The sequence below is a fragment of the Nocardia vermiculata NBRC 100427 genome (assembly GCF_001613265.1).
GTDB lineage: Bacteria > Actinomycetota > Actinomycetes > Mycobacteriales > Mycobacteriaceae > Nocardia > Nocardia vermiculata.
Genome location: NZ_BDCA01000010.1, coordinates 57,672 through 113,246, shown reverse-complemented (window position 1 = coordinate 113,246; position 55,575 = coordinate 57,672). Strand labels below are relative to the sequence as shown.

Annotated in this window: 59 protein-coding genes and 1 pseudogene (2 of these 60 running past the window's edge); 29 read left to right on the top strand and 31 right to left on the bottom strand. The window is 66.3% G+C overall.

What is annotated here, in order from left to right; genetic code table 11:
* Positions 1-301, bottom strand: partial view of a TrmH family RNA methyltransferase gene (locus NV2_RS13605; RefSeq protein ID WP_067872914.1) — the 5' portion only. The gene continues 503 nt to the left of window position 1, outside the view; the window shows 301 of its 804 coding nt (coding positions 1-301); the start codon lies at positions 299-301; its stop codon lies beyond the left edge, outside the window.
* Positions 302-440: 139 nt separating this feature from the next.
* Here NV2_RS13605 and NV2_RS13600 point away from each other — a divergent pair, with 139 nt between their 5' ends.
* A complete protein-coding gene (locus tag NV2_RS13600; RefSeq protein WP_067872911.1) occupies positions 441-800 on the top strand; it encodes an FKBP-type peptidyl-prolyl cis-trans isomerase in 360 nt (119 codons plus the stop codon).
* A 20-nt stretch (positions 801-820) separates the two neighbouring features.
* Here NV2_RS13600 and NV2_RS13595 read toward each other — a convergent pair whose 3' ends face one another.
* The 5 genes from NV2_RS13595 to NV2_RS13575 form a co-directional block, all read right to left on the bottom strand.
* The gene (locus NV2_RS13595; protein WP_157102889.1) at positions 821-1,984 is read right to left on the bottom strand and encodes a YhgE/Pip domain-containing protein; all 1,164 of its coding nucleotides are present in this window, start codon (positions 1,982-1,984) and stop codon (positions 821-823) included.
* Positions 1,985-2,054: 70 nt separating this feature from the next.
* Positions 2,055-3,449, bottom strand: coding sequence for a sensor histidine kinase (locus tag NV2_RS13590; RefSeq protein ID WP_084474612.1), 1,395 nt, complete (start codon positions 3,447-3,449; stop codon positions 2,055-2,057).
* An 88-nt stretch (positions 3,450-3,537) separates the two neighbouring features.
* Positions 3,538-4,242, bottom strand: a complete 705-nt coding sequence (locus tag NV2_RS13585; protein WP_245662589.1) for a response regulator transcription factor — start codon at positions 4,240-4,242, stop codon at positions 3,538-3,540.
* A 52-nt stretch (positions 4,243-4,294) separates the two neighbouring features.
* Positions 4,295-4,687, bottom strand: a complete 393-nt coding sequence (locus tag NV2_RS13580) for a hemophore-related protein (RefSeq protein WP_067872902.1) — start codon at positions 4,685-4,687, stop codon at positions 4,295-4,297.
* Between the two features lie 109 nt (positions 4,688-4,796).
* Positions 4,797-6,866 (bottom strand): AMP-binding protein, encoded by a 2,070-nt coding sequence (locus tag NV2_RS13575; RefSeq protein WP_067872900.1) that lies wholly within the window; start codon positions 6,864-6,866, stop codon positions 4,797-4,799.
* Positions 6,867-7,183: 317 nt separating this feature from the next.
* Between NV2_RS13575 and NV2_RS13570 the strand changes: the two genes are divergently transcribed.
* The 8 genes from NV2_RS13570 to NV2_RS13535 all read left to right on the top strand — a co-directional run bounded on the left by NV2_RS13570 (position 7,184) and on the right by NV2_RS13535 (position 17,900).
* Positions 7,184-11,038, top strand: coding sequence for an ATP-binding protein (locus NV2_RS13570; protein ID WP_084474566.1), 3,855 nt, complete (start codon positions 7,184-7,186; stop codon positions 11,036-11,038).
* Positions 11,035-11,448, top strand: a complete 414-nt coding sequence (locus tag NV2_RS13565) for a roadblock/LC7 domain-containing protein (protein WP_067872896.1) — start codon at positions 11,035-11,037, stop codon at positions 11,446-11,448. Before NV2_RS13570 ends, NV2_RS13565 begins: the two co-directional genes overlap by 4 nt.
* 7 nt (positions 11,449-11,455) lie before the next feature.
* Positions 11,456-11,830: a DUF742 domain-containing protein gene (locus NV2_RS13560; protein ID WP_067872893.1), complete on the top strand. Its 375-nt coding sequence runs from the start codon at positions 11,456-11,458 to the stop codon at positions 11,828-11,830.
* Positions 11,811-12,413 (top strand): GTP-binding protein, encoded by a 603-nt coding sequence (locus NV2_RS13555; RefSeq protein ID WP_174550587.1) that lies wholly within the window; start codon positions 11,811-11,813, stop codon positions 12,411-12,413. Before NV2_RS13560 ends, NV2_RS13555 begins: the two co-directional genes overlap by 20 nt.
* Before the next feature lie 25 nt (positions 12,414-12,438).
* Positions 12,439-13,974: an acetyl-coenzyme A carboxylase carboxyl transferase subunits beta/alpha gene (locus NV2_RS13550; RefSeq protein WP_067872890.1), complete on the top strand. Its 1,536-nt coding sequence runs from the start codon at positions 12,439-12,441 to the stop codon at positions 13,972-13,974.
* A 319-nt stretch (positions 13,975-14,293) separates the two neighbouring features.
* Positions 14,294-15,310, top strand: a complete 1,017-nt coding sequence (glsA, locus tag NV2_RS13545; RefSeq protein ID WP_067872887.1) for a glutaminase A — start codon at positions 14,294-14,296, stop codon at positions 15,308-15,310.
* A complete protein-coding gene (locus tag NV2_RS13540; RefSeq protein WP_067872884.1) occupies positions 15,307-16,944 on the top strand; it encodes an MFS transporter in 1,638 nt (545 codons plus the stop codon). The genes glsA and NV2_RS13540 overlap by 4 nt, the downstream gene beginning before the upstream one ends.
* Before the next feature lie 101 nt (positions 16,945-17,045).
* A complete protein-coding gene (locus NV2_RS13535) occupies positions 17,046-17,900 on the top strand; it encodes an aldo/keto reductase (protein WP_067872881.1) in 855 nt (284 codons plus the stop codon).
* 116 nt (positions 17,901-18,016) lie between these two features.
* Here NV2_RS13535 and NV2_RS13530 read toward each other — a convergent pair whose 3' ends face one another.
* A complete protein-coding gene (locus NV2_RS13530; protein ID WP_067872879.1) occupies positions 18,017-19,225 on the bottom strand; it encodes an NAD(P)-binding domain-containing protein in 1,209 nt (402 codons plus the stop codon).
* Positions 19,226-19,266: 41 nt separating this feature from the next.
* Between NV2_RS13530 and NV2_RS13525 the strand changes: the two genes are divergently transcribed.
* From NV2_RS13525 to NV2_RS13510, 4 genes are all read left to right on the top strand, one after another.
* Positions 19,267-19,992 carry an enoyl-CoA hydratase gene (locus NV2_RS13525; protein ID WP_067872876.1) on the top strand — a complete coding sequence of 242 codons (726 nt, stop codon included), beginning with the start codon at positions 19,267-19,269 and terminating at the stop codon, positions 19,990-19,992.
* Positions 19,992-21,143, top strand: coding sequence for an MBL fold metallo-hydrolase (locus tag NV2_RS13520; RefSeq protein ID WP_067872873.1), 1,152 nt, complete (start codon positions 19,992-19,994; stop codon positions 21,141-21,143). Before NV2_RS13525 ends, NV2_RS13520 begins: the two co-directional genes overlap by 1 nt.
* A gap of 32 nt (positions 21,144-21,175) precedes the next feature.
* Positions 21,176-21,424, top strand: a complete 249-nt coding sequence (locus NV2_RS13515) for an antitoxin (RefSeq protein ID WP_067872870.1) — start codon at positions 21,176-21,178, stop codon at positions 21,422-21,424.
* A gap of 84 nt (positions 21,425-21,508) precedes the next feature.
* Positions 21,509-23,923 (top strand): ATP-dependent DNA ligase, encoded by a 2,415-nt coding sequence (locus NV2_RS13510; RefSeq protein WP_067873088.1) that lies wholly within the window; start codon positions 21,509-21,511, stop codon positions 23,921-23,923.
* A 187-nt stretch (positions 23,924-24,110) separates the two neighbouring features.
* Here the strand turns inward: NV2_RS13510 and NV2_RS13505 are convergent, their stop codons facing one another.
* From NV2_RS13505 to NV2_RS13475, 7 genes are all read right to left on the bottom strand, one after another.
* On the bottom strand, positions 24,111-24,791 hold the full coding sequence (locus tag NV2_RS13505) for a DUF8020 domain-containing protein (protein WP_245662588.1): 681 nt from the start codon (positions 24,789-24,791) through the stop codon (positions 24,111-24,113).
* A 244-nt stretch (positions 24,792-25,035) separates the two neighbouring features.
* Positions 25,036-25,773 carry a CbiQ family ECF transporter T component gene (locus NV2_RS13500; RefSeq protein ID WP_067872867.1) on the bottom strand — a complete coding sequence of 246 codons (738 nt, stop codon included), beginning with the start codon at positions 25,771-25,773 and terminating at the stop codon, positions 25,036-25,038.
* The gene (locus NV2_RS13495) at positions 25,770-27,953 is read right to left on the bottom strand and encodes an ABC transporter ATP-binding protein (RefSeq protein WP_174550586.1); all 2,184 of its coding nucleotides are present in this window, start codon (positions 27,951-27,953) and stop codon (positions 25,770-25,772) included. The genes NV2_RS13500 and NV2_RS13495 overlap by 4 nt, the downstream gene beginning before the upstream one ends.
* A gap of 48 nt (positions 27,954-28,001) precedes the next feature.
* Positions 28,002-28,808, bottom strand: a complete 807-nt coding sequence (locus tag NV2_RS13490) for a metallophosphoesterase (protein WP_245662587.1) — start codon at positions 28,806-28,808, stop codon at positions 28,002-28,004.
* A gap of 191 nt (positions 28,809-28,999) precedes the next feature.
* On the bottom strand, positions 29,000-29,335 hold the full coding sequence (locus NV2_RS13485) for a hypothetical protein (protein ID WP_067872860.1): 336 nt from the start codon (positions 29,333-29,335) through the stop codon (positions 29,000-29,002).
* The gene (locus tag NV2_RS13480; RefSeq protein WP_157102888.1) at positions 29,325-29,621 is read right to left on the bottom strand and encodes a hypothetical protein; all 297 of its coding nucleotides are present in this window, start codon (positions 29,619-29,621) and stop codon (positions 29,325-29,327) included. The genes NV2_RS13485 and NV2_RS13480 overlap by 11 nt, the downstream gene beginning before the upstream one ends.
* 2 nt (positions 29,622-29,623) lie before the next feature.
* Positions 29,624-29,932 carry a hypothetical protein gene (locus NV2_RS13475; protein WP_067872854.1) on the bottom strand — a complete coding sequence of 103 codons (309 nt, stop codon included), beginning with the start codon at positions 29,930-29,932 and terminating at the stop codon, positions 29,624-29,626.
* A gap of 249 nt (positions 29,933-30,181) precedes the next feature.
* Here NV2_RS13475 and NV2_RS13470 point away from each other — a divergent pair, with 249 nt between their 5' ends.
* Positions 30,182-31,069, top strand: coding sequence for a helix-turn-helix domain-containing protein (locus tag NV2_RS13470; protein ID WP_067872850.1), 888 nt, complete (start codon positions 30,182-30,184; stop codon positions 31,067-31,069).
* Entirely contained in the window at positions 31,053-31,265 is a 213-nt protein-coding gene (locus tag NV2_RS13465) for a DUF397 domain-containing protein (RefSeq protein ID WP_067872847.1), read from the top strand. The genes NV2_RS13470 and NV2_RS13465 overlap by 17 nt, the downstream gene beginning before the upstream one ends.
* A gap of 243 nt (positions 31,266-31,508) precedes the next feature.
* Here NV2_RS13465 and NV2_RS32690 read toward each other — a convergent pair whose 3' ends face one another.
* The gene (locus tag NV2_RS32690) at positions 31,509-32,267 is read right to left on the bottom strand and encodes an RluA family pseudouridine synthase (protein ID WP_067873082.1); all 759 of its coding nucleotides are present in this window, start codon (positions 32,265-32,267) and stop codon (positions 31,509-31,511) included.
* A 259-nt stretch (positions 32,268-32,526) separates the two neighbouring features.
* Here NV2_RS32690 and NV2_RS13455 point away from each other — a divergent pair, with 259 nt between their 5' ends.
* Entirely contained in the window at positions 32,527-33,174 is a 648-nt protein-coding gene (locus NV2_RS13455; RefSeq protein WP_245662586.1) for a Uma2 family endonuclease, read from the top strand.
* A gap of 108 nt (positions 33,175-33,282) precedes the next feature.
* Here NV2_RS13455 and NV2_RS13450 read toward each other — a convergent pair whose 3' ends face one another.
* The 3 genes from NV2_RS13450 to NV2_RS13440 form a co-directional block, all read right to left on the bottom strand.
* Complete coding sequence (locus NV2_RS13450; RefSeq protein WP_067872844.1) at positions 33,283-35,082, bottom strand: acyl-CoA dehydrogenase; 1,800 nt, start codon at positions 35,080-35,082, stop codon at positions 33,283-33,285.
* 97 nt (positions 35,083-35,179) lie between these two features.
* Positions 35,180-35,782, bottom strand: a complete 603-nt coding sequence (locus NV2_RS13445) for a TetR/AcrR family transcriptional regulator (RefSeq protein WP_067872841.1) — start codon at positions 35,780-35,782, stop codon at positions 35,180-35,182.
* On the bottom strand, positions 35,779-36,993 hold the full coding sequence (locus NV2_RS13440; protein WP_067872837.1) for a cytochrome P450: 1,215 nt from the start codon (positions 36,991-36,993) through the stop codon (positions 35,779-35,781). The genes NV2_RS13445 and NV2_RS13440 overlap by 4 nt, the downstream gene beginning before the upstream one ends.
* 160 nt (positions 36,994-37,153) lie before the next feature.
* On the opposite strand from NV2_RS13440, the gene NV2_RS13435 reads away from it, so the two are divergent.
* Positions 37,154-38,596 carry an amino acid permease gene (locus tag NV2_RS13435; RefSeq protein ID WP_067872834.1) on the top strand — a complete coding sequence of 481 codons (1,443 nt, stop codon included), beginning with the start codon at positions 37,154-37,156 and terminating at the stop codon, positions 38,594-38,596.
* Between the two features lie 189 nt (positions 38,597-38,785).
* Positions 38,786-39,364 (top strand): C40 family peptidase, encoded by a 579-nt coding sequence (locus NV2_RS13430; protein WP_245662585.1) that lies wholly within the window; start codon positions 38,786-38,788, stop codon positions 39,362-39,364.
* Here the strand turns inward: NV2_RS13430 and NV2_RS13425 are convergent.
* The 5 genes and pseudogenes from NV2_RS13425 to NV2_RS13415 form a co-directional block, all read right to left on the bottom strand.
* Positions 39,342-40,277, bottom strand: a complete 936-nt coding sequence (locus NV2_RS13425; RefSeq protein ID WP_245662584.1) for an MHYT domain-containing protein — start codon at positions 40,275-40,277, stop codon at positions 39,342-39,344. The two genes, NV2_RS13430 and NV2_RS13425, sit on opposite strands and share 23 nt — an antisense overlap.
* A 234-nt stretch (positions 40,278-40,511) precedes the next feature.
* On the bottom strand, positions 40,512-40,649 hold the full coding sequence (locus tag NV2_RS32240; protein ID WP_245662594.1) for a cytochrome P450: 138 nt from the start codon (positions 40,647-40,649) through the stop codon (positions 40,512-40,514).
* Between the two features lie 12 nt (positions 40,650-40,661).
* Positions 40,662-40,883, bottom strand: a pseudogene (locus NV2_RS32685) (cytochrome P450); the annotation flags it as partial.
* Positions 40,775-41,734, bottom strand: coding sequence for a cytochrome P450 (locus NV2_RS13420; protein WP_281198538.1), 960 nt, complete (start codon positions 41,732-41,734; stop codon positions 40,775-40,777). The gene NV2_RS13420 and the pseudogene NV2_RS32685, both read right to left, overlap by 109 nt.
* 100 nt (positions 41,735-41,834) lie before the next feature.
* On the bottom strand, positions 41,835-42,065 hold the full coding sequence (locus tag NV2_RS13415; RefSeq protein ID WP_067872831.1) for a putative antibiotic biosynthesis monooxygenase: 231 nt from the start codon (positions 42,063-42,065) through the stop codon (positions 41,835-41,837).
* Positions 42,066-42,165: 100 nt separating this feature from the next.
* Here NV2_RS13415 and NV2_RS32680 point away from each other — a divergent pair, with 100 nt between their 5' ends.
* Positions 42,166-42,747 carry a TetR/AcrR family transcriptional regulator gene (locus NV2_RS32680; RefSeq protein WP_067872828.1) on the top strand — a complete coding sequence of 194 codons (582 nt, stop codon included), beginning with the start codon at positions 42,166-42,168 and terminating at the stop codon, positions 42,745-42,747.
* Positions 42,748-42,768: 21 nt separating this feature from the next.
* Here the strand turns inward: NV2_RS32680 and NV2_RS13405 are convergent, their stop codons facing one another.
* Positions 42,769-43,710: an ADP-ribosylglycohydrolase family protein gene (locus NV2_RS13405; RefSeq protein ID WP_067872825.1), complete on the bottom strand. Its 942-nt coding sequence runs from the start codon at positions 43,708-43,710 to the stop codon at positions 42,769-42,771.
* 72 nt (positions 43,711-43,782) lie between these two features.
* Positions 43,783-44,196, bottom strand: a complete 414-nt coding sequence (locus tag NV2_RS13400; RefSeq protein ID WP_245662583.1) for a hypothetical protein — start codon at positions 44,194-44,196, stop codon at positions 43,783-43,785.
* Positions 44,197-44,341: 145 nt separating this feature from the next.
* On the opposite strand from NV2_RS13400, the gene NV2_RS13395 reads away from it, so the two are divergent.
* On the top strand, positions 44,342-45,025 hold the full coding sequence (locus NV2_RS13395; RefSeq protein ID WP_067872821.1) for a winged helix-turn-helix transcriptional regulator: 684 nt from the start codon (positions 44,342-44,344) through the stop codon (positions 45,023-45,025).
* A 14-nt stretch (positions 45,026-45,039) separates the two neighbouring features.
* On the opposite strand, the gene NV2_RS13390 is transcribed toward NV2_RS13395, so the two are convergent.
* On the bottom strand, positions 45,040-45,786 hold the full coding sequence (locus NV2_RS13390; RefSeq protein ID WP_084474563.1) for a DsbA family protein: 747 nt from the start codon (positions 45,784-45,786) through the stop codon (positions 45,040-45,042).
* Positions 45,787-46,011: 225 nt separating this feature from the next.
* On the opposite strand from NV2_RS13390, the gene NV2_RS13385 reads away from it, so the two are divergent.
* From NV2_RS13385 to NV2_RS13375, 3 genes are read left to right on the top strand one after another with little or no spacing between them, the layout of a single operon-like run.
* Positions 46,012-46,380 carry a VOC family protein gene (locus tag NV2_RS13385; protein ID WP_067872818.1) on the top strand — a complete coding sequence of 123 codons (369 nt, stop codon included), beginning with the start codon at positions 46,012-46,014 and terminating at the stop codon, positions 46,378-46,380.
* 44 nt (positions 46,381-46,424) lie between these two features.
* Entirely contained in the window at positions 46,425-46,715 is a 291-nt protein-coding gene (locus NV2_RS13380) for a hypothetical protein (protein WP_067872815.1), read from the top strand.
* A complete protein-coding gene (locus tag NV2_RS13375) occupies positions 46,712-47,104 on the top strand; it encodes a type II toxin-antitoxin system VapC family toxin (protein WP_067872811.1) in 393 nt (130 codons plus the stop codon). Before NV2_RS13380 ends, NV2_RS13375 begins: the two co-directional genes overlap by 4 nt.
* 142 nt (positions 47,105-47,246) lie before the next feature.
* Here the strand turns inward: NV2_RS13375 and NV2_RS13370 are convergent, their stop codons facing one another.
* Positions 47,247-48,401, bottom strand: a complete 1,155-nt coding sequence (locus NV2_RS13370) for a helix-turn-helix domain-containing protein (protein WP_067873071.1) — start codon at positions 48,399-48,401, stop codon at positions 47,247-47,249.
* A gap of 522 nt (positions 48,402-48,923) precedes the next feature.
* Between NV2_RS13370 and NV2_RS13365 the strand changes: the two genes are divergently transcribed.
* The 3 genes from NV2_RS13365 (at position 48,924) to NV2_RS13355 (ending at position 50,331) form a co-directional block, all read left to right on the top strand.
* On the top strand, positions 48,924-49,499 hold the full coding sequence (locus tag NV2_RS13365; protein ID WP_067873067.1) for a dihydrofolate reductase family protein: 576 nt from the start codon (positions 48,924-48,926) through the stop codon (positions 49,497-49,499).
* A gap of 87 nt (positions 49,500-49,586) precedes the next feature.
* Positions 49,587-49,955 (top strand): nuclear transport factor 2 family protein, encoded by a 369-nt coding sequence (locus NV2_RS13360; RefSeq protein ID WP_067872808.1) that lies wholly within the window; start codon positions 49,587-49,589, stop codon positions 49,953-49,955.
* A 31-nt stretch (positions 49,956-49,986) separates the two neighbouring features.
* Positions 49,987-50,331, top strand: a complete 345-nt coding sequence (locus NV2_RS13355; RefSeq protein ID WP_067872805.1) for a DUF1330 domain-containing protein — start codon at positions 49,987-49,989, stop codon at positions 50,329-50,331.
* A gap of 9 nt (positions 50,332-50,340) precedes the next feature.
* Here NV2_RS13355 and NV2_RS13350 read toward each other — a convergent pair whose 3' ends face one another.
* The gene (locus NV2_RS13350) at positions 50,341-50,676 is read right to left on the bottom strand and encodes a cupin domain-containing protein (RefSeq protein ID WP_067873064.1); all 336 of its coding nucleotides are present in this window, start codon (positions 50,674-50,676) and stop codon (positions 50,341-50,343) included.
* Between the two features lie 186 nt (positions 50,677-50,862).
* Positions 50,863-51,195, bottom strand: coding sequence for a hypothetical protein (locus tag NV2_RS13345; protein WP_067872803.1), 333 nt, complete (start codon positions 51,193-51,195; stop codon positions 50,863-50,865).
* A 343-nt stretch (positions 51,196-51,538) separates the two neighbouring features.
* On the opposite strand from NV2_RS13345, the gene NV2_RS13340 reads away from it, so the two are divergent.
* Positions 51,539-52,585 (top strand): YVTN family beta-propeller repeat protein, encoded by a 1,047-nt coding sequence (locus NV2_RS13340; RefSeq protein ID WP_245662582.1) that lies wholly within the window; start codon positions 51,539-51,541, stop codon positions 52,583-52,585.
* 91 nt (positions 52,586-52,676) lie between these two features.
* On the opposite strand, the gene NV2_RS13335 is transcribed toward NV2_RS13340, so the two are convergent.
* Positions 52,677-53,318: a response regulator transcription factor gene (locus NV2_RS13335; protein ID WP_067872797.1), complete on the bottom strand. Its 642-nt coding sequence runs from the start codon at positions 53,316-53,318 to the stop codon at positions 52,677-52,679.
* Between the two features lie 4 nt (positions 53,319-53,322).
* A complete protein-coding gene (locus NV2_RS13330) occupies positions 53,323-54,519 on the bottom strand; it encodes a sensor histidine kinase (protein ID WP_067872794.1) in 1,197 nt (398 codons plus the stop codon).
* Between the two features lie 103 nt (positions 54,520-54,622).
* On the opposite strand from NV2_RS13330, the gene NV2_RS13325 reads away from it, so the two are divergent.
* Both NV2_RS13325 and NV2_RS13320 read left to right on the top strand, forming a co-directional pair.
* A complete protein-coding gene (locus tag NV2_RS13325) occupies positions 54,623-55,549 on the top strand; it encodes an ABC transporter ATP-binding protein (RefSeq protein ID WP_067872791.1) in 927 nt (308 codons plus the stop codon).
* Positions 55,546-55,575: the beginning of a hypothetical protein gene (locus NV2_RS13320; protein ID WP_218018979.1), read on the top strand. It continues 720 nt past the right edge of the window; 30 of the gene's 750 nt are visible here — the first part of the coding sequence; the start codon lies at positions 55,546-55,548; the stop codon falls past the right edge of the window. The genes NV2_RS13325 and NV2_RS13320 overlap by 4 nt, the downstream gene beginning before the upstream one ends.

Below are 55,575 nucleotides of genomic sequence, written 5' to 3'. Positions count from 1 at the left end.
CGAGGATGCCGCGATTGAGATGGAATCCGATGATCTCGGCCATCACTTCGGCACCGACGCGGTAGCAGGGCACGTCCACTCCGGCCAGATCGACGCCGAGCTGTTCGATCCGGCGGCCCACTCCCAGGAGTGCGAAGGGCCGGAAGCGTGAGGCGAGCATGCGCTGCACGACCACCACCCCCTCGGCGATGACCAGGCCTTTCCCACCCTGGATGTCCGGTCGGCGATCGGCGGAATTGAGGTCGCGGAAGTCGGCGACCCGCGGGTCGCCAGGGTCGACGATATCGATCACATGGGCCACAGGCATCTATCCTGCCTCCTCGTGATCGCCCGGCGCGATTCAACTGTCGCGTAGAACACGGTTTGGGAGGTGACACTATGGTGAATTCTTCATTGGTTTATCCACCGAACGATTTACCCATCGCAAGGGAAGAGGACGCATGACCAAGCCGGAAATCGAGTTCCAGGACGGCCCCGCGCCCAGCACGCTCGTTGTCAAGGATCTCGTCGAGGGTGAGGGCGCCGAGGCTGTGCCCGGCGGCACCGTGGAGGTGCATTACGTCGGCGTCGAGTACGACACCGGCGAGGAATTCGATTCGTCCTGGAACCGCGGCGAATCCATCACCTTCCCGCTGAACAACCTGATCCAGGGTTGGCAGGAGGGAATCCCGGGTATGAAGGTCGGCGGCCGTCGCCAGCTGACCGTGCCCCCGGAGCTGGCCTACGGTCCTGCGGGCACCGGCCACCAGCTGGCGGGCAAGACTCTCGTCTTCGTCATCGATCTGCTGAACGTGGTCTGATTCGAGGTCGACCGCCGCGATCACTGCCGGACCACGTCGACCGGGTCCGACAGATTCGTCGCGAGCGCGGACTGTCCTCCGCTACTGTGCGCCGGTAGTGCGGCGAGGGCTGTACCGGTTTGATCGGTCAGATTCGTCGAGATCAGCTGCATCTGGGTCACGCCGCTGCCGACCGTCTGTAGCGCGGTCTGCAATTGGCCGGCTGCCTCGTCGGCGAGCTGCGGTATCCGGCCGGCCAATGCGGCGCCCCGATCGAGTTCCGAACGAACGGTGCCCAAGCGGTGCGCCGCATCGTGCAGTACGGTCCCGAGTCCGACATCGGGGCCGGAACTGCTGCCGGTCAGTTGGGTCAGCCCCGTCAACTGGCTCGTGGTCCGGCTCGCGATGGTGTTCAGGGCCTCGAGTTTGCCGATGACATCGGTCAACCGCGGATCGGCGGCGGGCAGTGCGCGCAGTACCGGCAGCACCTGGTCGAGACCGCTGCTCATCGCCGCGGCGCTGCTGCTGATGTCACCCAAGGTGACCCCGGTCGCGTCGAAGGCTCCGGCGAGATCGTCTGCCTGCGTTCCGGCCTGGCCGAGGGCCGTATGAACCTCACCGAGCCGGGCGGTCAGCGCACCGGCACCGGTCCGAGCGGAATTCAGCACATCCAGCATCTGCTGGGCCTCGCCGCCGAACTGGTCGGCGGCGCCGGACGCGGTTCGCACGCCCGCGTCGAGCAGTTGTGAGGTGAACGCGGCCTGCTGCATCGAGCCACGGGCCTGCGCTACTGCGGCCAGGTTGTTGTCCACCGCGGCCGCGGAGATACGCCGCGTCACTTCCGTCACCGCGGCGTCGACCAGGGCGGTGTCGGCCTGCTCGTTGGTCACCACGGTGAGTTGTGCGCGGTGCGGTCGTGCCGAGGTGAACGTCGTCAGTGAGGTGCTGAGATCGGCGGGCAGAGTAATCACCGCCGCGTGGTCCGCAGCCTGTGCTCCGGGACCGGCCTCGGTCCACTTTTCACTGTCGGACTCTGTCAAGGATCGGGAGATCGCCGCCCCGACAGGACCGGTGTCGGAGTTGACGATTGCGATGTCGTCGGGGGCACCGCGATCGTGCGTGGCGATCACCCCGCCCGCCACCGTGCCGGCGACCACCAGACCTGCTGCTACGAACGTGATCCACCGAAAGCTGCTGTTTGCCACGAACCCCAAGGTAGCGACGGTGAATGTGCCGCGACTGGCGGAGATCTGAAGGGACTGTGAGGGCTTGCGCCTATGCCCGTGGTGAGTTGGGGGCCGGCATCGGACGGTCCGGCAGCTCCAGTACCAGGCGTACCCCGCCCAGGGTGCCGTCGTCGAAATAAGCGCGACCACCGTGCAATTGGGCCTGCTGTGCCACCAGCGCCAGCCCCAGCCCGGAACCGCCCTTGGTGGCACCGGCACCGCGAATGAAGCGGTCGAACACGCTCTGCCGTTCGGCCGCCGGAATTCCCGCGCCGTCGTCGTCCACGGAGATCACGATCCATCCACCGGCCTGCCGATGCGCGGACACCAGCGCTCGAGTGGCGCCGCCGTGACGTGCGGAGTTGGTCAGTGCGTTGTCGACGGCCAACCGCAGGCCGGCCGGGAGACCACGGGTGACGAGTTCCGGATCGGTGTCGACGCGGACGGTCAGTTCCGGGAAATGCCGCATCGCATCGTGCGCGGCGTGGTCGACCAGATCGGCCACATCGGTTTCGACATGGTCGCGTTCGTCGGTCAGCTCACCGGCGGCGAGCCGTTCCAGAGCGGCCAGTGTGGTCTCCACTCGCCCCTGGCTGCGATGCAGGTCGTCGAGGATTTCCGCGCGTTGCGCCTCGTCCAGGTCGAGGGTGCGCAGCACCTCGAGGTCGGTGCGCATCGCGGTGAGCGGCGTGCGCAGTTCGTGTGCCGACACGGCGGCGAAATCGCGGGCCGTCTCGAGGGCGGCCGCCGTCTCGGCCTGGGCGTGATGCACCCGCTCCAGCAGTGAATTCACGGCGTCGCCGAGTTTTTCCGCCTCCCACACGCCCGAACCGTCCACCCGGGCCTCGGGCTTGCCGGTACCGCTGCGTGCACCGACCTGTCGGGTCAGGTCGCGGATCGGCCGGACCGCACTACCGCCGAACAGCCAGCCCAGCCCCGCCGCGGCGGCCACCGCGACCCCGGCGGCGAACAACACCCACCGCCGCTGTTCGGACATGGTGTGATAGGCGTCGGTCAGCGGAATCGCCATCGACACGGTGCGCCCGCCGGGCTGATTCTCGGTGGTGGTGAGCACCCGGTACGGGGTGTCCTCCAAGGTGACGGTGTGTGTTCCCGGATCCTGCGCGGGCAGTTCGAGACTGGTCGAGGCGATCACCCTGCCGTCGTCGCGGACGGTCACCGCCATCTCCTTGTTGGGACTCACCAGTGACAGCACGCCCACGGCGACGATCGGCTGCATCAGCACGATGCGCGAAGCGATGGTGAGTTCCTGGTCGGCCTGCGCGAGACTGTTGCGGCCGAGTGCGACCACGGACACCCAGCTCAGCACCGCGGTGATGATGATCGCGCCGAGTGCCGCGGCCCCCGCCACTCTGGTGCGCAGCGAGTAGGACCGGCGCAAGCCGGGGATCTGCCGCCGTCGGCGCGGGTGCGGCTCCGTCATCCCGGCCTTCCGGTCACCGGCCGTTGCGATGCTTTCGGCACTGTGCACGTCCCGGTCCGCACACCGCTCATCACTGTCGGCACCGCGCTCATTTGGGCGCTCGCAGCACGAAGCCGACGCCGCGAATGGTGTGCAGCAGCCGTGGCGTGCCGTCGCTTTCCAGCTTGCGGCGCAGGTAGCCGACGAATACGTCCACCACATTGGTGTCCGCGGCGAAGTCGTAACCCCACACCAGCTCCAGTAGTCGCTCCCGGCTCAGCACCACTCCCGCGTTGCGGGCGAGTGTGCAGAGCAATTCGAATTCCCTTTTGGTCAACTCGATTTCGTTGCCGTGCAGGAGGGCGCGATATCCCGCGACATCGATGTGCAGGGGTCCCACGGTAATCGACCCCGGTGCCGCCGCCGGGGCATTATCGGTGCGTCTGCGCAGTAGCGCCCGGATCCGGGCGACCAATTCCTTGAGGACGAAGGGCTTCACCAGATAGTCGTCGGCGCCCGATTCCAGCCCGGCGATCCGCTCGTCGACCGAACTGCGGGCCGAGAGGACGCAGATCGGTATCTCGTTGCCCATCGCCCGTAATGCCGTCACCACGCCCGCACCGTCGAGGACCGGCATGTTCATATCGAGCACGATCGCATCCGGTGCCTCGTCGGCGACACTGCGCAGCGCGGCTGCCCCGTCCCGGGCGATCACCACCCGAAAACCGGACAGCCGCAAACCGCGTTCGACCGACGACAGCACGTCCTCGTCGTCGTCGACCACCAGCACCGTCGGATTCTCGCTGCTCGTCACGGTGTGCAGTGTAATTAGCTATGCACTCCGCGGGCGGGCTCCGACTGCGGCGTCAGTAGTTGTGGCAGGTGTCGGCCACTTTCTGGACGGTGTCGCTGATTCCCGCGGCGCGCGGGTCGTTCTGTGCCTGCTGAGCTTGGTCCGGGTGCTCGGCCAGGTACTGCTGGAATTCGGCCTGCCGCTTTTGCACCGGCTGATCGAATTTCGCCTTCAGTTCGGCCTTCTTGTCCGGATTGGCGTCCAGGATCCCGGCGAGCTGCGCATTCTCGGTGTGCAGTGCGGCATCGATCTGTTCGAAACTGCAGCTCGAATTCAGCAGTGGGGCAAACAATTCGGTCGGTTCGGCGGATGCCGTGGCGGGCACCAGCAGGGCAGCTCCGGCGGCGAGGCCCGCCGCGGTGAGCGTGGTTGCGGCAACGGCGCGGGTCCTCGGGCGAATGCGCATATTTCTCTCCTGTGCTCGGTAGCTACGTTCCCGGCACGCTATCTACCGAATCTGGGGCTCCGATGAACCGTTTCTGAGAACACCATGAGTGCCACATCACATGGGGTGGTCAGGAGCCGACCTCGGTATCGCGTGCCGTCGGGTCGGTTCCGGCCAGCAGCTGATCCTCGAGGGCGATCAGGACCGAGGGGTCCTCGATGGTGGCGGGCATCTCCCAGCTCTCACCGGAGGCGATCTGGCGGATGGTGCGTCGCAGGATCTTTCCGGATCTGGTCTTGGGCAGTGCCCGCACCACCGTGACATCGTGCAAGGTTGCGATGGCGCCGATCTGTTCGCGGACCAGCGCGGTCAGTTCGGTGCGCAGCTGGGCCAGTTCGGTGTCGACGCCGGTCTTGAGCACCACGTAGGCGATCGGACGCTGACCCTTGAGCTCGTCGGCGACGCCGATCACGGCCGTCTCGGCGACGCTGGGATGGTGTGAGACCACCGCTTCTATACCGCCGGCCGAGAGCCGGTGTCCCGCCATGTTGATCACATCGTCGCTGCGCCCGAGGATGAACAGGTAGCCGTCGTCGTCGAAGTAGCCCGAGTCGCCGGTCAGATAGTGGCCGGGATACGTCGACAGATACGACCGCTCGAACCGTGCGTCGTCGCGCCACAGCCCGGTGAGTGATCCCGGCGGCAGCGGCAGGCCGATCACGATATTGCCCTCCGAACCCGTCGGCACCGCATCGCCCTCGTAGTCGAGGACTCGGAGCCGGTAGCCGGGCACCGGAACGGCTGCCGACCCCGGCTTCACCGGCAATTCCTGCAGGCCCAGGGGATTCGCGCAGACCGGCCAACCGGTTTCGGTCTGCCACCAGTGATCGACGACCGGACAATCCGGGCGATCGGCCAGCACGGTTTCTCTGGTCCACTCGTAGGTGGCCGGGTCGAGGCGTTCACCCGCGCAGAACAGCGCACGCAACGAGGACAGATCGTGCCGGCGGGCCAGCGCGGCCTCGGGGTCGGCCCGGCGAATCGCCCGCAATGCGGTGGGAGCGGTGAACATCACGTCCACGTGGTACTGCTCGACCAGTCGCCAGAAGGTGCCCGAATCCGGGGTTCCGATCGGCTTGCCCTCGTACATCACCGTGGTCGCGCCGACCAGCAGTGGGGCGTAGACGATATAGGAGTGTCCGACCACCCAGCCGATATCGGAGGTGGTCAGCATGGTCTGACCGGGGGATACGTCGTAGATATTGCGCATCGACCAGGCCAGCGCGACGGCATGGCCGCCGTTGTCGCGGACCACGCCCTTCGGCTTACCGGTGGTACCGGAGGTGTAGAGGATATAGAGCGGGTCGGTCGCGGCGACCGGAACGGGGGCGGCGGGCTCGGCGTCGCGAACCATGTCCTCCCAGTCCAGCCAGCGCGCGACGACGGTCGCGGCGGAATCCGGCAACGTTCCGGTTGCCGGTTGCGGGGCGGCGAACGGGATCGTCGCGAAACCGTCGCGCTGTTTGACGACCACATGCCGAACGGCAGTGGTGTGCACCTGATCCAGCGCCTGCAGCACGATCGGCGGGTACTCGATCCGCTTGTTCGGCTCGAGCCCGCCGGAGGCGGTGACGATGAGCACCGGTTCGGCGTCGTCGATGCGCGCGGCCAGTTCGTGCGCGGCGAATCCGCCGAAGACCACCGAGTGCACGGCGCCGATCCGGGCGCACGCCAGCATGGCGACGACGGCCTCGGGGATCATCGGCATGTAGATCACGACGCGGTCCCCGGTGCGCACCCCCAGGCGCAGCATCGCACCCGCGAACTGCGCCACTTCGGCAAGGAGTTCGGCATAGGTGAGGACGCGCGTCGAGCCCGTCATAGCGGAGTCGTATATTAGGGCGGGCTGATGTGCGCGGCCGCCGGTTCTGTCCGCGATGAACGGTTCGCGATCGGCTCCGGTATCGTCACCCGGCGAGCCGGAATCCGTTGTGAGATCACGCACATGGCGATCGAGAGCGTTGTAGGAGGTGTTGAGGCGAGCATCGGGGAACCACCGAGCCGCCGGACGTGCCGCGGTGTCGAGAATCTCAGTGGGAGCTACATCCCAGCTGATCGCCTCGGCCGCGTGGCGCCAGAAGTCCGAAGGGTCGACCAGACTCGTCTGGTAGGTGGGTCGGTACTCCTGATTCGCGTTCAACCGTATGACTCCCTGCCTCGCCTCGAAACCCGCCTCGATAGATCAGCCTGATTGTGGCAGACTTCACGCGACGTCCGGGCGGCCGCCGCGACCTTTGATTCTGGCTGCAGCAGCCAGCTCGAGGAACAGTGGGTGCCAAGCGGTCACACAAGAAGTTATTGATCCGTTAGAATCGCATGTCACATATTCGGCCGTCGTGGACGCTTATTCTCGGCCAGCCGCAGTTCCAGGCCCGTACTGCATGTCGAGCCGTGCATGCGATCGTGGAGGCTCGCTGATGGCGCGTGGCTGGGGCCAGTTTGGAAAGTGAGTTGGAGATGCGTGACGCCGCTAGGCCCGTTGGGAGGCGCTGGGCGCTCGGCAACTGGGACCTGCGCTGGAAGGTCACGGCCGTGCTGGCCGTGCCGCTGCTCGTCGCGGTGGTGCTCGGCGCTTCCAGAATCGCGTCCGAGTTCGGCGACTCGAGCAAGCTGAACGGTTCCGTCGAGCACGTCGAGGCCATCCCGGCGGTAACCGGTCTGAGTGCCTATTCGGCAATCGTCGCCAGCGGTCAGATGGTGTCGTTCGGCGGCAAATCACTGGTGCAGGATTCCGACCTGCCGAAGTTGGACGGTGCTATCGAACGGGCGAAGAAGGCCGCCGGCAAGCTGGACGGCGTTCCCGGTGCCCGCGATGCACTCGACCAGATGATCGAGGGCGCCCAGGCGGTCCGGGACCAGGGACTGGCGCCGTCGCCGAACCTCGACCAAGCGCTCGCCCAGGAAGAGGCGATCCGCCAGCACAGTGTCGAGACGGTGGAGCAGATCGTTTCGACGATCTCCGATCAGGGAGTCGACGCCGCCAAGCTGCGTCTGGTCGACTCGCTGAACACCCGCGCTGTCATGGTGTCGTCGGTCGCGGCGCTGTCGAAGACTCTGTCCGGCGAGACCGAGGCCGGTCTGCACGACTTCGACCTCGCGAACAACACAGAGAAGTACATGCTGGGCCTGCTCAGCAAGCGCTTCCCCGACGGTGATCCGACGATCGCCGAACTGAACCGCCTGCTCCAGAGCCGCATCGCGGTGGCCGACGATCCCGCGGTCGAACTGGGCCAGTTCCCGGTGATGGATGTGCGGCAATCGCTGGTCGACAGTTTGGCCGGCTACGCCACGATCGTGGATTCCTCGACCGGTGACATCACCTCGCAGGTGAAGAGCCTGGCGCAGGATGCCCGATCGGGTGCGGTCCAGTACGCGGTCATCGTGGTGCTGACCATTCTGGCGGCGCTGATCTTCGCGGTGCTCGTGGCGCGGGCGATGATCGTGCCGCTGCGCAAGCTCCGCCTGGCGGCCCTGCGCGTCGCCGAGCACGACCTCGGCTACGAGTCCTCGCGTCTGCGCGATGGAGCCAGCCCCGAGGATGTGCCGCTGGAGCCGATGCCGGTCCACACCGAGGAAGAGGTCGGCCAGCTCGCCCGCGCGATCGACGACATCCACGGTCAGGCCCTGCGGCTGGCAGCCGATCAGGCCTCGATGCGTACCCAGGTCAACGACATGTTCGAAACCCTGGCGCGGCGCTCCAAATCGCTCGTCGACCATCAGCTCTCACTCATCGAGGCGATGGAGTACGACGAGAAGGATCCGCGCCTGCTGGAGAACCTGTTCCGGCTCGACCATCTCGCCGCTCGTATGCGCCGAAACGGCGACAACCTGCTGATTCTGGCCGGTACCCGGCAGCGGCGGTCCAAGTCGGCCCCGGTCGAGATCGCCGACGTGCTGCGTGCGGCCATCTCCGAGGTCGAGGATTACGAGCGCGTGAAACTGGGCGCCACCCCGCGCGGCGCCATTACCGAACCGGCCGCATCCGACCTCGCGCACCTGTTCGCCGAGCTGCTGGACAACGCGCTGCGGGCCTCGCCGCCGGAGACGGACGTGAAGTTCACCTTTGCGCAGGCACACGACCAGGGCCTGCTGATCGAGGTCGCCGACCGCGGTATCGGTATGCCGCCCGCGGAAATGGCCGCTATCAACCGGCGCCTGGAAACCACTGCCGAGGTCGGCACGGACACCGCCCGCCACATGGGCCTGTTCGTCGTCAGCCGGCTGGCCGAGCGGCACGGTCTGAACGTCAATCTGCGCCCGACCTTCGACACCGCCCGTGACCCGGGTGTCACGGTGACCGTGCACGTACCGAAGGCGATCATCGTGGCGCCGTCGGGCGGTTCGCTGTCGGTGCCGGACGAGATCGAGGGCTCCGGGCCGATCCAGCGGCAGGCCGCACCGTCGATGCAGACGCGCGGCATCACCCGTACGCCGAGCGGCAACATGATGGTGACCGTCGATCCGAGCAACAGCGGCCCGATTCCGGTGGTGCCGCCCGTCGGTGGCGACGACCGCACGGTCCGGAGCAACGGTGCACCCGCCCCGGCCGTGAACGGGACCACGGCGAGTGGTCTGCCGCAGCGTCAGCCGGGTAATGCCACTCCGGGCGGTCTGCCGCAGCGTCAACCGGGCACCAACGGTGGTCCGGCCACGCGGCATCCGCTCGCCGACGCTCAGGCCGGGCCGGGTGCCGATGCCACCACCCGGATGTCGGAATCCGGTGCCGCGGGATTGCCGCAGCGCGAGCCCGGTGCCAACAGCCCGCAGGGAGCACCGAATACCAATCTGCCGCAGCGCGGCGGGACGACTACGCCGCAGCCGACCTCAGGTCTGGCCGCGAACATGCTCAAGCGTCAGCCCGGTGCGGCCAACCAGCCGCCACGGCCGAGCGTGCAGGGCGACGGCGGTCTGCCGCAGCGTGCTCCGGGAGGTAACGGCCTGCCGCAGCGTGAGTCCGGTGCCGGCGGCATGCCGCCGCGGGAACCGGGCCTGCCGCAGCGTGGCCCTGCGACACCGCCGCCCGCCGCGGGTGATGCGGGCAACCCCGCCGCCCCACCGGCACCGCGTGACCCGGGTCCCAACGGTCTGCCGCGGCGCACTCCGGGAACCAACGGTGCCCCCGGACGGGGCGCCGCGGATGCGCCGCAGCAGCGAGACGGCTCGCCCGGCGCGGCTCCCGACGGTGGCGCTCCCGATGCCGGTGGTGCTCTCGCCGGTGGTCCCGATGCCGGCGCACCGAATGCGGGTGGCCTGCCGCAACGCGGTCAGGGCGCACCGGGGGGTGCCGGTCTGCCACGGCGTAGTCCCGGCAGCAGCGGTGCCCCGGCGCCCGATGCCGCGGTGCGTGGCCTGTCCGATACCGGCAACGGTGCTGCCGGTATGCCGCAGCGCAATGCCGGAAACGGGCTGCCGCAGCGTGGACCCGCCGGTGGTGGGCTCCCGCAGCGTGATCCGGCTGCGGGCGGTCTGCCGCAGCGTGGGCCTGCTGGTGGTGGGCTCCCGCAGCGTGGTCCCGCCGGAGGTGGGCTGCCGCAGCGTGGGCCTGCCGGTGGTGGGCTTCCGGAGCGCGATCCGGCCGCAGGTGGTTTGCCGCAGCGTGATCCTTCCGGTGGCGGTCTGCCGCAGCAGGACCCGGCTGCAGGTGGTTTGCCGCAGCGTGGTCCGGCAGGTGGTGGCCTGCCGCAGCGTGATCCTTCCGGCGGCGGTCTGCCGCAGCGTGATCCGGCCGCGGGTGGTCTGCCGCAGCGTCGGCCCGGTGCGGATCTGCCGCCGCGGCCCGAGCCGGTGCCGGGGCTGAGCCTGCCCGGTAGCGGTGCGAATCCGGACAGCTCGGGCGAGGGTGCGAACCCGGAATCCGCCGGTGCGGACGGTCGCGAGCGCGGTCGGCACAGCTACCGGTCCAATCCGGAGAAGACAGCTTCGTTCTTCCAGACCCGGCTGCAGCCCGCAGCCGATGCCGGTCCCACGGGCGGTGGTACCCCGATCTTCGCCGAAATGATGTCGGCGTGGCTCTCGGACCCGAGCGCGGACCGGTCCCAAGTCGCCGCCTCCTTCGACTCCCCTGGGGACGAAGGCTGGCAGGCCGCCCGGCGGGCAGTGGAAACCTCGTCGGATAAGCGGACGGCATCCGGATTGCCACAACGTGATCCCGGTAATCGCCTGGTCCCCGGTGGCGTTACCGGTCGGGCCGACAGGACGCCGAGCCGTGACCCAGAGTCGATCAGGTCAAGTCTGAGTCGTCACCAGCAGGGCGTCCGGGATGGCCGCGCAATGGGAGCAATGAACCTAACCGGAGATAAAGGAGACCGATGAACCCCGATCTAGGTGGTACAAACCGTCAGCTGGATTGGCTGGTTTCGAACTTCGCCAACGAGGTTCCGGGCGTCGCCCATGCCGTGCTGGTTTCGGCGGACGGGCTACTGATGGCCGCCAGTGCTCAGCTACCCGTCGACAGAGCCGAACAGTTGTCGGCGGTGACCGCAGGGCTGGCCAGTCTCTCTGTCGGCGTCTCGAACCTGTTCGAAGGCGGCACCGTGCTGCAGTCGGTGGTCGAGATGGAACATGGTTACCTACTGCTGATGGCAGTCGGAGACGGTTCCTACCTGGCCGTGCTGACGAACACGTCGTGCGATATCGGCCAGGTGGGATACGAAATGGCCTTGTTGGTCGAGCGCGTAGGCCAGACGGTGCAGGCCACTCCACGCGTTCCGATGAGTTCCTGATGGTGGGATGGACATAGACAACCAGCACGTGGGGAGCGCCGAGCCGAGCCTCGTCCGGCCGTACTCGCTGACTGCCGGTCGTACGCGACCGAAGGTCGAGTTGGCCTTGGAGGCGCTCGTCGCATCGCATCCGGTCGCCCTGGAGCGGCAGTTCGAACTGACCAACATCGAAACGTCAATCGTGGAGTTGTGCAGAGAATCGCCGTCTGTTGCGGAACTAGCTGCCCGACTGGGTATTCCGATCGGGGTGGCACGAGTACTCGTGGCTGACCTCATCGAGGCGGGACATGTGCGAGTTTCGGCGACTTTGAAAGACGATTCGAGCGACGATGAACGTCGCGAGCTGATCGAAAGGGTTCTCAGTGGACTCCGGCGTATTTGATTCGACGGCCCAGGTCGATACCCGTAGCGCCAAACCGACTTCTGCGAAGATCGTGGTAGCCGGTGGCTTCGGGGTAGGCAAGACGACTCTGGTCGGTGCGGTATCGGAGATCGTTCCGCTACGCACCGAGGCCTTGGTGACCAACGCCAGTGTGGGCGTTGACAGCCTGGCCGCCGTGCCGACTAAGGCCACCACCACGGTGGCCATGGACTTCGGCAGGATCAGCCTCGCCGATGATTTGGTGCTTTATCTGTTCGGCACACCCGGCCAGTACCGCTTCTGGTTCATGTGGGACGACCTGATTCGCGGCGCCATCGGGGCTGTAGTGCTGATCGACACCAGAAGGCTCGAAGACAGCTTCGCAGCTGTCGACTATTTCGAAGCTCGGGGGCTGCCGTTCCTGGTGGCCATCAACGAGTTCGACGACGCACCGCGTTACCCGCTGGAGGATATCCGCCAGGCGCTGGCGGTACCGGCGGATGTGCCGATCATGTCGCTCGATGCTCGCCGGCGGGAGCCGGTGAAGCAGGCGCTGGTCTCGGTCACCGAGTACGCGTTGCGCAAGGTGGTTCAGGGGTACTGAACTCCCGCGCGGTTACCCTCGTGTCGTGAAGATCTCGGCGCGTGAGGTACTCGACGGTCTGCTCGATCCCGGTTCGTTTCGAAGTTGGGATCGAGAGCCGATCGGGGTGCCCGCCTCGCCCACCTACCGTGCGGAACTGGTCGCTGCGCAGCAGCGCAGCGGTAGTGACGAATCGGTCCTGACCGGCGAGGGTCTGCTGCGCGGTCGTCGCGTGGCCGTTGTCGCCTGTGAGTTCGGCTTTCTCGCCGGATCCATCGGTGTCGCAGCGGCCGAACGTATCGTCACCGCCGTCGAGCGCGCCACCGCATCCGGTTTGCCGCTGCTCGCCTCGCCGACCTCCGGTGGTACCCGTATGCAGGAGGGCACGGTGGCCTTCGTGCAGATGGTGAAGATCGCCGGCGCGGTGGCCGAGCACAAGGCAGCGGGCCATCCGTACCTGGTGTATCTACGCAACCCGACGATGGGCGGGGTGTTCGCGTCCTGGGGTTCCCTCGGACATATGACTTTCGCCGAACCCGGCGCGCTGATCGGATTCCTCGGCCCGCGGGTCTACGAGGCGCTCTACGACCGGCCGTTCCCCGAAGGGGTGCAGACCGCCGAAAACCTTTACCGCAACGGTGTTATCGACGGTGTGGTGCCGGTACGGTTCTTCCGGCGAATTGCCCACCGAGTGCTGAATGTGACGGTATCGACTGCGGGGGAGCGGGTTTCGAGCTCGGTCGAGGCCCGCGCGATCGGACAACCCGATGCCGTGCCATCGCAACCTTCCTCCGGCTCGTCGGCGGCATCGGCAAGCACGGCCTGGGATTCTGTTCTGACCTCCCGTAATCCCGCTCGCCCCGGAATCCGGGAGCTGTTGCGCCAGGCCACCGATCGGGTGCCGCTCAGCGGCACCGGCCAGGGCGAATCCGACCGCACCGTGGTGCATGCCCTGGCGAGACTGCGCGGCGAGCCGTGCGTGGTCTTCGGCCATGACCGCTCCGGGCAGTCCGAGGAGAATACGATGGGCCCGGCGGCATTACGCGAAGCCCGCCGCAGCATGCATCTGGCGGCCGAACTTCGTCTGCCGCTGGTGCTGGTGATCGATACCGCGGGTGCGGCGTTGTCCCGGGAGGCGGAGGAGCGTGGCCTCGCACCCGAGATCGCCCGCTGTCTGGCCGATCTGGTCACCTTGGACACGCCGACCGTCTCGGTCTTGCTGGGACAGGGCAGCGGCGGCGGTGCCCTGGCCTTCCTGCCCGCCGACCGAGTCCTGGCCGCCACTCACGGCTGGCTGGCGCCCCTACCGCCCGAAGGTGCCAGCGCCATCGTCTTCCGCGACACCGACCACGCAGCCGAACTAGCGGCCGCCCAACGAGTTCCGGCCCCCGATCTGCTGGCCGACGGAATCGTCGACCGCATAGTTCCCGAATACCCCGACGCCGCTGCCGAACCCGTCGACTTCTCTCGCCGCATGGTTGCCGCCATCGCGGCCGAACTCGGTGCCCTGCGTGCCCGTCCGATCCCGGAACTCAGAGCCGAACGTCACAACCGCTACCGCCGCCTGGGTGTGCCCTCCTGAGTTCGATCACCACGATCGGCCGAAGCTCGGCGGGTGTCGACATCGAGCTGGATCGCACTCGGGCCGCCCCGCGGTAGTCGCGTGTTTCCCGGCCGGGGAGAAATAACCGGTTGGTAACGACGTGTGTCGGGCCCGGGGTGGCTGCGCTCCGGCGGTGATACTCGGCCACAGAGTTCTGCCGCGTGTGCCGGCCGAGCCTGGGTGCCCGAGGGGCGCGGTCCAGGTGAATGTGCCGGGTGTGTCCGGCGCCCGGCCGGATTCTGCGATCGGCGCTCCTCACGGGCGGGATGCGCGATGAGGCGGCAGGGACGGAGCATCGATGGATCTGGATGTCGGGGATGTCGAACAGGCGGTCTTTACCGGTGATCTGCCGCGGGGAGCCCGGGTCGACGAACTGGTCGACATGGCTCACGAGCGGTATCGAGACCATGATGCGGGCACGGTAGCCGACTATATTCCCGGTCTGGCCAGGGCCGATCCGCGTCTGTTCGCGGTCGCCGTCGCCGAGGTGGAAGGAGGTATCCACGCGGCGGGCGACATCGAGGCCCAGTTCACGATCCAGTCGATTGCCAAGGCGTTTGTCTACGCGTTGGTCTGCGAACACCTGGGGCACGAGGTGGTGCTCGATCGGGTAGGAGTGAACAACACCGGGATGGCCTTCAATTCCGTGATGGCGATCGAGCTCAACGACGGTCATCCGATGAATCCGATGGTGAATGCGGGTGCGCTGGCGACGACAGCGATGACGCCCGGTGCGAGCGCGGCCGAGCAATGGGAGTTCGTTCGCTCCGGTCTCTCGGACTTCGCGGGGCGCAATCTGCGGCTCGACGGCGAGGTCTACCGCTCGGAAATGGCCACCAACCAGCGCAACCTGGCCATCGCGCGCCTCCTGCAGAGCTACCACCGGATCATCGTGGATCCGATGGAGGTGGTCGACACGTACACCCGGCAGTGTTCGTTGCGCGTCGACGCCCGGGATCTGGCGGTGATGGGAGCGACGCTGGCCGGTGGTGGGGTCAACCCGATGACCGGCGTGCGTGTCGTCTCGGCGGAGGTCTGCCGGGACACGCTGGCGGTGCTCACTTCGTCCGGGATGTACGAGCGTTCGGGGGAGTGGTTGTTCGAGGTCGGTTTGCCCGCGAAATCCGGTGTGGCCGGTGGCATCGTCGCGATTGCTCCGGGGAAGGGCGCGATCGGCACGTTTTCTCCGCCGCTGGACAGTGCCGGTAACAGCGAACGTGGTGCGCGCGCGACGGCCTTTCTGTCTCGAACGCTGGGTCTGAACGTCTTCGCGTCCGCAGCACATGCAGGTTTAGCGGAAGGTGCCCGATCATGACGACGACAACGACCTCCGAAACCGAGGTCCGCGCCTCCTGGCTGCCGATGATCGGCCTGTTCCTGGCCCAGATGCTGATGTCGGTGAATGTGGCCGCGCTACCGATTTCGCTGGGCGGCATGGTCGACGATTTCGATGTCGCGCCGACCGTGGTCAGTTCGACCATCGTCACCTACGGCATCGCGGTGGCGGCACTGGTCATGGTGGGTGCCAAGCTGGGCCGGCGGTTCGGGTGGCTCGTGATCTTCCGCATCGTGGTGCTGACCTTCGCCGTCTCGTCGGTGATGATGATCGCCTCCCCGACGGTGGCGTGGGCGATCGCGGCGCAGGCCGTCGCGGGTGGTTCGGCGGCGGTGATCGTGCCGGCCCTGGTCGCGCTGATCGCGGAGAACTATCACGGAACGCAGCAGGCCACCGCCGTCGGCTCGCTCGGCTCGGCCCGCGCGATCTCCGGGGTGAGCGCCTTCCTCATCGGTGGCGCGCTGGGCAGCCTGGTCGGCTGGCGGCCGATGTACGTGATCGTGCTGGTGATCGCGCTGGCGGTATTCGCGTTCAGCTTCACGCTGCGTTCGGACAGCGGCGATCCCGAGACGAAGATCGACCTGGTCGCGGCGCTGCTGATCGGCGCCGGAATCGTGCTGCTGACAGTGGGGTTCAACAATATGAACTCCTGGGGCGTCGTATTCGCCTCGCCGTCGGCACCGTTCGACCTGGTCGGTGTCTCGCCCGCGCCGGTGTTCATCGTGGTGGGGCTGGTACTCGGCCAGGCCTTCGTGCTGTGGACGGTGCGCCGCACCCGCGCGGGTGGTCAACCGCTGGTGGATCTCTCGGTGTTGGGGAGCTTCCGCGAGCGGGCGGCGGTGTACGCGATGTTCATCGTGGTCGTGATGGAGGCCGCGCTGAATTTCACGGTGCCGCTCTACATTCAGATCGTGCAGGGGCGTTCCCCGTTCGACACCTCGATCGCGATGATGCCGTTCAATCTGACCGTTTTCGTCGCGGCGACGCTGGTGGTCCGCACCTATCGCACCTTCACCCCGCGGGCGATCGGCATGTTCTCCTTCGGCTTCACCACGGTGGCGCTGATCTGGCTCGCCTATGTGGTGACCAACAATTGGGAGACCGCGCCCACGATCATCGGCCTGATCGTCTTCGGTATCGGCCAGGGCGCGATGGTGACGCTGGTGTTCAACGTGCTGGTGACCTCGGCGCCGAAAACGCTTGCCGGCGACGTGGGCTCGATCCGTGGCACCGCGCAGAATCTGGCGTCGGCGGTGGGTACCGCCGTGATGGGCGCGTTGCTGGTCACCGTCCTCGGGTTCTTCGTGACCCAGCAGGTGAGCGCCGATGTGACCCTGCCGGACAGTCTGATTCAGCAGGTGGATCTGGACAATGTGAACTTCGTCGGCAACGACCAGCTCCGCGAGGTACTCGAGCGAACCGACGCGACGCCGGAACAGATCGAATCCGCGATCGCGATCAACGAGGACGTCCGGCTGCGCACCTTGAAGTTCGGTCTGCTGATCCTGGCCGGTCTCAGCGCGCTGGCACTGATCCCCGCCGCGCGGCTGCCCCGGTACAAGCCGGACGAGATCCCGGACCCGTCACCGGTGGGCGTCGAGGACCGGAAGTAGGCACCCACTCACCCGGCCGCGCTTTTCCCCGAAACGAGTCGTGGCAAACACGCGCAGGTGCGTCGTTGACGGTTGGGCAAACCGCTTCTACGGTCGGAACGGTGACTTTTCGCAGCGAGGGCAGCCCGGTTCCGTCGGTGATTCTCAACGACGGTCACTTGATTCCGCGACTGGGTTTCGGCGTATTCCAGGTGCCGGAACAGGAGACCTTCGATGCGGTGACCACCGCCTTGGCGGCCGGCTACCGAAGCATCGACACTGCCGCGGCTTATCAGAACGAAGCCCCGGTCGGGAAGGCTATCGCCGAGTCCGGAATTCCCCGGGACGAGGTATTCGTCACCACGAAGCTGTGGAATTCCGAGCAGGGATACGACTCCGCACTGCGCGCATTCGACGCGAGTATGCAGCAGCTGGGGATGGACTATCTGGATCTGTATCTGATCCACTGGCCGGTCGCCGCCGCGGATCGGTATATCGACACATTCCGGGCATTTCAGACCTTGAAGGCGCAGGGGCGCATCGGCTCGATCGGAGTATCGAATTTCCAGCCCGACCATTTGACACGGCTCATCGCCGAGACCGGTGAGGTGCCGGCGGTCAATCAGATCGAACTGCATCCGGCCCTCGCGCAGAACACGCTGCGTGCGTTCCATGCCGAGCACGGCATCGCCACCGAGGCGTGGAGTCCGCTCGGACAGGGCGCGGAACTGAAGGATCCCACGGTCGTCGATATCGCCGGACAGGTCGACCGCACGCCCGCCCAGGTCTTGATCCGCTGGCATCTGCAACTCGGCAATATCGTCATTCCCAAGTCGGTGACGCCCGCGCGCATCCGAGAGAACTTCGACGTCTTCGACTTCGAACTCGACGCCGATCAGATGACTACCCTCGGTGCGCTCGATACCGGGACCCGGGTGGGGCCGGACCCGGACACCTTCGCGGTGGGACTGGACTGAATCGGCCGGTCACAGCCGGGGTCGCGAACCGGCCGGAGCGGACGACTCGGGCCGGTACCGGCGAGCCTGGCATCGGGGTGTGGACGAATGTGGATCAGATGTGCCGCAGCGGCGATTCAGTCGCCGGCGCGGCTCGCACGGCTGCGTTCGATGCCGAGGTGCCCGGTCAGCTCGACCGCTGCTGCCCGCCCCGCCCGGTTGGCCCCGATGGTGCTGGCCGACGGGCCGTAGCCGATCAGGTGAATGCGGGGGTCGGCGGCGACCTGGGTGGCAAGCCGCCCGCTCATGGTGATTCCGCCGCCCGGGCCCCGGAGCCGCAGCGGGGCCAGGTGGTCGAGCGCGCTGCGGAACCCGGTAGCCCACAGGATCACGTCGGCGTGCTGGAAGGATCCGTCGGACATGCGCACCCCGTCGGGTTCGATGCTGGTGAACATCGGATGCCAGGTCAGGGCGCCGCGGGCCCGGGCCGCGCGGATGCGATCGTCGACGGGCAGACCGGTCACCGAGACCACCGAGCGCGGCGGTAGGCCGCGCCGCACCCGGTCCTCGACCAGCGCGACGGCCCGGCGGCCGTCCTCGGGGCGGAACGGGCCCTCGCGGAAGCGGGGCTCCGTGCGCGAGACCCAGGTGGTGCTGGTGACCTGCGATATCTCGTCCAGGATCTGGACCGCGGAGATTCCGGCGCCGACCACCACGACATGCTTGCCGGCGAACTCCTCGGGACGGTGGTAATCACGGGCATGCAGCTGGCGTCCGCCGAAACTGTCCACGCCGGGGTAGTGGGGGATGAATGGTTTGTCCCAGGTGCCGGTCGCGTTGATCAAGCCGCGTGCCCGCACGGTGCCGCCGGAGTTGGTCGAGGCCGGCACGGTCTCCGTCTCGACGTGCAACAGACCGTCCACCTCGGCATCCGGGCAGGTGGTGCTGGTGGCACGATCGCACACCACCTGTACCGAGACCGGCCGCCGCACCCGTAGGTCGTATCGTTTCTCGTACAGGTCGAAATAGTGCGGTACCGCCGTGGCTGCCGGGACCGAATCGGAATCGGGTGGAAGAGTTTCGGCGAATGCCATACCCGGCAAGTCGTGCACGCCGTTCACGGTATTCAATGTCAATGTGGGCCAACGGAATTGCCAAGCACCACCGGGGCCGGGGGAATGATCGACCATCAGGAAATCCGTTTCCGGTGCCAGGCCGAGCCGGCGCAGGTGATAGCCGACCGACAATCCGGCCTGGCCGGCGCCGATCACCACGATGTCGACATCCGGTGTGCTCACTGCCGCCACAGTACGCGTCGTGTGCGCTGCGACAACGGGGCGGCGCATACAGTGAAGGTGTCGAAATCGCGCGAATGGGGAGAGGTCAGATGCTCGCAGTGAGCCGGGATGGTGACGTGGTCACCATCGAATTGCAGCGCCCGCAGCGCCGCAACGCCCTCAACGACGAGTTGGTGGCAGCGTTACGGGAGGCCGTCCTATCTGCGGCGGCCGATGCGCGGGTTATTGTTTTGACCGGTCAGGGCCCAATTTTCAGTGCCGGTGCCGATCTGTCCGGGGTTTACTCGCAGGATTTTCTCGCCGGTCTGCTCGATCTGCTGCACACCATAGAAACGGTGCCTGTCCCGGTGATCGCGGCGATCAACGGCGGAGCGCTCGGCGCCGGGGTGCAATTGGCGCTGGCCTCCGATCTCCGGGTGATGAGTCCGGATTCCTATCTCGCTATTCCCGCCGCAAAATTGGGCATCTCGGTGGACAGTTGGACGGTGCGCCGGTTGGTCGCACTGATCGGCGGCGGCCCGGCCCGCACTGTTTTGATGGGAGCGGAATCCGTAACCGCCTCCGACGCATATACATTCGGCTTCGCCAATCGGATCGGTACCCTCGCCGACGCGCAGGAGTGGGCGAAATCGATCGCCCAACTCGCGCCGCTGTCGCTACGGCACCTCAAACTGGTGTTCAACGACGACGGCACCCGCGATGACCCCACACCGGAGCAGCGCGAGGCATTGGAAGCGGCCTGGCGCAGTGACGACGCTCAGGAGGCGCGCCAGGCTCGGGAGCAGAAGCGCGCACCGAAGTTCGTGGGGCGCTGATGAGTACCAGTCGAATTGTCTCCGCTGCCCGCAGTGCGGTGCTGGCGGGTGCCGGCATTCTGGGTCTGCGTTGGGTAGCGCATGCCGCGTGGCGAATTCCCGCTGAACTGGGGGCCGCGCCCGCTGCCGTGGCGCCGTTGGCCGCCGGGTCCGCGAGCTATCGTGACCGGCAGTTCCATAACACCGAGCCCAGCAGTGCGGTCGCCTCCGGGTCCGGATTGTCGCTGTTTCTCTCCGCGCTCACCCGGCGTGACCTGGGCCGTCCGTCCGCGGAGGTGCCGCTGGGGACCGCCGAGCATCCGGACCGGGCTGCCGACCTCGCGGTCACCTGGTTCGGGCACGCCACCGCGCTGATCGAACTCGACGGGTACCGGGTGCTGACCGACCCGGTGTGGAGTGAGCGCGTTTCGCCTTCGCCGCTGGTGGGTCCGGCCCGCCTGCATCCGGTGCCGGCCCCGCTGTCGTCGTTGCCGCCGCTGGACGCCGTGGTCATCTCGCACGACCACTACGACCATCTCGACCGCGAGACGGTACGGGCCCTGGTCGCCGCACAGGACGCGCCGTTCGTGGTGCCGATCGGCATCGGCGCCCATCTGCGGAAGTGGCATGTGCCCGAATCGAGAATCATCGAATTGGACTGGGGCACATCGACGTCCATCGCCGGCCCCGGACGTGAGGCGCTCACCGTCACCTGTACCGAGGCGCGGCACTTCTCCGGACGCGGCTTCAACCGCAACACCACGCTGTGGGCGTCGTGGGTGTTCGCGGGACCGCGTCGTCGTGCGTACTTCGGCGGCGACACCGGCTACACGAAGGCTTTCGCCGAAATCGGCGCGACCTTCGGCCCGTTCGATCTGACCCTGCTCCCGGTCGGCGCCTACGACGTGCACTGGCCGGATGTGCATATGAACCCGGAGGAGGCGGTGCGCGCCCACGCCGACGTCTGTGTGGGTGACGCGCGGTACGGCACCCTCGTTCCCATACACTGGGCTACGTTCAATCTGGCCTTCCACGGCTGGTCCGAACCCGTCCGGCGGGTGGTCGAAGCGGCCCGTGCGGCGGGCACCACGGTAACGGTTCCGCTGCCCGGTGAACGTATCGATACCAATGCGGTATCGCCGCAGGTCCCGTGGTGGGAGGATGTGGGTTAGGAACGCAATCGACGAATGAAGGAGTGGGCTTCATGAGTTTGATGGACACCCTCAAGGGCCTGGTCGGCAAGGGGCGCGACGCCGCGTCCCAGAATGCCGAGAAGGTCCACGGCGGGGTAGACAAGGCCGGCAGCTTCATCAACGAGAAGACCGGCGGCAAGTACTCCGGTCAGATCGACAAGGGCGCCGACGCGATCAAGAAGCAGTTCCCCGAACAGGGTGGAGGCAATACACCGCAGGGCGGTGGGGACACTCCGCCGCCTGCCGGCCCGCAGGGCTGAGGGCGGCCGCAGACATTCCGACAACGGGCTCGTTCCGGAGGTTCGCTCCTCCGGGCGGGCCCGTTGTCGCTCTACACTGCGGATATGGCGGCGCGCCGCGAGTTCGGGGGCATCGAGGTCGGTCTCACCAACCTCGACAAGGTGCTGTATCCGGCGACCGGCACCACCAAGGGGGAGGTGATCGACTACTTCACCGCCATCGCCCCGGCGCTTTTGCCGCATATCGCCGACCGCGCGGTGACGCGTAAGCGCTGGCCCAACGGGGTGCAAGAAACCGCGTTCTTCGAGAAGAACCTGCCCACCCATGCCCCGAAGTGGATCCGGCGCGAGGCGGTCGAGCATTCGGATCGGCGGGTGCAGTATCCGGTCATCGATTCGGTGGCCGGTATGGCCTGGCTCGGTCAACAAGCCGCGCTGGAAATCCATGTGCCGCAATGGCGTTTCGTCGACGGTGCCCGCGGACCGGTGACCCGGCTGGTCTTCGATCTGGACCCTGGACCGGGCGTGGAACTGGCCGAATGCGCGCAGGTGGCGCTGTGGATCCGCGAGACCGTGCGCGATGTGGGCCTGGACGCTTATCCGGTGACCAGCGGCAGTAAGGGCATTCATGTATACGTGCCGCTGGATCGGGAACTGAGTCCCGGCGGTGCGTCCACCGTCGCCAAACAGCTGGCCGTCGGCCTGGAGAAGGTGCATCCGAAGCTGGTCACGGCCACGATGGCGAAGGCGGCACGCCCGGGCAAGATCTTCCTCGACTGGAGTCAGAACAACCCGTCCAAGACCACCATCGCGCCGTACTCGCTGCGCGGGCGCGAGTATCCGACAGTTGCGGCGCCACGTACCTGGGACGAGATCGCGGATCGAAAAGCGTTGCGGCATCTGCGTTTCGACGAGGTACTCGAGCGATTCCAGGACAGCGGCGATCTGCTGGGCGGACTCGATCCCGCGGAGGCGGCTGGCCCGGACCCGCTGCGAACCTACCGGTCGATGCGTGATCCGTCGCGGACACCGGAACCCGTTCCGAGTGCGTCCGGGAAATCTCGGAAGGGAACCGGTGCGTCGGGATCGTCGACAGCCGGTGCCGCGACGAATGCGTCCGGAAGATCCGAAGCGGACTCGGTCGAACCGGACGTGGCTGAGCATCGGGATGCCTCGAGCGCTGCGGATCACGATGGCGGCCGTTTCGTAGTGCAGGAACACCATGCGCGGCGGTTGCACTGGGATGTGCGGCTCGAACGTGACGGTGTGCTGGTCTCGTGGGCAGTGCCGAAGGGCCCGCCGACCACCTCGTCCCAGAACCGGCTGGCCGTGCACACCGAGGACCACCCACTGGAGTACCTGGACTTCCACGGCAGCATTCCGCGCGGCGAATACGGCGCCGGGCAGATGACGATCTGGGACACCGGCACCTACGACACCGAGAAGTGGCGCGCGGACGAGGTGATCGTGCACTTCCACGGGGAGCGCCTGCAGGGCCGGTACGCCCTGATCCAGACCGATGGCAAACAGTGGTTGATGCACCTGATGAAAGATCAGACGCGGCAGCCACCCGAAGCACAGCCGGCTCGCGGAAGCGGGGCGAAGCAGTCGGGGACAGGGGCCGACCTGCCGCATCGGTTGTCACCGATGCTGGCGACTCCGGGAGATGTGGCGACGCTCGGGACGCGGGACTGGGCTTTCGAAACCAAGTGGGACGGATTCCGGGTGCTCGTGGAGATCGCCGACGGCACGGCGGTGGTGCGGTCGCGTGCGGGCCATATCGTGACCAACCGCTATCCACGCATGGGGGCGCTGGGGCGGGGACTGCGCGAGCACCGCATCGTCCTCGACGGCGAGGCGGTGGTATTCGACGACGACAACGTGTCGAATCTGGCACTGCTGCAAGCGAACAGCGCGAAAGCGATCCTGGTGGCTTTCGATCTGCTGTACCTGGACGGCACCTCACTGTTGCGCAAGCGCTTCTCCGATCGCCGGCAGCTCCTCGAGGCCCTTGCCGAGCACACTCCGGCGCTGTTCGTCCCACCACAACTGGAAGGTCCGGGAGAGCGAGCACTGCAGTACAGCCGCGAACACGGGCTCGAAGGCGTGGTGGCCAAGCGCAAGGATTCGATCTACCTGCCGGGCCGGCGTGGGCAATCGTGGATCAAGACCCGCAACTGGCGGACCCAGCAGGTGCTGATCGGCGGCTGGCGGCGTAGCGCCGCCCGGGAGTTCTCCTCCCTGCTGGTCGGCGTACGGCACGACGGCGACCTGTACTACATCGGCAAGGTCGGCGCCGGCTTCAGCGGCCGCGAACTCGCAGATCTGTCCGCCCGGCTCCGCCCACTGCGCCGCGAAACCAGTCCCTTCGTCAACGAACTCACCAGGGAGGAACGCAAGGACGCGGTATGGGCCACACCGAAATTGACCGGCCTGGTGCGGTACATGAACTGGACCGAATCGGGACGGCTGTGGCATCCGGGATGGTTGGGGATGGGGGACGAACAGCCGGATACGTGAAACCGGGGCAGCCGGAACCAGGACGGTACGACCGAGCGTACGGCGGGGCCGACCGCGGCCGACCGAGTGGATTGATCATCGGTCATCCAGCCCTCGGCCAAGAGCGCAGCGGGTGTATCCGGAGCCGCCGGCACGCTGGGCGGACAAGCAGGCGGCGCCGGATACACGGTAGGTCAGGTGCGCGTGATCAGTTCGTGGTCGTCTCGTACCACTTCGTGGTGCCCGCGGGGGCGGACAGCGTATTGATCAAGTCGATGCCCGCGACGACCAGCGTCGGCCCACCGGCGACGATGGTGCCGATGATCGCCCCGACGCTGGCGCCGGTGATGAATCCCGGGATTGCCCCCACACCGCCGGCGGCCGCACCGACGACCAGGCCGATGACCGCACCGATGGCCGTCCCGACAAATCCTCCGATTGCCGTCGCCAGCCCGAACTGGGTCGCGAAGGCATTCATCGCGGACTGGTTCTCGTAGTTGGACGCCACCGGCTTCACCGGCGCCACCGGCGCCGGATGGGCTGCCGCCGCATCCTTTACCACCGTCAGATCCAGCACGCGTGCATCGTTGCGGATCTGGTGCGGCATCGGATATTCCAGACCGTCCTGCCGGAAGGACAGCGGGAGGGTGACCAGGGCCCGCCCGTCTTCCGCGGTCACCGCGACGGTCTTACCGTCGTCGGAGATGCGGAAAAATCCCCCGTCCAGCGTGGTTTCGACGGTGTTCCCCACCAGTTTCGTCTCGTAACGCACCTGCTCGGGTGCGCCGGTGTCGGCGTGTACGGTGCCGGCCCCCAGAACTACAGCTACCACTGCCGGCAGAACAGCGGCAGCGAACTTGCGCAGAATCATTCCGGTTCCAATCTTCATCAGGAAAAGAACACTCAGACAGCCGAAATCGGCGCGCGCGAAACCAATACCCCCGACGTATCTTTCTCACCCAGATGCGCGTAGAGCCGTGTCCGGCAAACTCACGAGGGTAACCGTACCGTCACTGGGTGATCGTGTGTGCCGAATGAACGTCGCCGACTTGGTCTTTCGCAAGGATAATGATGTTTGCCCGGTTTTACTCCAGTTTTGCTGTCGATTAGCTACCGGGTGGAAGTTTTCCGTGCTACAACAGCACGCCCAGCATCCCGGCACCGCTACACACCACGATCACCACGACCAGTGCGACGAAATCCGCGCGGCGGGCGCGCGCAGGGTGCGCGGTGAGCTCACCGGTGCCGCCGCGCGCGGTAATGGCCTCGCCGAGTTCACCCGCACGCCGGGTGGCGACGGCCATCGCGGCGGTGAGGATGTCGACCAGCGGATTCGCATCCGCGTGCGTGATACCGCCGCTCTTGGGGCGCAGCTTGCGGGCGGCGCGCAGGATGCGGATCTCGTCCATCAGCAGCGGCAGCCCGCGCAGCGTCAGCGCCACCACGACCGCCCATTCGTCCACCGGTATTCCTAGCCTGCGCAACGGCGCACCCAGTTTGGCGAGGGCCGGAGCGATCTCACTCATCGGTGTGGTCCAGGTGATCAGGAACGACGTGGTCAGCAGGATCAGCCCGAACAGCGTGACCTGGATATAGCGCAGCACTGCGGTGCCGCCGGTCGGGACCGTGATCAGCCCGCCCAGCACGATCAACCCCCAGAACCACCAGGGCAGCCGGGGCAGCGTACTCAGCGGCAGTCGCGCGATCAGGGCGATCGCCACCAGGAATGCGACAACGACACCGAGCACCGGCCAAGCCGGCTGGAGCATCAGCAGCAGGCTGATCAGGAATGCCGCGATCATCTTCGTCCCGGCCCACAGCCGGTGGATCGGGCTGTCCACGGGAACGACGCGCAGCAGCACGGTGCTCATCGCGCGCCTCCGATCGCGTCGGCGTCGCCGGGGCGATGGTGTCGTCGATGCCGAAACCGGCCGGGGCGATGGTCGGCCGGCTCGTCTGGGGGTGCGGACTCGGCTGTGCCGGGGGCGCGGTCGGGCTCGAACGAATGCGCCGCGGTGGCGGGCATCGTTTCCAGGATATGGCCGGATTGCAGGTGCACGGTCCGGTCGCAGACGCTCTCCATATCGGCCACATCGTGCGAGATGACGATCAGCGTCTGGCCCGAATCGCGCAGCCGTGCGAGCAGCTCCACCACCTCGGCGCGGCCTTGTGGGTCCAGTCCGGCCAGCGGTTCGTCGAGCACCACCAGCTGTGGGCGGCTGGCCACGATCGCGGCCAGCACCACGCGCTTGGCCTGTCCGCCGGAGAGCTCCTCGATCGAGCGGGAGGTCATGGTGCGGTCCAGTCCGACCGCGTCCAGCGCCCGTCCGACCGCACCGGAGCCGGTGCCGTGCCCACCCCAGTCCTCGATCTCGGCGCCGACGGTCTGGCGCTGCAGTTGCAACCGGGAATGCTGGAAGGCCAGCTCGACCGCGCCGATCCGCTTGTGCACGGGCCGTGACCCGGTGTGGTCGCACAGCATGCAGCTCCCGGAGGTCGGGACCACCAAGCCGGCCATGATCCACGCGAGGGTCGATTTACCCGAGCCGTTGCCGCCGACCACCAGCAACGTCTCGCCCCGGTGCACGGTGAGATCCACCCCGTGCAGCGCTTTGGCCGCCCACGGCGTGGACCGGTTGTAGGTGTGGCGCACATCGCGCAGTTCCAGCAGCGGTTCGCCGACCGGGCCGTGGCGCAGATTGCGCACCGGGCGCGCCCAGTTCGGCAGGTGGTCGACCTGGCGGCCGCCGGACAGATGGATCACCCGGTCCGCGGCTGCGGCGTCGGCTTCGTGGTGGGTCACCAGTACGACGCCCATGTTGTGTCGCGCGGGTAGCCCGGCCAGCAGGGTGACGAGCTCGCGGCGGCCGTCCGGATCGATCATCGAGGTGGCCTCGTCGGCCACCAGCAGCGCCGGGTTTCGGGCCAGTGCCGCGGCCACCGCCAGCCGCTGCTGCTGTCCGCCGGACAGGGTGGCGGTTTCCGCCTCGCCCAGACCACTGAGCCCGACCTCGCACAGCAACGCCTCGATATCCACGGCGTGGGCGGCCTCGGGGGGCAACCCCCACACCACATCGTCGGCGACCAGGACGCCGAGGGTCTGGCTTTCCGGTCGTTGCAGGACCAGTGCGGTGCCGCCGAGCAGACCGAGCCCGGCCGAACCGGGACGGTCGACGGTGCCGCTGGTCGGTGGGCGTCCGGCGAGCAGCCGGGTCAGTGTCGATTTGCCGGAACCGTTGTGGCCGACCACGGCGACGAATTCACCGAGGTTCACGGTGAGGTCGATATCGGTGAGCGCATCGCTGCGGGCCCCGGGATAGCGGAAACACACATCGTGCAGCCGCACCGGCAGTGGTGCGACGGCCCTACCGTCGGCCGGGGCGTCGAGCCGGTCTCGGCCCGGAAGCCATTCCAGCCGGTCCAGGACCGAACCGAGGACGAACCAGGAGAACACCGCGGTCATGACCACACCGGCCAGGACGCCCGTGCCGATGTAGAGCCACCACCAGTCCAGAACGGCATCGACGACCGAAACCACCGCATCGCCGGCCGATTCGAGCCGTGCCTGCCGGGACAGCAGATGGTCGATGCCCTGGGCGATGTTGTGGACGTTGTCGAAGACCAGCCGCCGCGAGGCGGAGAACAACAGCAGCATCCCCACCGAGAACCCGGCCCAGCACAATCCGGCCAATGTCGAGACGAACAGCACGGTGATCAGTCCGCCGCGCCGGCGCCGGACCGTGCCGACGATGCCGCCGATGGTGGCCGCACTCACCACCGTGGCTGCGGGGACGATGCCACCGGCCACGAAACTGACCAGGGTGGCGGCGACCGTCGCACCGACCAGGGCTCGCAACCGATACCGCTGTGACAGCAGACCCATCGGGACGGCGGCGACGAGATTGAGGGCGGCGGCGTAGGGCACCACCGAACCGAGGGTTACCAGGCCGACCGTCACACCGCCGAGGACAGCGGCGGTGGCGAGCTCGATGGGTCGCAGCGGGCCGTCGGCAATGCGCGGCTCGGCGCCGGGTGGTGGTGGCGCTGTCACGGCTCAAGTCTGCCAGTCTCGGCGCGGTACGGCCCCGCCCATGCCGGATCAGCGCGGCTGGATCGGGATTCGGCCGCCCATCGGCACCTGCCGCACGATCGAGGTGAGCCGCGATCCGTCGACCACGTGCAGCACGATCGCCGGGTCGGGTGCGTAGTCGATCGGCACCTCACCGGGGGTGTCCACTTCCCAGGCACACCCGATGGACGAGGCGACGCTCGGCGCCACCACCAGTGGCTTGCCGCCGAACAGGGTGGTGCCCATGGCGTGCATATGCCCGGCCAGGACGCCGAGGATCCGTTCGTCGGAGGCGACCAGATCCTCCAGCCGCTGCGGGTCACGAAGCCGGATCGGATCGACCACGGTCGAGTACATCGGCAGCGGCGGATGATGTAGCGCCAGCAGGACGGTCCCGTCGGCCGGGGTGCGGGCCAGCAGATCGTCCAGCCACGCATAGGTCTGTTCGCAGAGGGAGCCGGCACCCTCTCCGGGAATCGTGGAGTCCAGCAGTGCGACGGTGAGCAAACCGAGCGAGAAGGACTGATTGATCGGACCGTCGGACGCGGGCAGCTCCAGGACGGTGCGACGGAAATTGGCCCGGTCGTCGTGGTTACCCGGGAGAATGTGCAGCGGAATATCGGTGCTCAGACCCTTACAAGCCTGCTCGTACTGGGCGAGGCTGCCGCGATCTGTGATGTCGCCGGTCACCACGATCGCGTCCGGCCGCTGCGGTAATCGCTCGAGATAGCCGAGGACGGCGGCGACCCGCTCGGCATTGTGCGGGTCCGAATCGAAATGTGTATCGCTGACCTGTGCCAACAGCATCATGGCGTCCGCTTTCTCGTGGGATCGCACCGTTGCGCCCGTACCTTCTGCGGCCTGCGCGAATCTGTGGCTCCGGCCCTTCGCCTCGGTCGCCTGGCGTGCCCCTCGGGCACCAATCCAGCGTAGGCCCATGCCGATGTGCAGTCTGCATGACGAACGCCACCATTTATATCGGAAAGCTATAGGTTTAATGATCTAGCCAGCGTGATTCGCACCTCTGGTCACCTGCCCGGATCGTCTGTTGCCCACCCGGTCGTCCGCCGGGCATACGTGCACACCGGTTCGACGGTGATCACATCCGCGACCCGCACCAGTTTCGAAGGAACGACGCCCCCGTCGAAGTGTGTGGCATCCGGAACGAAGACAGCATCCACCCGATGCGCCTCCGCGATATTCCGCAACCGCAACCCCACATCGTCCACGTCGGCGGTAAAGGTAATGATCTTCCGCAGGTTGTACCCGAGCCTTCTTGCCAGCGAACGGATCTGAGTCTCATCCCACTGTTGCCGCACGCCCGAGATGTCGCGGCGCAGGAACCCGATCGCATCAATACTCAAGGCGCACCGCCCGATTCGCGGCGTATGTGGCACGTGTGGTCCCAGGTGTCGCAGCAGGTGCGGACGGCATGACCGCGTGCAGCCGGGCCAACACCAACTCACGATCCAGCTCCGCTTCGACCCGTGCAGGCCACCGCGTCTCGAGCTTGCGGCAGTAGGACTCGAACGCGAGCCGTCGCTGTACCGTCGCGACAGTCAGCTTCGGTTCACGGGGTGGCCACCAGCAGCCGAAGGTGATGACGATGCCGCAGACGGCGATCAGCAACGCGGTTGTAGCGGTGAACATGGTCAGCACACCTCACTTGCTGCGTACCCGACGGGATACTGACGCGATCCGGTGATCAAAACGGCTGCCTCTGTGATTACCCACCACGGCGTATCGTCTTCGAGTTCGCCGAGGTGTGGGATGACCACGACCTCGGCGAGGTGCTCCAACGCATGTTGTACGGCGATCAGCGCCGCCAACACTGCGGCAACGTCCGTGCGTACGGTGTACACGACTTCCAATCGGTGCGACACGATCAGTGCTTCGTAGATCGCCGGGTCATGATCCCTGTGGAGCAGAGTGACCGCTCTCCTTGGTGGCAATTCGGGCATAGCTCACCTACCTCGCGAAATTGTGCCGTCCGGAATATGTTGATGCAGAGCAGAATTGGCCGTTTCCAGCTGAGGCTGGCCTCGCTTCACCACTGTCTGCGAAGCCAGCACATCATCAACGAAGTTGCGGCACAATGTTCACCATGAATCTTCAGGGGAAGTCTGCTCTTTCCGCAGGGCCGAGCTCTGCGAGGGTTTTGTCGTCCTCCACCGTGAAGGTCGCGCACATTCACGGCGAAGGAGCTGTTGATGACTGAGACAGGCTCCACGCTCACTCGTCGCCAACTCGGCCGGTACCTGAGGGAGTACCGGCAGGGCAGCAACATGACGATCGTGCAGGCTGCCGATCTGATGCAGTGGAGTGAGTCGACACTGCAACGTCTGGAGACCGGCAACGCCGAGAAGATCCGCTGGCGCGATGTGAAGGACCTCTGTGAGCTGTACTCAGTGCCTGGTGAAACCAGCGAAGCGCTTATCGGCTTGGCGCGGCAGTCGCACGTGAAGTCGTGGTTTCATGAGTACGGCGATCTGATACCGGAGACATTCAACCTCTACGTCGGCATGGAGTCGTCCGCCCACAAGCTCACGACGGTGCAACCGGTGGTCTTGCCCGGTCTACTTCAAACCCCGGACTACGCGCGGACTCTCACTCGAAGTGTGTTTCCCGACGATACGAACGACGAACTCGATGGGCGCATCCGGTTCCGGACGCGTCGGCAAGCGATCCTTACCAGGAAAACGCGGCCCGTCGTCTTGGAAGCGGTTATTCACGAGACTGCCATCCGCCGGGTGGTCGGCAGTCCGGAGATCATGGCGAAGCAACTTCGGCACCTCGCCGATATCAGCACCATGACGAACGTCACCGTGCGAACGCTGCCGTTCTCTGCCGGGCTGCCGCTCGGAGATCCGGTGGGGCCGTTCGTAATTCTCGAGTTCGGCAAAGACAAAAATGACAGGCCGTTGGAGCCCACTGTCGTCTACGTGGAGAACTTCCTCGGCGATCTTTACCTCGAGAAGAAGGCGGCCGTAGACCGCTACCATCGAGCCTACGACGGTATCCAGCGCATGACGCTGGATGATGTGGCCAGCAGGAAGCTGCTGCGCCAGGTGGCAAGGGAGTATGAACGTGGACACTGAGTTGACCAGCGCGAACTGGTTCAAGAGCACCCGGAGCACCGGCGGCAAGGAATGCGTAGAGGTAGCGTTCTTGTCCGGTGATTGCGTCGGAGTCCGCGATTCGAAGAACCCGGCCGGCCCGGCGCTGGTCTTCGCCCCGGGGGAGTGGGATTCCTTTGTCGCGGCAGCGCAAAGCGGCGCCTTCGGCTCCGCATAGGTTCCGGTGCGACCGATGGCATCGTCCGGATACTAGCGCGGGGCGATAGGCAGTCGGTCGATTAGGCAGATAGTTGTGAGCGTCCACGTGCGTGCGAACTATCCAGCAGCAGTGTCCGAGATCTCCCCATAGAACGTTTGCTGGATATGGGGTCGACGTCGAAGGCTCGTTCGTCGTAAGCGACTTGATCCCGTAAGCCTCCGAGGGTTACCGGGTCGTTCCGCCGTTGGCTGCGCGGATCGCTCACGAAAAACTCTTCAGCAGCGCATTCGGGTCCTCGGTGATCGGCCCCGCCGGGCCGGTGAAGAAGTCGGTGTCCGGGGCGGCGGTCAAGGCCAGGCGGGGGTCGGTGCGCCAGGGGGCATCGACCGAGAGGGACCAGGAGTGCAGGTGGGTGCGGGCGTAGGTGCCGGATTTGTCGAACAGAGGGTCGCCGGCGATGGGGTAGCCGATCCAGGCGAGGTGTACTCGGATCTGGTGGCGGCGGCCGGTGATCGGGCGGGCGATGAGGACCGTGTGGTTCTCGGTGCGGCCGATGGTGGTGAATTCGGTGCGGGACGGGTAGTTCTTGCCGGCCAGTAGATCGCTGTCGGCGACCGTCCAGGTGTCGCCGTCGCGGTGAATGGTTTCGCGCGGCGCGGCGATCCGCACCCGGTTCTTGCGGCCCACACTCAAGGGCAGCTCGATGACGCCGCTGTCGGGCAGGTCGGTGGCGGTGGTGACGACCAGGTAGCGCTTCTCGGCGGTCTGCTTGTTGAACTGCCGGGTCAGGTCGCCGTGTGCGGAGAGTTCCTTGGCGAACAGGACCAGCCCGGACGTGACCTTGTCGATGCGGTGCACCGGATACAGGGTGACGCCCTCCGCGGCGGCCAGCTCCACTACATCGGTGTCGTGGCGTTCGCCGGTCACCGCGATGCCTGCCGGCTTGTTCAGGGCGAGGATCGCCTCGTCCTCCTCGACGAGGCATTGCTCGGCCAGTTGTGACCATCCCGTCTTTACCATGTCCACCGGCTCAGACTACGGGGTCCGCTCATGGCCGAATCGCGCCAGGAGGGCGGGGGTATCGCCTTGGCAGTGTGCTAGAGCCGGGTATTGCCGAGGAGCGCTGTGGCGGGTTTGCGGCGTAATCACACGACGACCGAACTGCCTTCGCAGCAACAGAACTCAGTCCGCCATAACGATCGCGCGCCGCCGCCCGTACTGATGCCGGGTCCACACATGGATCGCGCTGTGCCAGGACCCGCTGCCAGGTTGGGTTACAGTGGTCGAGCAGCTGCTCGAGCAGACGAAATACCACGAGGAGTTGACCGTGACGGTATCCAATCCCGACGCGAATCCCCGGATCACCGGTGAAGAATTCCTGGCTGCCGAGCCCGACGCATTCGGCGACGTCGAGATCGTGGACGGCGCCGTGGTGCGGCTGATGGCCCAGAGCGAGGCGCACAGCCGAGTCGTGCGTCGACTGGGGGCAGCGCTGGAAGATGCTCGCGATCCCGCGGGACCGTGCCTGCGTGTCGGGTCCGATGTCGCGGTCCGATTCGCCGACGCGGACGATCGCCGACCTGACCACCGGCTCAATGTCCGCTACCCGGATATCTTCGTGCGTGACTGCGAACCGTATGACGTCAACACCGTCCGGGACCACATCGCACTTATCGTCGAAGTCGTCTCCAAGAGCACTGTCGACGCCGACACCGGTGAGAAGCACAAGCTGTACGCGCGCACCGGAATACCCACCTATTTGATCGTCCACTTCGACAAGAGCTGGGAAACCATCGACCGTATCGAGGAGTATCGCCTCGACTGGTCCGGATTGCGATACATGCCGCACAAAGTCCACCGCACCGCCCTGGTTCTCGACGCACCGGTCACGCTCGCGATCACTTTCGAGGCACTCCACCGTCCCTGACAAACCGCCATCGGAGTCGGACCGCCTCGGGCTCACCCGAGCCCGGGCATTGCGCCGAGCGGAGGCGAGCACCGAATGCGTCCATTGGAGTGGAGCGCCCCGCCGCTGCTAGAACCACGCGTCGTCGAGGTCGGTAGTGGTGCGGTCCATCGCATCCAGCAGATCGAAAAGCGGTGCCGTTCGCGGCAATTCCCAGTGGAAGAAGTAGCGGGCGGCTACCCGCTTTCCGCGGTGGAAGTCTTCGGTTCCGTTGTTGGCTGCGATGGCTTGTTCCAGCCAGATCCAGGCCAGCACCACATGGCCGAAGGCTTCCAGGTAGGCCGACGAATTCGCCAGTGCTGCTTCCGGATCGGCGTCGCGCCAGACGGTGGCGGTGGTGGTGGCGATGCGCCCGGTCGCGGCGGCGAGGGCGTCGGCGAAATCGCCGAGTTCTCCGTCACCGGTGGCGCGGGCCCGGTCGACCGTTTCGCCGATGGTGTCCAGCAACAGTGTCAGTGCGGCGCCGCCCTCCGCGATCACAGCGCGACCGAGCAGGTCCAGGCTTTGAATACCGTGGGTGCCTTCGTGAATCGGGTTGAGGCGGTTGTCGCGATAGTGTTGTTCGACGTCGTAGTCGCGGGTGTAGCCGGCGCCGCCGTGGACCTGGATGGCCAGATCGTTGGCTGCCAGACACCACTGGCTGGGCCAGCTCTTCGCGATCGGCGTGAGCACCCGCAGCAGCAGGCCCGCGCGTCGCTCCTCCTCGGCGTCCACGGCGCTGTATTGACGGTCGATCAGGGTGCCGCAGTACAGCTGCAACGCCAACGCGCCCTCGGCATAAGCCTTCTGCGCCAGCAGCATTCGTCGCACATCAGGATGCCGCACGATGGGTACCTGAGCGGAGCTGCCGCCCTTCGCGGTGGCCGGCCGGCCCTGGGGGCGGTTGCGGGCGTAATCGAGGGCCTTGAGATATCCGGTGTAGCCCAGGGCCGTCGAAGCCATCCCGACGCCCAATCGAGCCTCGTTCATCATGTGGAACATGTAGGACAGGCCGCGACTGGGTTCACCGACCAGATAGCCGACCGCACCCGGTTCACCACCCGGGGTGAAGGCGCCGTCCCCGAAGACCGGGGCGGTGTTGACCGTGCCGCGCCACCCCATCTTGTGGTTGATCCCGGCCAGCACCACATCGTTGCGTTCGCCGACCGATCCGTCCTCGGCCGGAAGGTATTTCGGCACGATGAACAGCGAGATACCCCGCGTGCCGACCTCGGAACCGGGGATGCGGGCCAGCACCAGATGCACGATGTTCTCCGACAGTTCGTGATCACCGCCGGAAATCCACATCTTGCGGCCGAACACCCGGTAGGTGCCGTCGTCCTGCGGGACGGCCCGGGTGGTGATATCGGCCAGCGACGACCCGGCCTGCGGCTCCGACAGTGCCATCGTGCCCAGGTAGCGCCCGGTGAGCATGGGCCGCACGAAACGGTCGATCTGCTCCGGATTCGCGTGGGCGGACAGGAGATTCGCGTTACCGACGGTGAGCAGCGTGTAACTGGCGGTGGCCACGTTCGCGGCATAGAACCACGACATGCACGCGGTGAACACCGTGTGCGGGAGCTGCATCCCGCCTACCCGCTCGTCCATCGCGGCGCCGACCAGACCCGCCTCCGCGAACGCCTTCAACGCCGTGGCGACCTCGGGAATGATGTGCACCTGCTCGCCGTCGAAGGTCGGTTCGTGCAGATCGTTCGCGCGATTGTGCGGGGCGTAGTACTTCTCCGCCAATTCGCGGCTCAGCGTGAGCACCTGGTCGAAGGTTTCCCGGCTGTGCTCGCGGTAGCGATCGCGCTCGGTCAGCGCGGTGACGTCCAACCATTCGTACAGCAGGAACTCGAGATCGCGCGCGGACATGATGAGCGAATCCATGTCACCAGCCTTGTGCGCGAGCAGCGCCTGCGCAAGGGGCGGTCTCTCACTGCCTGTGACAGGTGTAGTGGGGAGGCCCGCACGGTACGGCCGTCGATCAGCGGGGCGTGGCGATGAGCGGGGCGAGAAAACGTTCCAGCAGCTCCCGCTCGTCGGCCTCGTCGCGGCCGGGGACAGTGAGCAGTGAGACGATGATCCGGGTCAGCCAGCGGCCCAGCTGTGCGGAACCGTGCGACTGTGCTGTGGCATCCGGCCGACCGGGCTCATCGGATCCCCGCTCCTGATCCGAACCCAGCAGCGAACCCCCGATGGCCTCGATGACCGGGGAGTTCTGCGCCAGATCCAGGGTCAGCCCGGCATCGCCGGGGTTGAACCAGGCGATGAGCAGCGGATCGGCCCGCACCATCCGCACACTGGCCAGCACCCCCGCGACCATTCGCTGCCCGGGATCGGCGATGTCGGCGATCTCCGCGCCTACCGCGGCACCGACCCGCCGGGCCTCCCGATGCACGTAGGCCAGCCGTACCGCGCGCCTGCTGTCGAAATAGCGGTACAGCGTCGCCCGCGAGCAGCCGGCCGCCTTGGCGATATCGCCCATCTGGGTCTCGGCGACACCGCGTTCGGCGAACAGTTCGGCAGCGGCGTCGAGAATGCGCTCGGCGGCGTGCAGCGACCGGGGCCGGTTCAGCCAGTCGCTCACAGCACGACCGGGACGTTGATCGGCCGCCGCACATAGCTGCCCTCGGAGAACACCACGCCGTCGATATCGACGGTGAACTCCGGGCAGCGGGTCAGCAGTTCCCGCAGCGCCACGGTGGCCTGCATACGTGCGGCGGCGGCACCGAGGCAGTGATGGTTGCCGTTGCCGAAGCTGAGGATATTCCGCGGATTCCTGGTGACATCGAGTTCCGCGGCGCCCGAACCATATTCGGTCTCGTCGCGATTCCCCGATGCGTACAGCATGAGTACCCGGCGCCCCGCGGGGATGGTGACGCCCTCGACCTCGACATCGCGCGTGGTGGTCCGTGCCAACCCCTGGACGGGGGAGGTGAGCCGCAGGAATTCGTCCACTGCACCGGGAATCAGGCTCGGGTCGTCGAGCAGGCGCTGCCGCTGTGCCGGGTTCTCGGTGAGCAGTTGTACCGCGCCGCCGAGATTTCCGGTGGTGGTGTCGTTTCCGCCGGTGATCATCGTGAAGGCGAAGCCGATGATCTGCAGTATCTCGCCGGCATCGCCATCGCTGCCCAGTCCCGATGCCACCAGATGGGAGATGGTGTCGTCGCCGGGGTTCTGTTTGCGCTTGTCGATCAGGGTGAGGAAGTACTGCGACAGTTCGCCGACCGCGTCCGCCGCATCCGCGACTCCGCCGGTTGCCGAGGCCGTGACGATGGCCTCGCTCCACTGGTCGAATGCCGCCCGGTCCTCTTCGGGGACACCGAGATAGTGCGCCACGACCATCGTTGGCAGCGGTTTGAACAGCTCCAGCGCGATATCGCCGCCGCCGGCCGCGCGCAGCCGCTCCAGCCGGTCCACCACGAATGCCTCGACCGCGGGCCGGACATCCTGTACCTGGCGGGGCGTGAATCCCTTGGCGACGCGGCGGCGGAAGACGGTGTGATCGGGCGGGTCGGTGAAGACGAACGGACGGTTCTCGCCGAGGCCGATAGCGCTGAGGTCCTGGTAGTCGACGGTGAGGCCCTGCGCCGAGGAGAACGTCGCGGGGTCGCGCACGGCGTCGTAGATGTCGGCGTAGCGGGACAGCACGTAGTAGTCGTCCTGCTCACGCCCGGACGGGACCACGTGATGGACCGGATCGTCGGCCCGCAATGCCGCGTACATCGACCACGGGTCTCGCCAGGTTTCGCCGGAGCGGAGCGAGAAGTGCGCTTCATGAGACAAAGTGGAGCTCATGTATCGACCGTAAGACAAACTCGTCCAGATGTCTATGGGCGAGCGGGTGTGCTGCGGCAAGGGGTGCGGGAACATCGCGTCGGGCGCGATCGGCGCGCGCGGGGGTGTGGGGGTCGGTACTGTGAGCTGATCGAGCGCCGAACCGGCACGAGGAGCGCCTATGCGAACCAGTCCAGCTCTGCGAGAAGTCTTCCGGCGCAAGCCAATCGACGAGATACAGGACGAGTCCGGTACGCAGCTCACTCGGGTGCTGGGGCTGTGGCAGCTCACCGCTATCGGTGTCGGCGGCATCATCGGAGCGGGGATCTTCGCGCTCGCCGGGTCGGTCGCCCACGACACCGCCGGTCCGGCCGTGCTCATCTCCTTCCTGATCGCCGGGGTCGCCAGTGCGGCCGCCGCGCTGTCCTATGCCGAATTCGCCGGGCTGATCCCGCGCTCCGGCTCCGCTTACACCTACGGCTACGCGGTACTCGGCGAGCCGGTGGGCTGGTTCATCGGCTGGGATCTACTGCTGGAATACACCGCGATCGTGGCGGTGGTGGCGATCAGTATTTCCGGCTACATCCAATTCCTGTTGGGGCAGTTGGATATCGGGCTGCCCGACTGGATGCTGGGCGCGCCCGGCACCGGTGACGGCCATGTGGTGGACCTGTTCGCGGCATTGCTGTGCCTGCTCATCGCCTACCTGCTCAACCGGGGCATGCGCGCGGCGGCGCGGTTCGAAACCGTCGTGGTGGGCATCAAGGTCCTGGTGGTCGTCGTGGTGGTCGTGGTCGGCTTCTTCTTCGTCGACTCCGCGAACTACCACCCGTACTTCCCGTTCGGCATGTCCGGCGCGGTCACCGGCGCCGCGACGGTCTTCTTCGCGGTCTTCGGCTACGACGCCATGTCGACCGCGGCCGAGGAGTCGGTGGACGCGAAGCGTCACCTCCCCAAGGCGATCGTGCTGTCGCTGGTGATCTCGATGGTGCTCTACGTCCTGGTGTGTCTGGTGCTCACCGGTATGCAGCACTACACCGAGATCGATCCGGACAGCGGGCTGTCTTCGGCATTCGAATCGGTGGGCCTGCCCGGTGTGGCGAGCCTGATCGCGGCCGGCGCCATCGTCGGCATCATGACGGTGCTGTTCACCTTCATGCTCGGCGTCACCCGGGTCTGGTATTCGATGAGCCGAGATGGGCTGCTGCCCCGGTGGTTTGCCAAAACCCACCCGGTGCGCAACGTGCCCACCCGGATCACCTGGATCGTCGGAGTCGCGGCCGCGGCCATCGCCGGACTGCTGCCGATCGGTGAGGCCGCCGAGCTGACGAACATCGGAATCCTGCTGGCCTTCATCGTGGTCTGCGTGGCGGTGATCGTGCTGCGCTATCGGCGGCCCGATCTGCCGCGGGCTTTCCGGACGCCCGGAATGCCGGTGGTACCGCTGGTCGGGATCGGCTTCTCGATCTGGCTGATCACCTATCTGGACCCGGTGACCTGGTTGCGCTTCGCGGTCTGGTTCGTGCTCGGCGGCATCGTCTACGTCGGCTACAGCCGCCGCCACTCGCTACTGGCCCGTCGCGCCGACGAGCCCGAGAACCCGCCCGCGTCCACCAGCTCGTAGCGATCGGTTCGAGATAACCGCGATATTTGCCGTATTTCCGGAATTTATCGTTTCGTTATATGAATTGGTGTGTTCGTCTTTGGCTTCTCTGTGTTCGTGGCGAATCATGGCTCCCCGGATCCAACGATCGACAGATCAACCGTGGTGTTCGACATTCTGCTCTCGCTACGAGAATCGGAGGAACGCATCATGGCAGGAACCGATGAGGGTCGATGTACCCACCCGCTGCACCGTAAGGCCAGGTCGGCCGCGGCAGCGTTGATGATCTCGGCAGGAATCGGGGCGACGATGCTGGCCACCGCCGGCCCGGTGCAAGCCCAATCTCCATTACCCGCCCCGGTCGTGCCGGGAATTCCGTTACCGCCACAGTTCACAATTCCCGGTCTGATTCCGCAAATGAATCCGGCGCCGCCGGAGCCCATGAAATCCATCGGTGAGCGGGCCCTGGAGGTCGCGGAAACCAAAGTGGGTTCGGCCTATCGCGGCGGCGCCACCGGGCCCGACGCCTTCGACTGCTCCGGCCTGGTGCAGTGGTCGTATCGGCAGGTCGGCGTAGACCTGCCGCGCACCAGCTATGCCCAGCTCGAGGCCGGTTCCCCGGTCTCGCTGGACACCCTGCAGCCCGGCGATCTGGTGTCGTTCTACGGCGGCGGCCATTCGGCGCTGTATGCCGGAGACGGCACCGTGGTGCATGCCTCCACCGGTGGTGAGGGTGTCGTGCGCTCGGCCATGGCGCAGATGCCGGTTACCGGGGCTCGGCGGTTCTGATCGCGGACGGGGTTCGACCCGCCGCCTGCTGCTCCGACATCGCCTGCAGACTCACTGCCGACGGTATCGATGCGGGCGGCGCGGTCGCCTCGTTGCCGGTGCGTCGGGTCGCCGGCGGCGCGGCTCGTGGCCAGGACCGGCCGCTCTCGGCCAGTTCGGGATCGACCGTGCTGGAATCGAATTCCTCGCTGTCGGGACTGCCCAGCTCGGCTAGCCCGACCAGGACGATGAGCGCGATCATGACCAGGGTGACCACCAGTACCAGCGGCGTCACCAACTCGACGGAGTCGACGCCGCTCGGTTCGGGCGGTGCGTCCATTCGGTGCGCGCTCATCGCGGCCATTCCGGTGTAATGCATTCCGCATACCGCGACACCCATGATCAGGGCCGCACCGGTGGCGGCGACATACCCCCGCACATGCAGCACGAACCACAGCGCCGCGGTCGCGGCAACCACCGCGATCAGCAGTGACAGGGCTACCAGCGCGGCGTTGTACTCGATATGTGCGCCCGCGTGCATCGCGTGCATGCCCAGGTAGTGCATAGCGGCCACGCCGAGGCCGGTGACCAGACCGCCCAGGGGCAGAGCGATCGTCTCGCGCTGCCATCGCACCACGATCGACAATCCCACCCAGACCACCGCGATGGCGATGGCTGCACTGAGCAGTGTGACGGGCACGTTGTAGCGGATGGTCACATCCTGGATCGCGAAGCCGAGCATCGCGGTGAAGTGCATGACCCAGATACCGGCACCGCCCAGCGAGACGGCCGCTGCGATCAGCCACGGTCCCTGTCGCCGCGAAGTTCTGGCATGCGTGGCGCAGCGCAAGGCCAGCACGGATCCGATGATCGACATCACGTAAGCCAGCACCGGGGTAACCCAGCCGTGGCTGAAATGGTCTAGCTCGATCACGATGTCTCCGGTGCGCTCAGGGGTTATCGATTCGTTACCGAACGATAGGGCACAACGGTGGTGGTCGGAAACCATTCCAGGGGTGCGTGCTCATGGTCCGAGGTGGCGTACTCACCGGTAGATTCGCAGGTGGGACACCGTATCAAGCTGTATGCAGGTCATTTGCTGGCTGTGCGGACGCGGCCCCCTCGGGGCCGGAGGCCGGATTTGGCGTGGATGCGCCACGGGGGACTTCTACCCGTGTGGGCGCACCGGAAGCTCGGTCAGGCCACGGATCAGCAAACTGGGTTGCCGGTGCGGTACGAAGCCCGGAGTCAGGGCGAGATGTGGGAATCGTTCCAGCAGCGCGGTGAATGCCACCGTCGCCTCCATTCGTGCCAATGGTGCGCCGACACAGAAATGAATGCCGTGGCCGAAGGCGACATGTCCAGTGGTGCTCCGGGAGATATCCAGTCTGCCGGCGTCGGCGTAGCGGAGTGGGTCACGGTCCGCGGCGGTCAACGCGATGTAGACGAATTCCCCTTCGGGGATATCGATTCCGGCGATGGTGACGGGTTCACCGGTGAATCGAAGCGTGGCCCAGCCGACCGGGCCGTCGAAACGCAGGAACTCCTCGATCGCCGTGGGAACCCGTCCGGATCGGCGCGCAACGCCTCGAACTGGGACCGGTTCCGGAGCAGGGCATGGGTGCCGTTTCCGATCAGGTTGACCGTGGTCTCGTGGCCGGCGACCAGTAGGAGAAAGGCCATCGCCACCAATTCCGGGTCGGTGAGCCGATCACCGTCGTCGTGCTGGGAGGCCAGGCTCGACAGCAGGTCGTCTCCGGGGTGGCTCTTCTTGTCCGCGATCAGTTCGGCCAAGTAGTCATGCATCTCGCGGGAAGCCTGCCCGTGATTGCGATTGGTCGCGGCGCCGACCAGAACCTTCGTCCAGGCTTGAAAGGCCTCGCGGTCGGAGAAGGGCACGCCGAGCAGTTCGCAGATGATGGTGACGGGCAACGGATTCGCCAAGGCCTGCAGGAGGTCGACTTCACTGTGGCCGGCCATGTCGTCGAGCAGGCCCGCAGTGATCTCTTCGATGTGCGGGCGCAAAGCCGCTACTCGCCGAGTGGTGAAGGCTTTGTTCACCAGCTTGCGCAGCCGGGTGTGGTCGGGCGGATCGGCGTTGAGCATGTGCTGGTTCAACGACTGGGCGTCGGTGGCGAGATGATTCCAAACGCCTTTGCGGTGGAACAGTTCCGTCGCATCCAGTGCGTTCTTGCGCAAGCGTGGATCCGCCATTGCCGCACGTGCTTCCGCGTGGCCTATGACGACCCAGGTCGGGACCGCGTCTGGATTGTCGAACTTGACCCGATGGACCGGGCCGCGCTCGCGCCAGCGGTCGTAGTACCGGTGTGGATCGTCGTGAAAATCCGAGCCGATCAGCTCGACTGGTGTGGATATTCCGGTCTCGGCCATGCTGTCTCCCTGCTACCCGCGTCCCGGTGGACGCTCCCCACGGCGTCAGCGCAGTTTCCACGTGACCACATCCAACGTACCGAATCCTGGTTGCCTCGAACTACTTTCCGCTGCGCATACGGACATATGCCCCGAGCATTCTCGGAACCACCACATATACGGCACATGGCACCACGACCGCGGTGAGGACGAGCGCCCGCAGCGGCACCGGCCAGCCTGCCGTGAACGGTGCCATCGCTGTCATTCCCAGGGCCACCATCGGGAAGATCGCCAGCCAGGTGAGAACAGCGCGCAGGTGAACCGACGGTGCGGGGGTGAATGTGCTGGTCATTGGTACTCCTAAATATCCAACTAAATGGTTGTAGATGACAGTAGACACCATCGCTGGGCAGTCTGCAACTGTTTGGTTGGAATTTTGTTAGAGTCGTGCCATGGCCTGGGACACCGAGCGCACCAAACGCCTGCTACTCGAGGCGGCCACCACCGAATTCGGTGAACGCGGCCTCGCCGGAGCTCGTGTGGACCGCATCGCCGCGGCCGCCGGCGTCAACAAGGAACGCATCTACAAATACTTCGGCGCCAAGGACCAGCTGTTCACCGAGGTTGTCAACCACGAGATCAACGAACTGGGCGATGCGGTCCATCTCGAAGGCCACGGCGCCGCAGCCGTCGCGGACTACGCCCAGCGCTTCTTCGACCACATCTGCGCCCACCCGGCCCTCGCCCGCCTGCTTTTCTGGGAGGGTCTGGAACTCGGCACACCGGTCGCCGAGGCGGCACGCCGCGACAGCATGACCGGCAAGATCGCCGATATCCGCCGCGCTGCCCCGCAGCTGTCCGAAGCCGCTGCGCGCGAACTACTTCTGACCATCCTGTCGCTCTGCTACAGCTGGCACGGGCTCACCACACTGGACCGGCTGATCACCGGAGAAGCCGAACCCGATACGGAGCGCAGGGGGGAGCGTCGTGCGGCGATCGGGCGGATGGTCGCGGCAGCGGTGGAGGCTGGTTGAGCAGGCAGATGCCGCCGTCGCTCATGACCTTCCGGGGAGCCAGCGACGCAGCAGTCCCGGGCGCGGGCGCCCGAAGGTCGGCACGAACCAGTGTGGCAACGGTTCCCGTGCCGAGAGCCACGCAGCCGGAATTCCGGCCTGCCCGGTATAGGAGGCGACGATTCCGCCGACGATCGCGCCCGTGGTGTCGATATCGCCGTCCGCGGCCAGGCATGTGGTGACGGCGGCGGGGTAGTCGGCCAGGTGGGTGGCCGCGATCCAGATCGTCAGCGGAACGGTGTCCTGAGCGGTGACGCGGGAACCGTTGCCGAGTTGACTCACCGCGACCTCGAGAGGTGCGCCGAGCAGTGTTCGGGCGTGCGCGATGCGCCTGCTGGTGTCGCCGTCGGCGAGATGGGCCAGGACCGCATTGATGAATTCGTCTGGAGCGGGCGGATTTCCGGTCGCCCGCGCCTGTGCGGCCGTGCCCGCCGCCAGTGCGACCGCCACCGCACCGGCAATCCCCTCGGAATGCATATGGGTAACCTGCGCCGACCGAACTGCCGCGGCGACAATCTTTTCCGGGTCGCCCGCATGGAACGCGCCCAGCGGCGCGACCCGCATCGCGCCGCCGTTCCCACACGACCCTTCACTGCCGAACGAGGACCCCGCCGCATCCCGCCACCGCGCACCCGCCCGGATCCGCTGCAAGGTCTCGGTCGCACCGAATCCGTAATCGCGGCTCAGATCGAATCGCTCGGCGAAGGCGGTGGCCAGACGATCGGAATCGACCTCGCCGTGCCGGCCGAGTTCGTCGACCACGCTGCACGCCATCTCGGTGTCGTCGGTCCAGCGCAACTGCCGCTGCGGGAGCTGTCCTGCCAGCAGTTCGGGGACCGATCGGCCCAGTACCGGAAATTCTTGCCCCAGCGCATCTCCCACCGACAGACCGGCGAGTGAGTCGAGCATCAAGTCGATATGCATCGCCGATAATCGTATCGGCGCTGAAAGGGAACCCGACGTCGAGTGAGGTGGCGGCCCAGGTCGGTAGCCGAATCAGCGTTCTCTGGCGATCCTGTAGGCCCCGACCGCGGCATAGGAGCCGGTGAGGATGGTCATCGCCAGCCCGGCGCGTAGTGGCAGATCCCGGCGGGCGACACGGACCGCACCCGCGAGGGTGTCGCTGGAGTCTACGAACAGGGACAGTTGCCGCCATTTGCGGCGTTCTGCCGCGCCTCCGGTGAGGTAACCGACGCCCATGGCGAGGGCTCGGCCGCCGTAAATCCTTGTCATATAGGTGAGTTCAGGGGAGGGCGCGACGCCGAGTGCCTTGGCGAAATGCCTCGGGACGGTCAGCGAGGCGACGGCGAGTGCGATGCGCCCGGCCGCGAGGAGTTCGAGTGGATCGAGACCGCCCCTCGCGGGGGCGACTGCGGCCTTGTTGTCGGCAACGGTGGCCATGGCGTCCATGAGTGCTCCTGATCCCTGAAACCTGGGCAAACATACTGGTCACAACAGCTCTGACCTGCATGCGACGCTAACATAAATAAATGAAGTCAGCTACCTGATATAGAAGTTGGATTCTAAAAATGTCCAGATTGGTAGGGTGCTCGATATGGCGCGACGTTCCTATGACCAGTACTGCGGCCTCGCACAGGCGATGGATGTGGTGGGCGAGCGCTGGACGCTACTGATGGTGCGTGAGCTGATGTCGGGGCCGAAGCGGTACTCCGATCTCGCCGGTGCACTCGACGGCATCGGCACCAGCCTGCTCGCCGCTCGCGTCAAGCAGCTCGAGGCCGACGGACTCGTGCGCCGCACCCTCCTGAATCCTCCGGTCTCCGCGGTCGCCTACGAACTCACCGGCACCGGCCGCGAACTCGGTCGCGCCCTGATGCCGTTGGCGCTGTGGGGAGCCCGGCATTTCCTGCGTGAACAGCGCCGCCCGGAGCAGGGGTACCGCGCCGAATGGTCGCTGGTCTTCCTCGCCGACCTACTCGACCCGCAACAGCTGAATACAGACGCCACCTACGAATTCCACATCGACGACAGTGTTGCCAGGCTCCGGATCTCCGACGGCCGCGCCGAAGTGATCGCAGGTGCCGGCCCCGCCGACGCGACGCTGCGCACCGACGCCGCGACCGTCGCCGCCATCGCAGGCGGGCGGCTCACCATTGCCGCCGCGGCCGCGGAGAACCGGCTCGAGGTCGATGGAGATCCGGAAGCGCTCCAGGCACTGCTGGTGCTGCTGGACGGCGCGCTGAGCCGGCTCGATCTCGCCGGCGTTCCGTCGGAGTGAGGATGCCGTGTCGCTCAGCCCGCTGCCTTGATTGCCGGTGCGAGCCCGCCCGGCATCATCAGTTCCGCGCTGGAGGTGATCTGCTTGCCGTTCACCGTGACGGTGGGAGTGGAGTTCACACCACCGGCGAGTGCTTCCTCGGTCTTCGTACGCAGCAGGCTGTCATATGTGCGATCGGTAATGCACTGCGCCACCGCATCATCGGTGTATCCGGCTGATTTCGCGATACTGATCAGCTCGTCGTCGGTCAGGCCGGCGCCGCCCTCGGACGGTTGTCCGGTGAACATGTCCGCCAGCCACGACTGGTAATTCTCCGTACCCGAGTTCGCGACACAGAACGACGCATTACCGGCCCGCGAGGAGTAATGCGTGCTGCTCGCCGCGTCGAGAAAGGTGATGACCTGATATTCGACCGCGGCGGTACCGTCCTCGACCGCTCCCTCGAGCACCGACCCGTTGGCCGCCTCGAACATCTTGCAGGCCGGGCACTGCAGATCCATGACCACCCGAACCGTCACCTTCGCATCGGGATCCCCGATCCGCACCGCCCCGTCCGCCAGCACGTTCCGGGCAGTCGAGGCGCCGGTGGCAGGGGTGGCAGTCCCCGGAATCTCCGAGGCCAAGGCGTTACGCGCGACCAGTCCGATCCCCGTCGCCACCACGAGCGCCAGCACCACCACGACCGGCACCAGCACCGTGAGGTACCTGCGATTCGGAGTCGATGCAGGTGGTTGCGGCTCGCCGCCGGGATACATGGTCATTCGGGTTCCCCTTCGATGGATATGCCGGGGTCAGCTTATGTACCGGAGGTGCGGAGCGCGAGACCGGCGGGTGCAGGCGGTCGACCCGGGCGCGTGGCCGAGTCGGGGGTCCGGCTGAGGCGAGTCCAATGGTCACTTTTGGTGTCGTGTTTTTGCAATCGCATGTGATCGGCTGTGGTGCAGAGTGAACGCACAGTCGATTCATTGCGGAGAGGAAGAAGACTCATGGCAATTGCCACCTTGAAGATGGTCACCCTGGACAGTGCCGATGCGCGGCGTGACGCGGAGTTCTGGGCGGCGGCGCTGGGGTGGGACATTGCGCATGTGCAGGACGAGTACGCCATGCTCACCGGTCCGGACCATGCGCTCGGATTCGGCACCACCCCGGATTACCAGCCACCCACCTGGCCGAACGAGAACGGCACCAAGCAGTTCCACCTGGATTTGGCGGTCGAGGATATCGAGCTCGCCAGCAAAGAACTGGTCGAACTGGGCGCGACGTTGCCGGAGTTCCAGCCGGGCGACACATGGCGGGTGCTGCTCGACCCGAGCGGCCACCCCTTCTGCCTCACCCGCGCAGCCAACTGGGGCTAGCAGGTATGACTGCATGAATCCTTCTGCATGTATGCTTGCATGTAATGCTGCAGAAGGAGGGCGTGATGGCGACGGTTCAGGTGCGAGACGTTCCGGACGAGGTAGCGGCGGTGATCGCGGAGAAGGCCAGTGCTGAACACAAATCGGTATCGGCGTACCTGCGTGATCTGATGGCTGCTGATGTGCGGCGAGAGTTGCAGCGTCGGGCTATCGCCACCTGGGACGAGAAGTTGCAGCAGACTCAGCAGCGATTGGGGCTCGCCGGTCGGTCGGCGGTATCAGGTGCCGAGGTTGTTCGTGAGGTCCGCGATGATTACGACCGGGACAGCGAATGATCGTTGTCGATGCGTCAGTGTGGGTGGACCTGCTACGCGGGGTGCTGCCGACCGGATATGCCGACCGCATTCGAATCGCGGGATGCGTTTCCCCACCACACGTCGATTTCGAGGTGGGGTCGGCGCTCATCCGCCTAGCCCGCCGCGGTGAACTGGAATTCGAGCAGGCTCGCGAATTGATCGCTGCATTCAGCACCCATCCTGTTGAGCGAATCCGTGAACCGGTCGACTCGGTCGCAGCTGTTGCGTTGGTGGACAACGCCACTTATGCGGATGCGGGATATATCGCGTTGGCCCAGCGGCTTGCGTACCCGTTGATGACTCTGGACGACGGGATGCAGAAGGCAGCCAGGATTCATGGGGTGGAAGTTGTCGGCGTATCCGGCTGACCGTTGGTTCCGCTAGCGTCCCGCTCCACGCTCCAACAGGCGTTCGACGTCTCGCGCGCGCCGATCCATCCGGTCGGAGCCGGTATCGCGGTCGGTCTTCGTGGGCCCGCAGTGTGCGGCAGGTGCGTCCCGTCACCTGGGTTCACCCGACCGAATAGGTGTCGCGGAACGCTTCGCGAACGGTGGCGGCGTCCGACGGTGCCTGGCTCTCGATTCCCGAAACAACCTCGGACACTCGCCAATAGTTCGACGGGACCAGCCTTCCGGAGAGCACTGCAGTTACGGCTGTACTCGCGGCTTCGTCCGGTTTTCCGGCCGCCACGAGAGTCAGGCCCAAATCCAGGTTCGCCGAAGCGATCCGGCGTGGCCGCACCAATTGCGCAGCTTCCAGGTCAGCGAGGACGTGCCGGGCGTAGGACTCGGCTGCGGGATCACCGAGCCAGGACAACGTGGTTGCCACGTACGCATCGGATTTGGCTGGGTCGAAACGGAAATGGTGCTCCGGACGATCCGGGACGTTCAGGCCGGAGGCGAGTCGTGCCACGCGGCGCAGAGCGTCGTAGGTGCCTGTGCTGTCTCCGAGTCGGGCCAGCGCGCGGCCTTCTTGAGCGGTGGCCTGGATGAATGCCGAGCTGTCGGCAGGAGCGACGGTCTGCGCGGCGCGGGACAGTTCGGCCGCTTCCGTGAATGCGCCGTCCGTAAGCCGTTGCCATGCCCGTGTTTCCAGGCACCAGGCCGCAATCTCGGGGTGCTGGGCTTCGTCCGCGAGCTTCCATGCCAGATGTCCTCGCGCGGCTGAGGCGGTGGCCTCGCCCAGATCGATGTGGCACGTACTCGCGAGCAGGGAGAGCCAGCCGACAGAGACCAGTAGGCGGCGATGCTGGGTCAGGGTCTTGCGGCTGTCCATGAGGCGCCCGGCATAGCCGAGATTCCGTCGGATGCGTTCCAGCAGTTCGCGAGGTGGTGTCGTCGGATAGCTCGCTGCCAGGTCGTCGACAGCCGATTCCAGGTGGTCGAGGGTGCCGCCACCGATATCCGATGCTGCAGCCCGCGCAATCCACTCCGCTGCTGCCTGTGCACCGTCCTCCGGTTCGTTGAACAGCGTCGACCCTATTCCCAAGGTGTCGGCGTATGCACGCACATGATCGGGCCCGATCCGGCGTTGCCCGGTCTCCAACATTCCGAGTAGCGGTTTGCTGTAATGCGTGAGTGCGGCCATCGCGGACAGGCTGATGCCCGCAGCTTCCCGTGCCGCACGAAGCCGCTCACCTGTGACGATCTCGTCGTCGGTGTTCATGTCCTCCACGGTATCCGTGCGGCGCGCGCAGTTGTAGACGGTTGTGGACAACAAGATGCTGCCGCACCCGATTCCGCGCGCTTAACGTCGTTTTCGGCCTCGTCGCCGGGTTGATGCCGCGGTTCCGGTAGTCCTCGGCGGCGGGTGCTTGTCGATGACGACGGGCGAGAGGGGACGGGCTGTGGACGACTGTGGACAGGGCGGGCGGTATCTCCAATTCCGGGATGGGAGTTGGTGGGGGACGACGGATGGCCGGTGCCGATGGGAGATTCGGATCTGGTGCGGGACCGCTACTTCACTGCCCCGTCGGTATTGCCGTCGCCGAATACGTCCGGGGTCGACGGCGCGGAGCTGTCATGAGCGGTGGGTGGGTGCTCGTGGGCTGGTTGGTCGTCGTCGGTCTGCCGCTGGTGGTGCTCGTGGCCGTGATCGTGTGGCCGACCGATTAAATTCGGACATCCACCCCGTCATCATGGACGTCGACAGTCCGCACCGAGCGGAATGGGATGTCAGGAGGATTTGATGGCGCGCGAACTCGTGTATACCGGCTTCATGTCGTTGGACGGGGTGGTCGACTCGCCCGGCGGGACAGTGGAGGGGCACCGCAGCGGAGGCTGGGTGATGGACACCGAATTCGTGCCCGAGGCGTTCTCGCTGAAGGGGGAGGAGCTCGCGGATACGAGTGCGTTGCTGTTCGGGCGCCGCAGTTATGAGGCGTTCGCACCGATCTGGCGTGATTCGGCCGACCACGCCGCGTACAAGGATCTGCCCAAGTTCGTGGTCTCCTCCAGCTTGACCGACGACATGTTGATCGACGGGTGGGGGCCGCTCACCATCCTGCGCTCGGCGGACGAGGTCGCGCAGCTGAAGCAGACCGAGGGCGGCGCCATCTACATCCACGGCAGCGCCGAGCTGGCTCGCGGCTTGTCGGAGGCGAACCTGATCGACCGATACAACCTGTTGGTGTTTCCGGTGCTGCTGGGAGCGGGGAAGAGCGTGTTCAGCCGGGCCGACAGGGACAAGCAGACACTGCGGCTGCGGGAGTCCGCGAGCTATTCCAACGGAGTGACGAAACTCGTGTACGACGTCGTCCACTGAAAGTACCTAAGCGTGACAGATTCCTCGGCGCCGGCGACTGCATAACTTGGTGTTCACCACGCACACACGAGCACCGAGGAGACGGTCATGAGTGACATCAACGAGCTGGTCCAGCGCTACCTTGCCGCCTGGAACGAGACCGATGCCGAGCAGCGGAAGGCCGTGCTGGCCGAGGTTTTCGCCGCCGACGCGACCTATACCGACCCACTGGTCGCGGTGCGTGGTCACGCCGAGCTCGACGCCGCCATCGCAGGCGTACAGGAGCAGTTCGGCGGGCTGGTGTTCAGCCTGGGCGGTGTGGTCGACGCGCACCACGACATCGCGCGGTTCACCTGGAACCTCGGGCCCGAAGGCGCCGAACCGCTGATCGTCGGCTTCGACGTCGCGGTCATCGGCGACGACGGCCGAATCACCCAGGTACTCGGCTTCCTGGACAAGGTGCCCGCCGGCGCCTGAACACCTCGATCACCACGAATCAGGAGCAGTCATGACCGCCTACGCCATCGCAAATCTGCACAACTCGAGTCCGCACCCGGACGTCGCCGAATACATCGAACGTATTCCCGGCACCTTCGCACCGTACGGCGGTCGCTTCCTGGTGCATGTCACCCCGCACGAGGTGAAGGAGGGCAGCTGGGACGGCGCCGTCGTGGTGATCGAATTTCCGGACATCGAGCAGGCGCGAGCCTGGTGGGACTCGCCCGCGTACCGGGAGATCGCACCGTTGCGCTCGCGCCACATCGACGGCGACATCGTGCTGGTCGCGGGAGTCGCCGAGGATTACGACGCGACCGTCACCGCCGCGGCCATGCGTGCCGCACTCCCCGGCTGAATCCGGTTGTCAGGCATCGTAATTGAACCCGAAGACGCGAGCACCGGTTTCGCTGCGAGGCCGGTGACTCGTTGCCGGGCCGAAGGCGATGTAGGTGCCGGGTCCGTACGTGGTCGAGCCCTCGATGATCTCGCCGTGCACGATGAAGTACGCCTCGCCGTAACCGTCGTGCACGTCGAGTTCCGGCCATTCGGCACCGGGTTCGAGGTCGATGACCCAGGTCCTGATCCCCGGCATACCGGGCAGCGTGCGGACCTGCACTCCGGGCTCCAGCTGATCCACCGGCATATCGTCGACCGTCACCGCCAGGCTCTGCTCGGGCTGTACCTGCTCCGGAGTGCTCATCAACACAAGATCTCACTCGCTCGGTGGGGCCGGGCGCCAGGGTGCCGGCCGTGGACCTGGACGAGCAGGCATTCAGCCCTGGCCCCGGGGGGATCACCTGCGGCTCAGCGCACCAACGAGTGAACCGTCGTCCCTCTCACCCGGTCGAAACCGGATGAGAGGGACAGTTTTTCGCTACGCCGATGATCAGGCGGCCGGTGTCGCCGGGGCGGTGCCGGCGCTACCACTCAGCAGCCCCTCCAGCAGGGTGGGCAGCAGATCGGCGCTGCCGGTGCCGGGGGTGGGGGTTTCGCCGTCGATATCGACGGCGGTGGATGCGGCGTCGCCAGGTGTGCCGGCGGACGCGCTACCGCTGGCCAGGGCCTCGAGCAGACCGGGCAGCAATTCCGCGCTGCCGGTGCCGGTGGCGGGAGCGTCATCGATGGCTCCGGCGACCGGAACGGCCTGGGCGATACCGGCACCGAAACCGGCCAGGGCGACCGCCGAGACGGCAGTGAAGGCGAAACGGGCGATTCTCACGAAGGTTCTCCTCGCTTGTTCTGTTGTGTTGGCGAATCAGAATCGTGGGAGCGCACCAGAGTGTTAACAACGAATTTTTCACTTTTCGTCCCGTTCGGCACCGCCGCCGATTCGGCATCGCGGCGAATTTGCTGCTGAATCTCGTTGTTGAGCTTTAGTATTCAAGGCCATGGTTACTGGCCGCTGTCGTTACCGAACTTGGCGGAGGGTGAACGGCCGTCGGGTGCGGACTGGACTACTTGTCGTCGTGCTCGCGCTTACCGGCTGTGGAGGTGACAATGATGCCGATACACAGCGGAAACAGGGGAGTGCAACCTCCAGTGGTGAGCCGTCGCCGGCGGCGATGAACGTACTGCCGGGTATGCCGCCGCCACTGTCGGCCACCGACGTCTACGCGGCCGATCGGGAATTCTCCCCGGCGGTCGCGGGGCATTTGCCTAGAGTGTATGTGCCGAACAGCAAGTCGGACACGGTGTCGGTCATCGATCCGGCCACCTTCCAGGTTGTCGAGACCTACCCCTCGCAGGGACGGGAGCCGCAGCACGTGGTGCCCGCCTACGATCTGCAAACGCTGTACGCGACCAACGACCTGCCGATCGGCAGCGGAAGCCTGCTGCCGATCGACCCGCGTACCGGCAAAGCCGGTGATCCGCTACCGGTGCGCGATCCCTACAACCTGTACTTCACCCCGGACGGGCGCTACGGCATCGTCGTCGCCGAGGCCGACAAATCGCTGGACTTCTACGATCCGCACACCTGGCAGAAGGTCGACTCCACGCCGGTGCCGGACTGCCCCGGCGTGGACCATATGGATTTCACCGCCGACGGCCGATTCGCCCTCGCCAGTTGCGAATTCGGCGGCCGGATGGCGGTAATCGACATCGCCTCCCACAAGCTGCTCGAGACGGTACAACTGCACGGCGGCCCCTCGGGCATGCCACAGGATGTGAAGCTGTCACCGGACGGCTCCACCTTCTTCGTCGCCGACATGCACGCCGGCGGGATCTACACCATCGACGCGAAATCCTTCGCCGAGACCGGCTTCATCCCGACCGGCAAGGGCACCCACGGCCTGTACGTCACCCGCGATTCCCAGCAGATGATCATCACCAACCGCGGCGAAGGCAGCCTGTCGGTCTGGGACTTCGCCGACCGGAAACTGGTACGCACATGGTTCATCCCCGGCGGCGGCAGCCCGGACATGGGAAACATCTCCGGCGACGGCCGAGTGTTCTGGGTCTCGGGGCGATACAACAACGAGGTTTACGCCATCGACATCGTCGAGTGGAAACTGCTCGCCCGAATCCCGGTCGGCGCGGGGCCGCACGGACTGACGGTGTGGCCGCAACCCGGCCGCTACTCCACCGGACATACCGGGGTCATGCGCTGAGTCGACCTGCGAGGGCAGAGCTCCCGTTTGGTCGTGCAGCCCGTCGATCCCCCAACCGACAGGCACGGTCGGAGCCAGTGCAGTGGAACCCCTACACGAATCCGGATTCGTAGGCCACGATGACTGCCTGGGTGCGGTCTCGGGCGCCGAATTTCGCCAAAATCGAGCTGACATGGGTCTTCACCGTTTCCGACCCTACGTACAGGTCGGCCGCGATCTCCGCGTTCGACAGACCTTTCGTCATCAGGCGCAGGACCGCCACTTCCCGTTGCGTGAGGTCGGCGCGCTCCAGAATCGCGCGTGCGCTGTCGTTTCTGCGGCCCGCCGCCAGCGATCGGACAGCAGCCGGATAGAGCACCGAATCGCCTTGTGCGACGGTGCGTACGGCATTCGCGATCTCGGTGGGGCGAGCACGTTTGAGCAGGAACCCATCGGCGCCGGCGCGCAACGCCTCGTAGACGTAGTCGTCGTTTTCGAAGGTGGTGATGATCAGGATCTTCGGCGGGTCCGGCACGGCTCGAAGCACCGTCCGGGTGGCTTCGATCCCGTCCATCAGCGGCATCCGCACGTCCATCGCGATGACATCCGGGCGCAATCGCTTGACCTCGCCGACCACCGACACACCATCGGCCGCTTCGCCGACCACCGTAATTCCCTCTTGCGCATCGAGAATCGTCCGCAGTCCCGCCCGCGTCAACGGTTCGTCGTCCACCAGCAGCACCGAGATGGTCACCGAATCACCCTAGGCCGTGGGTCGGTAGCCGAACCCATGTCCGCCACCGCCCGTCCTCCGGGCCCATGCGAGCCTCGCCGCCCAGTAGTTCGGCGCGTTCCCGAATCCCACGCAGCCCGCTGCCGTGATCGGCCGGGACAGCGCGATCGTCCGCGGATTCGGCGGCAGGCACTGGGTTCGACACGTCCAACTCGAGCCATTGCGCGTCCACGTACACCCGAACCTGCACGGCGACACGGCCCGCATGACGCAGAGCATTGGTGAGTGCTTCCTGCAGTATTCGATAACCTTCGCGCGAAATCGGACCGGAAACCCGCTCTATCGGGCCGGTGATGTCGGCATCGATGGTGGCTCCCGCCGAACGGGCCGAGTCGAACAGCCGGGATGCCGCGGTCAGCATCGGACGCTGATCCACAGGCGTGCTCGGCTCACGCAGCACTGCGAGCACGCGCTCCAGATCCTCCAATGCGGTGCGGCCCGTGTCTTCGATCGCAGCGAGCGCGGTGCCGGTGAACTCCGGCTCACCGGCCGCGCGGGCGGCGCCGGCCTGCAACACCATCGCGGTGAGCGAGTGGCCGATCGAGTCGTGCAATTCCCGGGCGATACGGTTGTTTTCCAGCAGCCGTTCGGTGCGTTCTTCCAGAGCGTGCAGACGCGTCGAGGCCGAGGGGCCGAGCAACCACCGCGCGCAGGCGGTGACCAACTCGCCGAGGCCGACGAGCACGGCGAGCAGCACCAGAATCGGTAGCGGCGCGACAAGCGCATACCACCACTTCGGACCGGCGAGCTGTAGCAGCGTGTCCCCGGTGGGCTCGGCTCCCAGCGCCGCTCTCACAAGATCCGAGCACATCAGGATCGCTGGTATGCCGACGCCGAACAACGCCATGCTCAACAGCAATCGGATCTCGAGCCACAGTACGATCCGCCAGCGATCCGCCCAGTCGGTGGCGGGCGCCACGGCGATCGAGGCATCGGTGGCACCGCGTTCGTGTGGGGTGAGAAACAGTTGAGCCTGGATCGCCTCGGCCAGCCGCATTCCTGGGATCAACCCGATCGGTACGGCCAGCAGGAGCGGCACCCAGGGACTGTGCCTGTCGATGAACATCCACAACGCCACTGCGGTCATCGGCAGTGCCAGATGCAGTCCGCGGGTATAGGTCACCGAACGCGCCAGTGGCCGCAACAGGGCTTTGAACACCATGCCATCGTGTCAGCGCTCGGTGGCCGGCGATTCCCCCGCGCGGGGGAGGTGATATCCGCTCGGTGGGGAAGTTTTGTCATCGCAGCCAGGCGATGGTGTGAACATGACCAGTATCGAAGTCCGCGACCTCAGCAAGGTTTACCGGCGCACCAGGGCTGTCGACGGGATCGACTTCTCGGTCCGCCCCGGGCGCGTCACCGGATTCCTCGGCCCCAACGGCGCGGGCAAGTCGACCACGATGCGGCTGATCCTCGGCCTGGATCGGCCGAGCTCGGGGACAGCAACCATCGGCGGTCGCCGGTTTCGCGACATCGACCGGCCGCTGCGCACGGTCGGCGCCCTGCTCGATGCCGCAGCCGCGCATTCGGGCCGCACCGCGCACGACCATCTCCTCGCGCTCGCTGTCGGCAACCGTATTCCGGCCCGCCGGGTCACCGCGGTCCTCGAGGAGGTCGGGCTGGGGGCCGTGGCGGGGCGTCGAGTCCGCACCTATTCGCTCGGCATGCGCCAGCGCCTCGGCATCGCGGCCGCGCTACTGGGTGATCCGCCGGTGGTCATGCTCGACGAACCGTCCAATGGGCTCGATCCGGAGGGGATCATCTGGATCCGGGAAATGCTGCGCCGCTTGGCGGGCGAGGGCCGTACCGTGCTCGTCTCCAGTCACTTGATGGGCGAGACCGCCGCGTTCGCCGACCAGCTGATTGTGCTGGGTCGCGGCCGGGTGCTTGCCGACACCGCCCTGCAGACCTTCATCAGCGATCAGGTGCAGCCGCGAGTCCGGGTGCGTACGACCGACGAAGCGCGGTTACGCGAGGTGTTGGCCGGTGCCGGAATCGATGCGATCGAGGACTCCGGGTGCTGGTTCATTCATGGCTGGCGCGTCGACCGGATCGGCCCGCTGCTCGCGGGCGCGGGCGTCCCGATCCTCGAACTCGCCGACGAGCCGGCATCACTGGAACAGGCATACCTCGAATTGACCTCGGCCGACAGTGAATACGCGGCCACCACCCCCGCACTCGAGAAGGCATGACAATGACGTTCACCCCGGTGCTTCGC

Bases quoted from the DNA above. Each gene is read 5' to 3' on its own strand.
- NV2_RS13600 (WP_067872911.1), top strand. From the start codon at position 441: ATGACCAAGCCGGAAATCGAGTTCCAGGACGGCCCCGCGCCCAGCACG.
- NV2_RS13590 (WP_084474612.1), bottom strand. From the start codon at position 3,449: ATGACGGAGCCGCACCCGCGCCGACGGCGGCAGATCCCCGGCTTGCGC.
- NV2_RS13580 (WP_067872902.1), bottom strand. From the start codon at position 4,687: ATGCGCATTCGCCCGAGGACCCGCGCCGTTGCCGCAACCACGCTCACC.
- NV2_RS13570 (WP_084474566.1), top strand. From the start codon at position 7,184: ATGCGTGACGCCGCTAGGCCCGTTGGGAGGCGCTGGGCGCTCGGCAAC.
- NV2_RS13565 (WP_067872896.1), top strand. From the start codon at position 11,035: ATGAACCCCGATCTAGGTGGTACAAACCGTCAGCTGGATTGGCTGGTT.
- NV2_RS13560 (WP_067872893.1), top strand. From the start codon at position 11,456: ATGGACATAGACAACCAGCACGTGGGGAGCGCCGAGCCGAGCCTCGTC.
- glsA (WP_067872887.1), top strand. From the start codon at position 14,294: ATGGATCTGGATGTCGGGGATGTCGAACAGGCGGTCTTTACCGGTGAT.
- NV2_RS13540 (WP_067872884.1), top strand. From the start codon at position 15,307: ATGACGACGACAACGACCTCCGAAACCGAGGTCCGCGCCTCCTGGCTG.
- NV2_RS13530 (WP_067872879.1), bottom strand. From the start codon at position 19,225: ATGCGCCGCCCCGTTGTCGCAGCGCACACGACGCGTACTGTGGCGGCA.
- NV2_RS13525 (WP_067872876.1), top strand. From the start codon at position 19,267: ATGCTCGCAGTGAGCCGGGATGGTGACGTGGTCACCATCGAATTGCAG.
- NV2_RS13520 (WP_067872873.1), top strand. From the start codon at position 19,992: ATGAGTACCAGTCGAATTGTCTCCGCTGCCCGCAGTGCGGTGCTGGCG.
- NV2_RS13515 (WP_067872870.1), top strand. From the start codon at position 21,176: ATGAGTTTGATGGACACCCTCAAGGGCCTGGTCGGCAAGGGGCGCGAC.
- NV2_RS13510 (WP_067873088.1), top strand. From the start codon at position 21,509: ATGGCGGCGCGCCGCGAGTTCGGGGGCATCGAGGTCGGTCTCACCAAC.
- NV2_RS13505 (WP_245662588.1), bottom strand. From the start codon at position 24,791: ATGAAGATTGGAACCGGAATGATTCTGCGCAAGTTCGCTGCCGCTGTT.
- NV2_RS13500 (WP_067872867.1), bottom strand. From the start codon at position 25,773: ATGAGCACCGTGCTGCTGCGCGTCGTTCCCGTGGACAGCCCGATCCAC.
- NV2_RS13480 (WP_157102888.1), bottom strand. From the start codon at position 29,621: ATGTTCACCGCTACAACCGCGTTGCTGATCGCCGTCTGCGGCATCGTC.
- NV2_RS13475 (WP_067872854.1), bottom strand. From the start codon at position 29,932: ATGCCCGAATTGCCACCAAGGAGAGCGGTCACTCTGCTCCACAGGGAT.
- NV2_RS13470 (WP_067872850.1), top strand. From the start codon at position 30,182: ATGACTGAGACAGGCTCCACGCTCACTCGTCGCCAACTCGGCCGGTAC.
- NV2_RS13465 (WP_067872847.1), top strand. From the start codon at position 31,053: ATGAACGTGGACACTGAGTTGACCAGCGCGAACTGGTTCAAGAGCACC.
- NV2_RS32690 (WP_067873082.1), bottom strand. From the start codon at position 32,267: ATGGTAAAGACGGGATGGTCACAACTGGCCGAGCAATGCCTCGTCGAG.
- NV2_RS13450 (WP_067872844.1), bottom strand. From the start codon at position 35,082: ATGGATTCGCTCATCATGTCCGCGCGCGATCTCGAGTTCCTGCTGTAC.
- NV2_RS13440 (WP_067872837.1), bottom strand. From the start codon at position 36,993: ATGAGCTCCACTTTGTCTCATGAAGCGCACTTCTCGCTCCGCTCCGGC.
- NV2_RS13435 (WP_067872834.1), top strand. From the start codon at position 37,154: ATGCGAACCAGTCCAGCTCTGCGAGAAGTCTTCCGGCGCAAGCCAATC.
- NV2_RS13430 (WP_245662585.1), top strand. From the start codon at position 38,786: ATGGCAGGAACCGATGAGGGTCGATGTACCCACCCGCTGCACCGTAAG.
- NV2_RS32240 (WP_245662594.1), bottom strand. From the start codon at position 40,649: ATGGAGGCGACGGTGGCATTCACCGCGCTGCTGGAACGATTCCCACAT.
- NV2_RS13420 (WP_281198538.1), bottom strand. From the start codon at position 41,734: ATGGCCGAGACCGGAATATCCACACCAGTCGAGCTGATCGGCTCGGAT.
- NV2_RS13415 (WP_067872831.1), bottom strand. From the start codon at position 42,065: ATGACCAGCACATTCACCCCCGCACCGTCGGTTCACCTGCGCGCTGTT.
- NV2_RS32680 (WP_067872828.1), top strand. From the start codon at position 42,166: ATGGCCTGGGACACCGAGCGCACCAAACGCCTGCTACTCGAGGCGGCC.
- NV2_RS13405 (WP_067872825.1), bottom strand. From the start codon at position 43,710: ATGCATATCGACTTGATGCTCGACTCACTCGCCGGTCTGTCGGTGGGA.
- NV2_RS13400 (WP_245662583.1), bottom strand. From the start codon at position 44,196: ATGGACGCCATGGCCACCGTTGCCGACAACAAGGCCGCAGTCGCCCCC.
- NV2_RS13395 (WP_067872821.1), top strand. From the start codon at position 44,342: ATGGCGCGACGTTCCTATGACCAGTACTGCGGCCTCGCACAGGCGATG.
- NV2_RS13390 (WP_084474563.1), bottom strand. From the start codon at position 45,786: ATGACCATGTATCCCGGCGGCGAGCCGCAACCACCTGCATCGACTCCG.
- NV2_RS13385 (WP_067872818.1), top strand. From the start codon at position 46,012: ATGGCAATTGCCACCTTGAAGATGGTCACCCTGGACAGTGCCGATGCG.
- NV2_RS13380 (WP_067872815.1), top strand. From the start codon at position 46,425: ATGCTGCAGAAGGAGGGCGTGATGGCGACGGTTCAGGTGCGAGACGTT.
- NV2_RS13375 (WP_067872811.1), top strand. From the start codon at position 46,712: ATGATCGTTGTCGATGCGTCAGTGTGGGTGGACCTGCTACGCGGGGTG.
- NV2_RS13370 (WP_067873071.1), bottom strand. From the start codon at position 48,401: ATGAACACCGACGACGAGATCGTCACAGGTGAGCGGCTTCGTGCGGCA.
- NV2_RS13365 (WP_067873067.1), top strand. From the start codon at position 48,924: ATGGCGCGCGAACTCGTGTATACCGGCTTCATGTCGTTGGACGGGGTG.
- NV2_RS13360 (WP_067872808.1), top strand. From the start codon at position 49,587: ATGAGTGACATCAACGAGCTGGTCCAGCGCTACCTTGCCGCCTGGAAC.
- NV2_RS13355 (WP_067872805.1), top strand. From the start codon at position 49,987: ATGACCGCCTACGCCATCGCAAATCTGCACAACTCGAGTCCGCACCCG.
- NV2_RS13350 (WP_067873064.1), bottom strand. From the start codon at position 50,676: ATGAGCACTCCGGAGCAGGTACAGCCCGAGCAGAGCCTGGCGGTGACG.
- NV2_RS13340 (WP_245662582.1), top strand. From the start codon at position 51,539: ATGAACGTACTGCCGGGTATGCCGCCGCCACTGTCGGCCACCGACGTC.
- NV2_RS13330 (WP_067872794.1), bottom strand. From the start codon at position 54,519: ATGGTGTTCAAAGCCCTGTTGCGGCCACTGGCGCGTTCGGTGACCTAT.
- NV2_RS13325 (WP_067872791.1), top strand. From the start codon at position 54,623: ATGACCAGTATCGAAGTCCGCGACCTCAGCAAGGTTTACCGGCGCACC.